The sequence below is a fragment of the Adhaeribacter aerolatus genome, from assembly GCF_007991635.1.
Classification (GTDB): Bacteria; Bacteroidota; Bacteroidia; order Cytophagales; family Hymenobacteraceae; genus Adhaeribacter; species Adhaeribacter aerolatus.
In genome coordinates this window covers 1-57,671 of the sequence record NZ_BJYS01000008.1, presented here as the reverse complement: position 1 = coordinate 57,671, position 57,671 = coordinate 1, and the positions used below count along the sequence as shown (strand labels likewise).

The 57,671-nt window shown below is 43.2% G+C and carries 43 protein-coding genes, 1 pseudogene and 1 riboswitch (1 of these 45 running past the window's edge); of the genes and pseudogenes, 17 read left to right on the top strand and 27 right to left on the bottom strand.

What is annotated here, in order from left to right; genetic code table 11:
* The 4 genes from AAE02nite_RS07400 to AAE02nite_RS07385 all read right to left on the bottom strand — a co-directional run.
* On the bottom strand, window positions 1-109 hold the beginning of the coding sequence (locus AAE02nite_RS07400) for a S66 peptidase family protein (protein ID WP_146896530.1). 794 nt of this gene lie to the left of the window's left edge; 109 of the gene's 903 nt are visible here — the first part of the coding sequence; its start codon is at window positions 107-109; its stop codon lies off the left edge, out of view.
* A gap of 215 nt (window positions 110-324) precedes the next feature.
* Entirely contained in the window at window positions 325-1,587 is a 1,263-nt protein-coding gene (locus AAE02nite_RS07395; RefSeq protein WP_146896527.1) for a homoserine dehydrogenase, read from the bottom strand.
* A 5-nt stretch (window positions 1,588-1,592) separates the two neighbouring features.
* Window positions 1,593-2,621 (bottom strand): homoserine O-acetyltransferase MetX, encoded by a 1,029-nt coding sequence (metX, locus tag AAE02nite_RS07390; RefSeq protein ID WP_146896525.1) that lies wholly within the window; start codon window positions 2,619-2,621, stop codon window positions 1,593-1,595.
* A gap of 100 nt (window positions 2,622-2,721) precedes the next feature.
* A complete protein-coding gene (locus tag AAE02nite_RS07385; RefSeq protein ID WP_146896522.1) occupies window positions 2,722-4,065 on the bottom strand; it encodes an O-acetylhomoserine aminocarboxypropyltransferase/cysteine synthase family protein in 1,344 nt (447 codons plus the stop codon).
* Between the two features lie 229 nt (window positions 4,066-4,294).
* Window positions 4,295-4,396: riboswitch (SAM riboswitch) on the bottom strand.
* 263 nt (window positions 4,397-4,659) lie between these two features.
* Between AAE02nite_RS07385 and AAE02nite_RS07380 the strand changes: the two genes are divergently transcribed.
* The gene (locus AAE02nite_RS07380; RefSeq protein ID WP_146896520.1) at window positions 4,660-5,958 is read left to right on the top strand and encodes a NupC/NupG family nucleoside CNT transporter; all 1,299 of its coding nucleotides are present in this window, start codon (window positions 4,660-4,662) and stop codon (window positions 5,956-5,958) included.
* 73 nt (window positions 5,959-6,031) lie between these two features.
* Here the strand turns inward: AAE02nite_RS07380 and AAE02nite_RS07375 are convergent, their stop codons facing one another.
* The 3 genes from AAE02nite_RS07375 to AAE02nite_RS07365 all read right to left on the bottom strand — a co-directional run bounded on the left by AAE02nite_RS07375 (window position 6,032) and on the right by AAE02nite_RS07365 (window position 7,767).
* Window positions 6,032-6,640, bottom strand: a complete 609-nt coding sequence (locus AAE02nite_RS07375; protein ID WP_146896518.1) for a superoxide dismutase — start codon at window positions 6,638-6,640, stop codon at window positions 6,032-6,034.
* Window positions 6,641-6,694: 54 nt separating this feature from the next.
* Window positions 6,695-7,144: a nucleoside deaminase gene (locus tag AAE02nite_RS07370; protein WP_146896515.1), complete on the bottom strand. Its 450-nt coding sequence runs from the start codon at window positions 7,142-7,144 to the stop codon at window positions 6,695-6,697.
* Between the two features lie 68 nt (window positions 7,145-7,212).
* Window positions 7,213-7,767: a hypothetical protein gene (locus AAE02nite_RS07365; protein WP_146896513.1), complete on the bottom strand. Its 555-nt coding sequence runs from the start codon at window positions 7,765-7,767 to the stop codon at window positions 7,213-7,215.
* Between the two features lie 398 nt (window positions 7,768-8,165).
* Between AAE02nite_RS07365 and AAE02nite_RS07360 the strand changes: the two genes are divergently transcribed.
* Both AAE02nite_RS07360 and aspS read left to right on the top strand, forming a co-directional pair.
* Window positions 8,166-8,372 carry a hypothetical protein gene (locus AAE02nite_RS07360; protein ID WP_146896511.1) on the top strand — a complete coding sequence of 69 codons (207 nt, stop codon included), beginning with the start codon at window positions 8,166-8,168 and terminating at the stop codon, window positions 8,370-8,372.
* Between the two features lie 372 nt (window positions 8,373-8,744).
* On the top strand, window positions 8,745-10,499 hold the full coding sequence (gene aspS, locus AAE02nite_RS07355; RefSeq protein WP_146896509.1) for an aspartate--tRNA ligase: 1,755 nt from the start codon (window positions 8,745-8,747) through the stop codon (window positions 10,497-10,499).
* A 76-nt stretch (window positions 10,500-10,575) separates the two neighbouring features.
* Here the strand turns inward: aspS and AAE02nite_RS07350 are convergent, their stop codons facing one another.
* The 5 genes and pseudogenes from AAE02nite_RS07350 to AAE02nite_RS07330 all read right to left on the bottom strand — a co-directional run bounded on the left by AAE02nite_RS07350 (window position 10,576) and on the right by AAE02nite_RS07330 (window position 15,088).
* Window positions 10,576-11,040 (bottom strand): Lrp/AsnC ligand binding domain-containing protein, encoded by a 465-nt coding sequence (locus AAE02nite_RS07350; RefSeq protein WP_146896507.1) that lies wholly within the window; start codon window positions 11,038-11,040, stop codon window positions 10,576-10,578.
* Window positions 11,041-11,596: 556 nt separating this feature from the next.
* On the bottom strand, window positions 11,597-12,001 hold the full coding sequence (locus AAE02nite_RS07345; protein ID WP_146896505.1) for a hypothetical protein: 405 nt from the start codon (window positions 11,999-12,001) through the stop codon (window positions 11,597-11,599).
* A gap of 290 nt (window positions 12,002-12,291) precedes the next feature.
* On the bottom strand, window positions 12,292-12,753 hold the full coding sequence (locus AAE02nite_RS07340; RefSeq protein ID WP_146896502.1) for a hypothetical protein: 462 nt from the start codon (window positions 12,751-12,753) through the stop codon (window positions 12,292-12,294).
* A 574-nt stretch (window positions 12,754-13,327) separates the two neighbouring features.
* A complete protein-coding gene (locus AAE02nite_RS07335) occupies window positions 13,328-13,849 on the bottom strand; it encodes a nuclear transport factor 2 family protein (RefSeq protein WP_146896500.1) in 522 nt (173 codons plus the stop codon).
* Window positions 13,850-13,874: 25 nt separating this feature from the next.
* A pseudogene (locus AAE02nite_RS07330) lies at window positions 13,875-15,088 on the bottom strand (aldo/keto reductase).
* A 111-nt stretch (window positions 15,089-15,199) separates the two neighbouring features.
* On the opposite strand from AAE02nite_RS07330, the gene AAE02nite_RS07320 reads away from it, so the two are divergent.
* Window positions 15,200-16,045: an AraC family transcriptional regulator gene (locus AAE02nite_RS07320; protein WP_146896498.1), complete on the top strand. Its 846-nt coding sequence runs from the start codon at window positions 15,200-15,202 to the stop codon at window positions 16,043-16,045.
* Between the two features lie 523 nt (window positions 16,046-16,568).
* On the opposite strand, the gene AAE02nite_RS07315 is transcribed toward AAE02nite_RS07320, so the two are convergent.
* The 7 genes from AAE02nite_RS07315 to AAE02nite_RS07285 all read right to left on the bottom strand — a co-directional run bounded on the left by AAE02nite_RS07315 (window position 16,569) and on the right by AAE02nite_RS07285 (window position 30,601).
* Window positions 16,569-18,221, bottom strand: a complete 1,653-nt coding sequence (locus AAE02nite_RS07315; protein WP_146896496.1) for a right-handed parallel beta-helix repeat-containing protein — start codon at window positions 18,219-18,221, stop codon at window positions 16,569-16,571.
* 598 nt (window positions 18,222-18,819) lie between these two features.
* A complete protein-coding gene (locus tag AAE02nite_RS07310) occupies window positions 18,820-19,968 on the bottom strand; it encodes a glucuronyl esterase domain-containing protein (protein WP_246150867.1) in 1,149 nt (382 codons plus the stop codon).
* Between the two features lie 85 nt (window positions 19,969-20,053).
* Entirely contained in the window at window positions 20,054-22,408 is a 2,355-nt protein-coding gene (locus tag AAE02nite_RS07305) for a glucuronyl esterase domain-containing protein (RefSeq protein ID WP_146896492.1), read from the bottom strand.
* A gap of 66 nt (window positions 22,409-22,474) precedes the next feature.
* Window positions 22,475-24,241: a RagB/SusD family nutrient uptake outer membrane protein gene (locus tag AAE02nite_RS07300; protein WP_146896489.1), complete on the bottom strand. Its 1,767-nt coding sequence runs from the start codon at window positions 24,239-24,241 to the stop codon at window positions 22,475-22,477.
* Between the two features lie 28 nt (window positions 24,242-24,269).
* Complete coding sequence (locus tag AAE02nite_RS07295; RefSeq protein WP_146896487.1) at window positions 24,270-27,347, bottom strand: SusC/RagA family TonB-linked outer membrane protein; 3,078 nt, start codon at window positions 27,345-27,347, stop codon at window positions 24,270-24,272.
* 900 nt (window positions 27,348-28,247) lie between these two features.
* The gene (locus tag AAE02nite_RS07290; protein ID WP_146896485.1) at window positions 28,248-29,198 is read right to left on the bottom strand and encodes a tetratricopeptide repeat protein; all 951 of its coding nucleotides are present in this window, start codon (window positions 29,196-29,198) and stop codon (window positions 28,248-28,250) included.
* Window positions 29,199-29,380: 182 nt separating this feature from the next.
* Window positions 29,381-30,601 carry a serine hydrolase gene (locus tag AAE02nite_RS07285; protein WP_146896483.1) on the bottom strand — a complete coding sequence of 407 codons (1,221 nt, stop codon included), beginning with the start codon at window positions 30,599-30,601 and terminating at the stop codon, window positions 29,381-29,383.
* A gap of 493 nt (window positions 30,602-31,094) precedes the next feature.
* Here AAE02nite_RS07285 and AAE02nite_RS07280 point away from each other — a divergent pair, with 493 nt between their 5' ends.
* Both AAE02nite_RS07280 and AAE02nite_RS07275 read left to right on the top strand, forming a co-directional pair.
* Entirely contained in the window at window positions 31,095-32,468 is a 1,374-nt protein-coding gene (locus tag AAE02nite_RS07280; protein WP_146896481.1) for a glycoside hydrolase family 140 protein, read from the top strand.
* A 116-nt stretch (window positions 32,469-32,584) separates the two neighbouring features.
* Window positions 32,585-33,643, top strand: a complete 1,059-nt coding sequence (locus tag AAE02nite_RS07275) for a nucleoside hydrolase (protein WP_146896479.1) — start codon at window positions 32,585-32,587, stop codon at window positions 33,641-33,643.
* Between the two features lie 296 nt (window positions 33,644-33,939).
* Here the strand turns inward: AAE02nite_RS07275 and AAE02nite_RS07270 are convergent, their stop codons facing one another.
* Window positions 33,940-34,905: a PorP/SprF family type IX secretion system membrane protein gene (locus AAE02nite_RS07270; RefSeq protein ID WP_146896477.1), complete on the bottom strand. Its 966-nt coding sequence runs from the start codon at window positions 34,903-34,905 to the stop codon at window positions 33,940-33,942.
* A 6-nt stretch (window positions 34,906-34,911) separates the two neighbouring features.
* Window positions 34,912-39,897 carry a LamG-like jellyroll fold domain-containing protein gene (locus AAE02nite_RS07265; RefSeq protein ID WP_170252542.1) on the bottom strand — a complete coding sequence of 1,662 codons (4,986 nt, stop codon included), beginning with the start codon at window positions 39,895-39,897 and terminating at the stop codon, window positions 34,912-34,914.
* A 1,181-nt stretch (window positions 39,898-41,078) separates the two neighbouring features.
* Between AAE02nite_RS07265 and AAE02nite_RS07260 the strand changes: the two genes are divergently transcribed.
* Both AAE02nite_RS07260 and AAE02nite_RS07255 read left to right on the top strand, forming a co-directional pair.
* The gene (locus tag AAE02nite_RS07260) at window positions 41,079-41,435 is read left to right on the top strand and encodes a hypothetical protein (RefSeq protein ID WP_146896473.1); all 357 of its coding nucleotides are present in this window, start codon (window positions 41,079-41,081) and stop codon (window positions 41,433-41,435) included.
* 141 nt (window positions 41,436-41,576) lie between these two features.
* Window positions 41,577-42,101, top strand: a complete 525-nt coding sequence (locus tag AAE02nite_RS07255) for a ferritin (RefSeq protein WP_146896471.1) — start codon at window positions 41,577-41,579, stop codon at window positions 42,099-42,101.
* A 36-nt stretch (window positions 42,102-42,137) separates the two neighbouring features.
* On the opposite strand, the gene AAE02nite_RS07250 is transcribed toward AAE02nite_RS07255, so the two are convergent.
* Both AAE02nite_RS07250 and AAE02nite_RS07245 read right to left on the bottom strand, forming a co-directional pair.
* Window positions 42,138-42,437 (bottom strand): (2Fe-2S) ferredoxin domain-containing protein, encoded by a 300-nt coding sequence (locus AAE02nite_RS07250; protein WP_146896469.1) that lies wholly within the window; start codon window positions 42,435-42,437, stop codon window positions 42,138-42,140.
* A gap of 132 nt (window positions 42,438-42,569) precedes the next feature.
* Window positions 42,570-43,094, bottom strand: a complete 525-nt coding sequence (locus tag AAE02nite_RS07245; RefSeq protein ID WP_146896467.1) for a HEAT-like fold family protein — start codon at window positions 43,092-43,094, stop codon at window positions 42,570-42,572.
* Between the two features lie 341 nt (window positions 43,095-43,435).
* On the opposite strand from AAE02nite_RS07245, the gene AAE02nite_RS07240 reads away from it, so the two are divergent.
* Entirely contained in the window at window positions 43,436-43,792 is a 357-nt protein-coding gene (locus AAE02nite_RS07240; protein WP_146896465.1) for a hypothetical protein, read from the top strand.
* Between the two features lie 88 nt (window positions 43,793-43,880).
* Here the strand turns inward: AAE02nite_RS07240 and AAE02nite_RS07235 are convergent, their stop codons facing one another.
* The gene (locus AAE02nite_RS07235; RefSeq protein ID WP_146896463.1) at window positions 43,881-45,287 is read right to left on the bottom strand and encodes a DUF418 domain-containing protein; all 1,407 of its coding nucleotides are present in this window, start codon (window positions 45,285-45,287) and stop codon (window positions 43,881-43,883) included.
* Between the two features lie 169 nt (window positions 45,288-45,456).
* Between AAE02nite_RS07235 and AAE02nite_RS07230 the strand changes: the two genes are divergently transcribed.
* Window positions 45,457-47,691 (top strand): S9 family peptidase, encoded by a 2,235-nt coding sequence (locus tag AAE02nite_RS07230; RefSeq protein WP_146896461.1) that lies wholly within the window; start codon window positions 45,457-45,459, stop codon window positions 47,689-47,691.
* 159 nt (window positions 47,692-47,850) lie between these two features.
* Window positions 47,851-48,606 (top strand): ThuA domain-containing protein, encoded by a 756-nt coding sequence (locus tag AAE02nite_RS07225; RefSeq protein ID WP_146896459.1) that lies wholly within the window; start codon window positions 47,851-47,853, stop codon window positions 48,604-48,606.
* A 45-nt stretch (window positions 48,607-48,651) separates the two neighbouring features.
* Here AAE02nite_RS07225 and ctlX read toward each other — a convergent pair whose 3' ends face one another.
* Together ctlX and AAE02nite_RS07215 are read right to left on the bottom strand one after the other, a co-directional pair.
* Window positions 48,652-49,581 carry a citrulline utilization hydrolase CtlX gene (gene ctlX / locus AAE02nite_RS07220; protein ID WP_146896457.1) on the bottom strand — a complete coding sequence of 310 codons (930 nt, stop codon included), beginning with the start codon at window positions 49,579-49,581 and terminating at the stop codon, window positions 48,652-48,654.
* Window positions 49,582-49,691: 110 nt separating this feature from the next.
* Window positions 49,692-51,383, bottom strand: coding sequence for an arginine deiminase family protein (locus AAE02nite_RS07215; protein WP_146896455.1), 1,692 nt, complete (start codon window positions 51,381-51,383; stop codon window positions 49,692-49,694).
* 212 nt (window positions 51,384-51,595) lie between these two features.
* Here AAE02nite_RS07215 and AAE02nite_RS07210 point away from each other — a divergent pair, with 212 nt between their 5' ends.
* Entirely contained in the window at window positions 51,596-51,871 is a 276-nt protein-coding gene (locus AAE02nite_RS07210; protein ID WP_146896453.1) for a hypothetical protein, read from the top strand.
* Between the two features lie 61 nt (window positions 51,872-51,932).
* Here AAE02nite_RS07210 and AAE02nite_RS07205 read toward each other — a convergent pair whose 3' ends face one another.
* Window positions 51,933-53,657 carry a M61 family metallopeptidase gene (locus tag AAE02nite_RS07205; RefSeq protein WP_146896451.1) on the bottom strand — a complete coding sequence of 575 codons (1,725 nt, stop codon included), beginning with the start codon at window positions 53,655-53,657 and terminating at the stop codon, window positions 51,933-51,935.
* 153 nt (window positions 53,658-53,810) lie between these two features.
* Between AAE02nite_RS07205 and rpmH the strand changes: the two genes are divergently transcribed.
* From rpmH to AAE02nite_RS07180, 5 genes are all read left to right on the top strand, one after another.
* Window positions 53,811-53,969, top strand: coding sequence for a 50S ribosomal protein L34 (gene rpmH / locus AAE02nite_RS07200; protein WP_007659000.1), 159 nt, complete (start codon window positions 53,811-53,813; stop codon window positions 53,967-53,969).
* A gap of 15 nt (window positions 53,970-53,984) precedes the next feature.
* Window positions 53,985-54,416 carry a ribonuclease P protein component gene (rnpA, locus tag AAE02nite_RS07195; protein ID WP_246150865.1) on the top strand — a complete coding sequence of 144 codons (432 nt, stop codon included), beginning with the start codon at window positions 53,985-53,987 and terminating at the stop codon, window positions 54,414-54,416.
* Between the two features lie 25 nt (window positions 54,417-54,441).
* Window positions 54,442-56,112 carry a S41 family peptidase gene (locus AAE02nite_RS07190; RefSeq protein ID WP_146896448.1) on the top strand — a complete coding sequence of 557 codons (1,671 nt, stop codon included), beginning with the start codon at window positions 54,442-54,444 and terminating at the stop codon, window positions 56,110-56,112.
* 126 nt (window positions 56,113-56,238) lie between these two features.
* Window positions 56,239-56,925: a tRNA (adenosine(37)-N6)-threonylcarbamoyltransferase complex dimerization subunit type 1 TsaB gene (gene tsaB, locus AAE02nite_RS07185; protein ID WP_146896446.1), complete on the top strand. Its 687-nt coding sequence runs from the start codon at window positions 56,239-56,241 to the stop codon at window positions 56,923-56,925.
* Window positions 56,926-56,940: 15 nt separating this feature from the next.
* Window positions 56,941-57,450: a DUF2480 family protein gene (locus tag AAE02nite_RS07180; protein ID WP_146896445.1), complete on the top strand. Its 510-nt coding sequence runs from the start codon at window positions 56,941-56,943 to the stop codon at window positions 57,448-57,450.
* The last annotated feature ends 221 nt before the right edge of the window (window positions 57,451-57,671 follow it).

The window sequence follows — 57,671 nt, the reverse complement described above, 5'->3', positions numbered from 1 at the left end:
GTCCCCAGCTTTCTAATATTTGAATGGCGGGTTCCAGGTCGGCAAAATCAACTTTACGGGCTAAAGCCACAATCGCTACTTTGTCACCTACCAGCAAGGAATTAATCATATTCAATAATTCTTAATAGGGCTCAAAGCTACTAAAAAATATAGCAGAATAATTCTGTTAGGGCTTTGGTTGAATTCAGGTATTTGTTGGGGTTTAGCCCCAGCGTGGTTAGAGAAAACCGCACCGGCTCATATTATCGTTCTGCAGAACGATAATATGAGCCGGTGCGGTTTTTTATTTAAAAATGGCCGAAAGATACAGGTGCCCACCTATATTTACTCAGCAAGCGCTTCTTTCGAAAACTTTATTTCTTCTTTGGCGGCGTGCTCGTCGGGAGCAGTTACCGATTTAAAATTGCCGGTACTTACCAGGAAAGCATCCGAAGCCCGGAGTAAATCCTGGTTCTGCAGCAACGTTTCCAGGTTTACATAGCCAATTAAATACCGGAAATCTTTGCCGCTGAATTTCTCTGAAATGCTCACAAACGGAACCTGCTGCAGCAACTTCTTATCGGAGTAGCGCAAATAAACTTTTACTTCTATGTTGTTCGAAGAGCTTACTTCGATGTGCTGCAAGTGTTTTTTGTATTCGTATTTATAGCCGTAAGTCAAAGCCGAAATATCCGAAAGAACAGCCGAACCGGTAGGGTAGCCGCCGGCGCCTTTACCCGAGAAGAATTGTTTCTCGGAAAAAGCAGCTTCCACAATCACCCCATTATTTTCGTTCTCGACGTTGTACAAAGGGTGATGGCGATCCACGAACTGTGGCATTACCAGTAAAGAAATAGTGGCGGCATCTATTTTGGTTACGTGCGGTACCAGCTTTATTTTATATCCCTTTTCTTTCGCGTACTGAATATCGTGCTGCGATAAATTCTGAATACCGATGTTGAATATATCATCGGGGTTCAGGAATAAGCCATAAGCGTGCGCCGCTATGATGGTTACTTTGTATTTCGGGTCAAAACCGCCTACGTCCAGGGTAGGGTCGGTTTCGGCGAAACCTAAATCCTGCGCTTGTTTCAGGGCTACTTCGTAGGCCAGTCCTTCGTTAAAAACCTTAGATAATATGTAGTTAGAAGAACCATTGAATATACCGCTTACTGAGTAAAGCAACTCGTTGTCGTAATATTCTTCGAGGTTACGGATGATGGGAATACTGCCGCAGCAGGACGCTTCGTAGAGGAGCGAAACATGATTTTCTTCCTGCAATTGTACGAGTTCGGCCAGGTGCTGGGCTACCATTTTCTTGTTGGCTGTCACCACGCTCTTTCCTTTTTTCATGGCCTCCGATACAATCTTAAAAGCCTCTTCGGCATCGTCTATTAATTCCACAATAATATCGATGTCCGGGTTATTCAGCAGATCGTATTTATCGAAGGTAAATGCTTCGGCGGGTAGTTTACGTTTTTTGGTGCGGTCTTTCACGCAGATGCGCGCAATGCTGGCTTTAATGCCGCGGCTGTTCAGCAAAACATCGTACAAGCCCTGTCCTACCACGCCAAAGCCAAACAAACCAATATTTAAATCTTTATGCATATCTGTTATTTTTCTACGGGTACGCCGTAAAAAGCTTCTATTATTTGAGTAAGCTGGCCGGTTTCAATCAGGAAACCATCGTGGCCATAAAACGAATCTATTTCGCGGTAAGCGGCATTATTGATGTGCTGGGCAATATACCGTTGTTCCGAAACCGGAAACAAAACATCGGAGCTAATACCAACTACCAAAGTCTTCGCTCTTATTAAACCCAAACCTTCTTCCACGCTGCCCCGGTGCCGGCCTACGTTATGCGAATCCATGGTTTTGCTTAATGATACGTAAGCGTACGCATTAAAGCGGTTTACCAGTTTTTCGCCCTGGTAATTCTGGTAAGAACTGGCCCGGAAGTTATCGGTTTTAGCTAAGTCGTTTTCGAACTGGGTTTTAGAATAAGTATCGTAATTGCGGTAGCTGAGTAAGGCCATGGCCCGGGCCGCTTTCAGGCCTTTGCTGCCGCCATCGGGTTTATGCTGGAAATAAGTTTCGTCGGCAAATATTGCTAGGCGTTGGGCTTCGTTAAAGCCAATACCCCAAGGCGAGTGGTAAGCATTGGTAGCAACCACAATCAGATTTTGGATGTGCTGCGGCTTTTGGATGGCCCACTCCAGGGCTTGCTGGCCGCCCAGCGAACCGCCGATTACCGTATGAATTTTTTCTATTTCTAAGTGTTGCCGCAGTAAATCGTGGGCCTTTACCATGTCCCGGATGGTAATGGGCGGAAAATCCTGGTAATACGGCTGACCCGTACCTGGGTTAACGGACAATGGCCCGGTGGTGCCGTAACAGGAACCTAAAATATTGGCACAGATAATAAAATGCTCTTCCGGGTTAAATAAATTCTGCTCGCCAAATAATCCTTTCCACCAATCCAGTACATCGGAATTAGCCGTTAAAGCATGGCATACCCAAATAACATTATTTTTCTCAGGATTTAATTTCCCGTAAGTATGGTACGTAATCTGGATTTCGGGTAAAGTTTGCCCGCTTTCCACCCCAAAAGGGAACGGGTACTTAAATATTTCCTGCGGCATGCTATTCCTCAATTCTGTAATAAAAACATTATTCCGGTAAATGGTTTACCGGAATAATGTTGGGTAAAATTGTTTTAGGTTTATATGTTGTAGCGCGGGCTTATTTTAAATCGTCGGCAAATAAAAATTCTTTTTCCGATAATTTCACTTTCTGGAAAGCCTGTTCCATATCGGCTTTTATGTCATCGATGTGTTCGATGCCAACAGCTACCCGCAACATAGTGGGAGTAACCCCGGCATTCTTCTGTTCCTGGTCGTTTAACTGCTGGTGCGTAGTGGCAGCAGGCTGAATAATCAGGGTTTTCGCATCGCCCATATTAGCCAGGTGACTAATCATTTTCAGGCTGTCGATAAATTTGGTAGCCAGTTCTTTGCTGCCCTTCAGGTTAAATGATAATACGGCGCCATAACCGCGTTTCAGGTATTTATTAGCTAAGTTGTGGTAAGGGCTGCTTTCCAGACCCGGGTAATTAACACTTTCTACCTGCGGATGCTGCTCCAGCCATTTGGCCAGTTCCAAAGAATTTTCTACGTGACGTTGTACGCGCAGCGACAACGTTTCGAGGCCTTGTAACAATAAGAAGGAGTTAAACGGGCTAATAGCCGGACCAAAATCACGCAGACCTTCTACCCGGGCCCGGATAATGAACTGAATATTGCCAAAAGGACCTTGGGGGCCAAAAACATCGCCGAAAACCAGGCCGTGGTAACCTTCGGAAGGTTGCGAGAACTGCGGATATTTTGGTTTGTTAAAATCGTACGTGCCGCCATCTACAATAACGCCACCAATGCTGGTACCATGGCCACCAATCCATTTGGTTGCCGATTCTACCACAATGTGCGCGCCATGTTCCAGGGGCCGGAACAAATAACCGCCCGCACCAAAAGTATTATCTACAATCAAAGGCAAATCATGTTGCTGGGCCAGGGTGGCGAAAGCTTCAAAATCCGGAATATTAAAGCCGGGGTTGCCTATGGTTTCGAGGTAAATGGCTTTGGTATTCTCGTCGATTAGTCGGGCATAATTTTCTATTGCATCACCTTCGGCAAAACGGGCCTCAATACCAATGCGCTTAAACGATACTTTAAACTGGTTGTAAGTACCGCCGTAGAGGAAAGAGCTGGTTACAAAATTATCGCCGGGCTGCATAATATTATTCAGGGCAATAAATTGGGCCGCCTGCCCCGAAGCTACCGCTAACGCCGCTACCCCACCTTCCAGCGCCGCAATCCGTTTTTCAAAAACATCGGTGGTGGGGTTCATGATGCGGGTATAAATATTGCCAAACTCTTTTAAGGCAAATAAATTGGCTCCGTGCTCGGCGCTGTTAAATACATAAGAAGTAGTTTGGTAAAGCGGTACGGCCCGGGAACCGGTAGTAGGGTCAACCTCCTGACCGGCGTGTAACTGAAGGGTTTCAAATTTTAGATTTTGAGTGGACATGCTTTTTATAATTTTTATATTGGGTTATTATAATAGCCTTAAATTTAATTTTATTTGGCTGTAATAAAACAGAGCAGCCGCAAATATAGGAAAATACCCTAGCCACTAAAGTTGCAACAGCAACAACAGCCAACTGAACTGGGAAAACGAGTAACAGAAATAAAAGCCTCACCTGAATTAGGTGCAGCAAAGAATAAGGCTGTATAGGGCGGTTTTTTCATTTTTAATTAATTTATATTTCCCATTACTGGGATAGGATTTGGCACCTTTCAATTGGATGAGGTTGCCAGAGGGTCGCGGAGCCTATTCTCTCGCCTCTTCTTTATAAATCAATCCTGCAAAAAGGAGGAAAGCGTATTACGGCTGCAAAGTAAATAATTTTACTACAATATATTAGTTTTTTTTCTATAAAAATCTTTTTAGCACCTGGCCTTCTTCCAAAACCGGTAGAATAATTTATGCCCTGATCCCTCCTTTAAATATTTGTAAGTAAGGCCTTAAGTATCATTATCTCTATCCGCGTCTACGGTGCCAGTTGTTTGTTTTGAATAGAATATGCAGTACTTTTGGAGCCTTTTACAGGAATATAATTTTATGGGCATAATCAGAGGTCTGCTGGGCCTGGTGGTATTAATTAGTATTGGTTATTTGTTCTCCACTAACCGAAAAGCCATCAACTGGCGGCTGGTAGTCGTGGGCGCTGGGTTGCAGATTTTGTTCGGTTTTCTGGTAACCAAAGTCCCGTTTATTACAAGTATTTTCGAGTTTCTGAGCAGGGCGTTTGTGCGGTTGCTGAGTTTTTCCAGTGCCGGGGCTGAGTTTCTGTTTGGTAACCTGGCCAATCCGGCCGCTAATGGCGGCTTGGGTTATATTTTCGCTTTTAATGTGCTGCCTACTATTATTTTCTTTTCTACGGTTTCGGCCGGCCTTTATTATTTAGGCGTGCTGCAAAAGGTGGTGTATAGCATAGCCTGGATTATGTCGAAAGGGATGCGCTTATCCGGGGCCGAGAGTTTATCGGCGGCAGGTAATATTTTTCTGGGCCAGACGGAGGCCCCTTTGCTGGTAAGGCCTTTTATTAACAACATGACCAAGTCCGAACTGATGTGTTTGATGACGGGTGGTATGGCTACGCTGGCGGGCGGGGTACTGGCGGCTTATGTTTCCTTTTTGGGAGGAAGTGACCCGGCGCAGCAGGCTATTTTTGCCGCGCACCTGCTTACAGCTTCTGTCATGAACGCGCCGGCCGGTATTGTTATGTCTAAAATGCTGGTGCCCGAAACCGAAATAGACAAAATCAACACCAATTTGCAGGTAAATAAAGAATCGTTGGGCGTAAACTTTATCGATGCTATGTCCATAGGGGCGGCCGACGGGTTGCGCCTGGCTTTGAACGTGGGCGGTATGCTGCTGGCGTTTATTGCCATTATTGCCCTGTTAAACTATATTTTAATAAAGTTTGGCGGCTTAACCGGCCTGAACGAACTGGTGGTAGCCAGTACCAACGGGCAGTTCAACGGCCTTTCTTTTCAATATTTATTGGGGCAAATATTTCGGGTATTTGCTTTTCTGATAGGTATTCCGTGGGCCGATACTTTACAGGTAGGTAGTTTGCTGGGGCAGAAAACGGCCATTAACGAGTTTGTAGCTTACCTGGACTTATCTAAAATGAAGGAGGCGGGAACCCTCAGTCAGAAATCTATTATTATGGCTACTTACGCCTTGTGTGGTTTCTCAAATTTTAGTTCTATTGCCATCCAGATTGGCGGCATTGGTGGTATGGCGCCCGAACAGCAAGGTAATTTATCCCGGTTAGGGTTGTATGCCTTGCTGGGCGCATCGGTAGCCTGTTTAATGACGGCCACCGTAGCGGGTATCTTGTATGAGTTTTAGCCTTGTGGAGGTAGCTTGCATAAAAAAAACTCAACTGGGTCAGATGAGCTTTTTTTATGCATAAAACGTAAAATTATTTACCCTGCGTAAAGCGGCGGTTTACTTCGGCCCAGTTAATTACGTTAAAAAAGGCCGAAATATAATCCGGACGGCGGTTCTGGTATTTTAAATAATAAGCGTGCTCCCAAACGTCTAAGCCCAGAATCGGGAAGCCATTGCAGTTATCAACGCCCATTAACGGGTTATCCTGATTGGCACTGGAGCAAATTTGTACCGAATTGTTATCCATTTTGCAAAGCCAGGCCCAGCCGGAACCAAAGCGGGTAGTAGCAGCTTTGGTAAATTCTTCTTTAAATTTATCGTAAGACCCGAAAGCCGCATTAATGGCTTCTGCTACCGGACCATTAGGTTCGCCGCCGCCATTGGGGGCCAATATTTGCCAGAACATGTTGTGGTTGTAATAGCCGCCACCATTGTTCCGCACGGCAGGAGAGCCCTGACCAGCTTGTTTTAATATTTCTTCTATCGATTTGCCTTCCAGTTCGGTGCCCTGAATTGCGTTGTTTAAGTTGGTGGTATACGCCTGATGGTGTTTCGTGTGGTGAATTTCCATGGTTTGGCGATCGATGTGTGGTTCTAACGCATCGTAATCGTAAGGTAATTGCGGAAGTTCAAATGCCATAGTTTTATTTTTTAAGGTTGAATATTTATTTACGTAACAGTTCAAAGATAGGCCCTATATCCTTTTATTCAAAAAGAAATCCGTCATAAGATTGGCGCACTCGTGGGCCAAAATACCGCTCTCGGTTTCGGTTTTCGGATGAATTAAGTTACTGCCAAACCTCCGGAAACCTCTTTTGGGATCGGTAGTAGCAAATACAATTCGTTTTAATTGCGCCCAGTAACTGGCGCCCGCACACATTACACAAGGCTCTACTGTAACGTACAACGTACAATCTTTTAAATATTTATTGCCTAAATGATTAGAAGCGGCGGTAATTGCCAATACCTCGGCGTGGGCGGTTACGTCGTTTAATTTTTCGGTTTGATTATAGGCTTTGGCTATAATTTTATTATTACAAACCACCACCGCCCCAATCGGAATTTCGCCTTCTTCTCTGGCGTACAAGGCTTGTTTATAAGCCTCTTTCATGTAATATTCGTCGCTGAAAACTGATAGCACCATTAAAAATTATAAAGTTTAAAAGCAGGCCGTACCCGAACTATATTCAGAAAAATTGGGAATGCTGGAATTTAACTTACTTTAACTGATTCCATTATTTTATTAGCTGGTTTTTCCCAGGAAGGTTTCAAATCGATGGGTACATTAATCGTAAAAATATACAGCTTCTCGTTAAAAATGGTATATTGTACAATGGTGTACCGCCGGATAGGAGCCAACCGGTTAGTCTTACGATCTTCGTCCCGCACAGTTGAGGTAAATTCAAAAATAACAAAATCCTGGTTTCTGATTTTCTTAATTTCCTCCCGCATGAACTTAATATCCGAATATTTATTCTGAATACTGGTTTTGTAAAACTGCTGCACCATTTTCAGGTCATCTTTATGAAACATACTGGGCCGCTCGGTTAATACAAAATCGACCAGCCGGTTAGGGCTGGTATAGGCCGCCAGCGGTTTGCGGGGCGAAGGATATTTAGACGCAATAACCTCATCGGGCATTACGGCAAAGTCCTGGGGCAGCGACACCGAAATATTTTTGGTGATATTTACGGTTTTAAACTTTGGCGCTACAAAGCCTGCTAATAGAACCAGGAGTGTCGAAAAAATTAAAAAGTACTTCATCATATTTAATCAAAACGAATTTGTAAGCTATAACCTTTAAAGAGGCAAATACATTGCCAAGGATATTTTTAGCGTTATACAAAAGTAGGTAGAAGTTTCATTTGTCGCGTATTTATTCGGCAATTAAGAGTAGCGTAGCAGGTAGTATTTGCAAAATTATATTTAGGGTATTTTGGCTAAATTGTACTTACCTGTTTTATGCTTTATTAATTTTTAAATATTAGGTTTAATTTTAGTTGAATATATATAGTATTTTCTATTTTTTTGAAAAAATAAGCAGAATTCATTTGGAGTTATTTGGGTGGTATGATACCTTTACCAGAAGTTTATGTTTAGTAAAGTAAGAGAAAGTACAACTTACTGTTCTTTTTATTTTTAAAGGACTAAATGATTAGGTGATTATGCGGCGGTTTAGTGCAAAACAGAAAAAAGAGCTTTACAGTTTAACTTCTTTATTATTTCACTTACTGGTATTTATTGTTCTCCTGATTTCATTAGGTACCGATGCCGATGATGAAGTTCGGGTTAGTACCCGCAAAGTTAATACCCCCAAAGAAGCACCATCTGCCATGGGACGTTTTTTTGCCAGTGCTCACCAAAAGATGTAATCGCTTTAGTGCTCATCTGCTAATCCATACTCCTTAAAATCCCGCCGACTTTATTTCTCTTTTTTTCATTCCCTTCTGTTCCTGCTGCTGCCGAATAATTTTTTATAAAAAAAAGAAAGCTATTTGAAAATAATAGCTGCGGCAGTATTATTTATTTTCTTTAAGTTTAACCGGTTTTTAAACAGCTTCTTTTATTTAAGCTAAAATATTGCGCACAGCTGAAGTAAATTGGTATAAAGATTAAGAAATTTTTAATTTTACCCGAAATAAAATCAACTTAAATTTGGTCAGTCGGGGCCGCCCGGCCAGTTATTAATTACCGGTAAACTAGCAAAGGGTCATTCATATCATCTATAATAATCTTTTTAATTTATGCTTAGAACACACACCTGCGGAGAATTAAGAATAACACACGTGGGCACCGAAGTGGTGCTGGCCGGTTGGGTACATAAAACCCGCGACAAAGGCGGCATGATGTGGATTGACCTCCGCGACCGGTACGGATTAACCCAGCTTAAACTGGAAGAAGGTGTTACAGCCCCTGAAATATTAACCGCCGCCCGCGAGTTAGGTCGGGAGTATGTTATACAGGCCCGTGGAGTAGTAATTGAGCGCATTTCTAAAAACGATAAACTGGCTACCGGCGATGTAGAAATACAGGTGCAGGCTTTAACGGTACTAAACCCGGCTAAATTGCCGCCCTTTTTAATAGAAGACGATACCGACGGCGGCGATGACCTCCGGATGAAATTTCGCTACCTGGATTTGCGCCGCAATGCCGTGCGCAAGAACCTGGAGCTGCGGCACCAGATGATGCAGCAAGCCCGCGCTTACCTCGATGGCAGCGGTTTTATTGAGGTAGAAACGCCCGTTTTAATTAAATCTACGCCCGAAGGCGCCCGCGACTTTGTGGTGCCCTCGCGTATGAACCCCGGTGAGTTTTACGCCTTGCCGCAGTCGCCGCAAACTTTTAAGCAGCTTTTAATGGTTTCGGGTTTCGATAAGTACTTTCAGATTGTAAAGTGTTTTCGCGACGAAGACTTACGGGCCGACCGCCAACCCGAATTTACCCAAATAGATTGTGAGCTTTCTTTTGTTTCGCAGGAAGATATTCTGAATACCTTCGAAGGTTTGGTAAAGCATCTTTTCTCCAAGGTAAAAGGTTTGGAAATAACTGATTTTCCACGGATGACTTACGCCGATGCCATGAAATATTACGGCAACGATAAGCCGGATACCCGCTTTGAAATGAAGTTTGTGGAACTGACAGATTTGGTAAAAGGAAAGAACTTTAAGGTTTTTGACGAAGCTGAATTAGTAGTGGCTATAAATGCCGCCGGATGCGCGGCTTATACGCGTAAGCAGATAGACGAACTAACCGATTTTGTAAAACGGCCGCAACTAGGCGCCACCGGCTTAATCTATGCCCGCGTAGAAGCGGATGGTGCCATAAAATCATCGGTAGATAAGTTTTTTAACCAGGACGATTTACAAAGCTGGGCTGTTGCCACGGCTGCCAAACCCGGCGATTTAATATTGGTATTAGCCGGTGCCCCGGATAAAACCCGCAAAGCCTTATCGGAGCTGCGCCTGGAAATAGGAGAGCGTTTGGGATTGCGCACTAAAAATAAATTTGCACCGCTGTGGGTATTGGATTTCCCGTTGCTGGAGTGGAACGAAGAAGCCCAGCGTTATTTTGCCATGCACCACCCGTTTACGTCGCCGAAGCACGAAGACATTCATTTACTGGACAGTAATGCGGGTGCGGTACGAGCCAATGCTTACGACATGGTAATTAATGGCGTGGAAGTAGGAGGAGGTTCTATCCGGATACACGAACGAACCCTGCAGGCGGCCATGTTTAAATTGCTTGGTTTCACCGACGAAGAAGCCCAGGCGCAGTTTGGTTTCCTGCTGAATGCGTTTGAATACGGCGCTCCTCCGCACGGCGGCATTGCTTTCGGTTTCGACCGGCTGTGTTCTTTGTTTGGTGGTGCCGATTCAATCCGCGATTTTATTGCCTTTCCTAAGAATAATTCCGGCCGTGATGTAATGATTGATGCGCCTGCGACGATTGCACAGGAACAACTAGATGAATTGCAAATTCAACTTCAGGCAAAAAAATAATTAAAATAGGTTTATTAATTCAGGACCGGGTTTGGCTATTTAAGTATTTAAGAGCCAGGCCCGGTCCTGATTAATTTTAAAGAAGCTGAACAGGCCGGTTGATGCTTTCTTCCAGCGAAATAAAGGTTTCGGTGCGTTGTATACCCGGCACCTTCTGAACTTTATCGGTTAAGACATTTTTCAGGTGAGCGGTGTCCTTGCAAATAAGTTTAGCAAACATACTCCATTCGCCGGTGGTGTAATTTACATTTACCACTTCCGGTATTTTCTTTAATTGTTCCAGCACTTCTACATACATCGAGCTTTTCTTTAAGTAAATACCTAAAAAGGCGCTTATATCGTAGCCGAGGTTAGAATAATTAAGCTTTAATTGGGTTCCGGTTACAATACCCATTTGCTCCATTTTCTTCATCCGGACGTGCACGGTGCCGCCCGAAACAAATACTTCTTTTCCTACATCAGCGTAGGCCATTTTCGCGTCATCCATCAAAAGAGACAGGATTCGAAGGTCTGTATTATCAATTTCTAAATTTTTGAGCATATTTTTGCCGTGTTTTTGATTTGATTTAACAAAAGTAATATAAAATTTAAAATAACATAAATATTTAGGAATTTATTTAATAAATTTTGAAAATAACCAGAGCCTATATATCTTTGAAAAAGAAAAACACACTGTAGGGTGTTGAAACTGGCAGACAAGCCCTCCTCTCTCGGGGGTGGAGATCTATAGAACAAAACAAGCTACTTGTCTAACTACTCCGTGAAGGTTCGACTCCTTCCCCTACAGCTAAAAAGCCTCTCTGTAATGCAGAGGGGCTTTTTTTGTTTACTTCCCATTATATGGTACCGCAATAGAGCAAGCCCCGTGCAGATTTAAATAAACTTTTTAAACTTTAATATTTTACTATCAACTTAAATTTGGTTTAACCATACAGAAAGTGCTGCGGAAGAATTTAAATTTTAAATTTTTTAAAATGCCATTGTTTCTGATAAAATTTTCAGAAGCCGTAAGTGGTTGTTAAGATATTCGAGGGGCAGCCCAGATGCTGGTTTGCAGACTGGCAGAAGTTCAGCGTAGTTATAGAACCAATATTTTCTTACTTACTTTTAAGCCAGTCCTGCGCCCGGTTAATATCTTCAAAAAGCTTTATTTCTACTTTGTTGATTAAACGGGTTTGCAAATCCTGAATAGATAATTGTCCGAAAATTCCGGGCGAAATAATGTGCGCCACGTACTTTATCCGGATAGGAGCCGAAGCCGGATTCAACTCCTCTTCCAACCAATCATTGGCTTTATCCCAGGGCCCAACCAATTCCCGGTTATCGTTTAAGACTTTTGAGAAGCGATATCGCCGGAACATATTCCAGGCTTCCGCCAGACCTTGCTTGATATTAAAGAGGTTCTGGTAGCCAATCCAATTGAGATAAAGCCAGTTGTTTTCCTGGTCGTAATCCAGCACAAGGAAAGTATGGCCGCCCTGATTCTTTACTTCCCGCCTCATGTTAGTAGAGTTTTTTAGTTTAGTAGAGTTTTTCAGTTTAACGTAAACTATGGCACAGAAAACGCTGAGATATAAAGAATATCATCAATAAATAGATAAAGTTAAAGTTATAGGCTACTAAATTGAACTACTGGCCATTCAGGCGAAGGCTGAAAATATATATATCTGAAAAAGGAAGTTAATTCATCCGGAATAAGGAGGGCTGGAAAATTGGAAACAAAAGCTTTTTATAAACAGAAGCCTCTTTGCGCTGGCGCAAAAGAGACTTCTGATAAGATTAATAAATTTAACTAGCGCCAGAGCGGGCGGGTTTCGGGGTTTATGATACCAAATGGTATGCTGAGTATAATAATAATAACGGCAATTAAGGTATAGATAAAAGCACGTTTGTGTTTAAGTACATCGGAAGTAGCTTTTTTGGAGGCGGTACGGCCTATCTGCGCCAGGACAGTACCAATAAACATACCCAGGGTGTGTTCTACGGCCCAGAATCGCAGCGATGAGTTTTTCATAGCCGCGCCAAAATCGTTGAATATTTGTTGAGTAACCGGACTGAAAACAAAATAAAGCAATATGCCGGTTAAAAACTGCAAATGAACCAGTCCTATAAAGATTGCGTGGACAATATTATTTCCTTTGGTATATGCCCTACGGTTTTGCCAGCCCGCAAAACTTTGAAATAATACGAGCAGAGCCATAACTAAAACTAACCAACGATTGATGGAGTGGAAATGCAGCAGAAAAGTATACATGATTTTTAGTCATTTTAATTGGTGAAAACCTGATTTCTGGTGCAAATATAGAATTTTACTTTTGCGTTTACCTTGGGTTTTGCATTTTGAGCGGCTTAAAAACACATAAAAGGCCAACTTACGGTTAAAATCTACAGCTTTTCTGGGTTTATCGCCTTTCTAATTACAAGTAGGGGTAGGGGTTTCGCATTATTTTTACTACCCTTATCTTAAATACATGATGGCTGTTAATTATACAGGTTAAATGCCTTTGCAGGGATTAAATTTAAGCTGATTCTGTTCCTGATGAAGTAGTAAAAATATAGATTGCAGCAGCTTTTTAAGCTTTACTTAGTCGAATAACGAAGGAAGGCAGAATGGCCATAGTTAACATAAAAAATTAAAAGCATTTTGAAACCTAATCAAGCTTCGACGGTTTAGCGGGCTATAAACGGGAGTTGCAGGAAAGTTTTGATTATTACCATGCCATTAAGAACGGTTGCGTAGTGGCCATTCAAGAGCAGGCGTTGTCTTATTTGTTGTAACTTGTTATTTCTTTTGTTGCGACCCAACCTTTGCTAACGTGAAGAGCCAGTTACTGCACTTCGGCAACTTCCCGATGCACAAAATTGGAGGTACGGTGCTTAATTAACCATTTACCATTTTTTTTGACAAAAGAATCCTTGTAAATAGTGTATAAGGTTGTTTTCATTTCCTTATCATTTTGCTTTCCCACCAATATCACGCGGCAATAGCTGGTTGCTTCTGCTTTGTCGCCTTGCAGCGTAATGGTTTGTTGGCCGTTTTGATGATACACCGTATGGAAGTTGGCCAGAAAGCCTGAAAAAGCTTGTTTTAACTGGTCTCGGCCTTTTAGCGGTGATCCGGGCTGGCCATTAGAGATGGATTCCACAACGCCATCTGTGGTAAAAAGCAAGACTTGCTTGTCAATTTCTTTGGTATCGGCAAGGTTTGAAAATTCGTCTACGACATATTTAATTGCCATTTTATCTTCAATGGCAGCTAATCGTTGTTCTATATTTTTGTTGTCCATTTTTTGTGCATAGATTAAAGTGGAAAATAATATGAGTACAAGGGTTGATATTATTGATTTCATTGTAATGACTTTAAAAGGGATAAAATTATTTAGTTTTCGATAAAGGCGTTTTTCCAACCGTTCCCTTGGACGAAGTACCCAGACTGGTTCCGATATCGTGGGAGGCTTTCAGATTTTCAGGAGCCCGGTCGCCGAATACACCGATGGCCGTAAATTCGGTTTCTAATTCATTCATTTCAGAAGCCGATAGTTTTACCTGGGCAGCACCCAGGTTTTCCAGTTGGTGGGGAATCAGACGGGTACCGGGAATGGGAACAATAAACGGTTTCTTAGCCAGTAACCAGGCCAGTGCTACTTGTCCGGGAGTTGCTTCATGACGGTTGCCTACTTTCTTCAATAACCTTACAACCCACTGGTTTTTCTCTAATGCTTCCTTGGTAAACCGAGGGAAATTCAAACTCTTCCGAATATCCCCTTCGGCAAATTGATAGCTAGGCCTTACCTTGCCGGTAAGATAACCCATACCTAGTGGGCTCCAATGCACAAAACCAATACCCAGCTCTTCACATACCGGCAGAACTTCTGCTTCCGGGTCCCGGGTCCAGAAAGAATATTCGTTTTGTATGGCCGTTACCGGATGCTCCGCATGTGCCCGACGTATCGTGGCTGCTCCGGCTTCCGACAAACCATAATGACGGATTTTCCTGCCTTTATCAAATCGGCCATTGCTCCAGCCACTTCTTCTATGGGTACTTCTGGGTCTACCCGGTGTTGAAACAATAAATCAATATAGTCGGTTTGTAAACGCTTTAGCATAAAATCTACCGCCTGTTTAATATGTTGGGGTTTGCTGTTCAGTACACCTTTCATTTGCGCAGTTTCAAAATCAATATTAAAACCGATTTTGCTGGCAATAACCACTTCCTTACGCACGGACCTCAAGGCTTCGCCGGTAGTTCGTTCGCTAATGTGAGGGCCATAAATCTCGGCGGTATCAAAAAAGCGAATGCCTTGTTCATAAGCATTACGTATCAGTTTTACGGCATCAGCTTTAGCCGGCGGATTGCCGTAGGCCCAGGCGATATTCATACAACCGAAACCAAGTTCGGTAACCTCCAATTTACCCAGTGTACGTTTGCCTATTTTGGTATCTTTCATATTTAAGAGTGATTCATTATTTCCATTCAATTGCGATGCAGCCAAAATACCAGGTGTGCTGAGCGTAACGCCCAAACCTATTCCAGCCAAAGTTGATTTAGAAAGGAAATCCCGGCGGGTAATATTGTTTTGCTGTTTCATGTGCTTGTTATTTTATTAATACAAAGTTACCAGTTGCACATGCCAATTATATGACATATTTTACAGTAATATTTTCACAAATCACGGTTCTTGAAAATTCAATAATTTATTATGCAGGAGAAATTAACTGAAGAGGAAAGCAGTAAAGAAATTATTGTTCTGGAGCTCACCGCCGAAAGAGAGGTATTGGCCCAGCACCGGCAACATTATTTTACCCATATTCTTTGCCATAGCGGAAAAGCCCGGTTCCGGATGGATAACCAGCTCTACCAAATTAAACCCAACGATATTGTGATAAGCCTGCCTGCCATCGAAATCAAGGACTTAGAATATTCCCGAAATTTTAAAGCCACCTGCCTGTTTGTTTCATTTGACCTGATGAGTAAAAACAACCCGGATATAGGTTGGGGAATAAGAGGGTATTTGTTTTCAAAGGAAAACCCGGTGGTACATCTTTCAGATGTAGACGCGCAAAAATGCCGATTTAATTTTCAATTATTGCAGGAAAAACAGGATGATAAGGCTCATCGGTTCCAGGAAGAATTGGTGAACCTGCAGCTGCAAATGTTTATTATGGAGATGTGGAATATTTTTGCAAAGGAAATAGATAAGCGAAGTATTACGGATCAAAAGGGGGCTTTATTCGAACGGTTTCTGCAATTGGTGCAGGAGCATTGTATGGAAGAACGGGAAGTAGATTTTTACGCCGATAAGCTTTGTATTACCCCCAAATACCTGACAGAAGTCTGCAAGAAAAGTAGCGCCAAAACGGCCTCCGAATGGATTCAGAATTATACCACTCAGCGGCTTATTATTCTTTTACAAAACAAACAACTCAGTTTTACGGATATTGCTGATACGCTTCATTTCAGTAGTTTGTCATTTTTTAGCCATTATGTGAAAAAGGTGCTGGGTGTTTCGCCAAGTGAATATCGCCTGCGAATGGCGAATTTATAAATTGAGAACTATGCTTTCCCTTTTCTTATAAAAGTACAAAATAATTGGATCAAGAGCTTCGCTTAATATCTTGGAAACACCTTTTCGCGTACCAATTACAGTATGTTAAAAGAAGTTGTAACTAGTTTAAAATGTAAGAAATTTCTGGTTATGTATATAATTTCCTAAAAGTCGGCCCTTTAAAAATAAAGATAACTAACCAATTTATACCAGTTAGTATGAATGACCTTCCATAGCTGAAAGTATAAATCATTTCCTCCACACCCGTCATTCCGGAGGAATCTTCTGCATAGAAAGCATAACAGGCAAATACCAGACTTGGTTTATTACCTGTTTACCCAATTTATGCAGAAGATTCTTAACAGAATGACAAGTAAGAAAAGCAGGTTGTTATGCTGTTATGGAACAGTATATTTACTATTTGGTATTAGTAGCCTGCTCCTGCTTCAGTACGATGAATTTGGCTCGTCTTCAGCTGGTGAGGCCCTTTTTCCCACAAAAGCAGCTCTCCTTGCAACCCCCACTAATCGGTTTTAACCTCCACGTCTTTGAACATGAACGGATTTTCGCTAAGCCGCAAGGGCTTGCCACTGGTGGTGGTCACGTTTCGAAGGATGACTTCTTTGGTTCTGACATAAGGAAACTTTTCCTGGTAGGAAGCGCTAGTCATAGCGGTGTTGAAATTCGCAAAGAGGGCTGGACCCTGGTAGTTAGCCGGATGTTTGGCGTCATCGATGCGGAGGGATTCGATGGTGATCCGCTCCGGCATATAACTGGTATAGCCGAAATCATGCTGCCCCGAATTAGAACCGCTGATCAGGCTGGCGCTTATTGGTCTGCCGCCTGCGGGCACAAAAACGCAGTTGCGGATGAAAACTTCTCCCTGCCAGGTACTGCCGTAGTCGGATCGCAGATTGATGAGGCTCCGGCCGTAAATGGTGGATTTCTCGACGGTAAAGGTCCCGCTGCCAATGGCGTTTATTCCCTGGTGGCCCAGCGTAGAATTGCGGATAGTGGCGTTGGCAACCCCCATGTGGGCATCAAACCGGGAAAAAGTGCAACCGTCTAAAACCAGATTCTTGCAATAATTAGACCCCATAATGCCCCAATACCTACTATCGTTAATGTCATTTGTCTGGCGGCAGTTGAGAAACGATACATTTAGGGCCCGGCCGAGGGAGATGTCGTAGGTGCCCATGGAGACCGAAACGCCAGCGGCGCCAATGGTCTGGTACACTTTGTGCCCGGTCAGGAGAGCGTTTTGCACCGTTACATAGGCGCAGTCGCTGATATTGAGGAAGCCGCCATAGGGGGCACCCTGTTCACCTTCGCCCGTAACGCGGTGTTCCAGCCCATTTACCAGCACATTGGACCGCTTAATGGCAATGCCCCGGTTGTAATAGGTGTACTTCGATTCGGCCCGATTGGCTAGGGTTGTAAAACGGCCACCAGAAATGGTCAGCGAAGTTTCGTCAATGGGCAGTGCTGTAATATCCGTGATTTGGTCGAAGTCCCAGATGATGGGCGCATCCATATCTACCTGTCCGTTTTTATCTACGATAAAGATATCTGTTTGCGCGGCGCCATTGTTTTGGTTCGGACCAAACCGGATGTAACGTTTTACATTTGAGTTGGTAACAGTAACCAGGCAGGTTGCAGGCAAGGGCACGTTAATTTTTTCCTGGTTCCGCTTAAGGGAAGATATACCCGCAAGTTTGAACGGTTGCAGACTGGAACTAACCAAAAAAACGGGCGCATTCCGGTCCTCAACGTTGGTATCGTCTATAATAAAGGATGCTGTACCAAAATCGGTGTTAGTTTGAACGACTGCCGTCCGGTTCTTGCCGCTGATGTAGTAAGTGGCCCCTTCGTCGGGTTTTACCAGAAGGCCGTGTTGATTGGCAAACGCATGGGTTGCTGCGATAGCGTCTATAGCATCGGTTTTGCCGTCGCCCCGGGCGCCAAAGTCACTGTAGCGGACCAACCCTTTGGTTTTAAATTTACGAACATCTTTTTTGGATACATTTACAAGCAATTCCCCATTTTCCTGGGAACGTACCTGGGTTTTATTCTCCTTGGATATTATGACAACCTTTGAGAGCGGGCTTTTGTTTTGCCCCTGAGCTATACTGCATATACTGGAAAGCAAGAAGAAAAATAAGAACAGGTATTTCATTACGAAAGTTTTTTTACAAATCATTTCCTGAAGTGCGTGGTAAAACAGTTAACTGAAATATTTGTGCCTTCATCTAAAGATAATTGAGCAATTTTCACGCTTGAACCCAAAATATTCAATTGAAAGGCATAATGCAAATGAAGTTATAATTTGGGAGGCCAAAACAGGTTCAATAGACTGGTCTAAATCAGGCCTTTTACCTTGACTTTGCTCATTGGAGGCTAATGCAAAAGAACTATATTTATTATTTTAGGACCGTTTCAACCGGCAGATTTTAGAGGCCTTTTTGTACTTTGACTTAAATCAAGTTCGCTCATTAACCATTAAATGCGTGGGAGAATATTATGCCCGGAGGCCTTGGTTACCGCTTGGTAATCTTACCTTAAAAGACGCATATAAAAAAATGTATATATGTTAAACTTGCCGTTGTGCAAAGCGCTAAAAAAGCAAGTTTAACATATTTCCTCTGTCTAGAAACGTTAATATATTAATTTAAAATAGGCTAATTTAAATTGACCTGTAAACGGAATACTTACATGTTTAAGTCAGGTTTTTCTACCTGCGCTGCAAGTGCTTTTTACCCGGCCACTATAGAAGTTTAACCTTTTTTGGGATAGTGATAATTCGCGAACCGGATAAAATTTTGCCAGTCAAAAGTGGTTAAATTGTGAATACCCTCGCGGTTGTGATAGCCCAGGATAGAGTTAATAATAGCTGTGTTAATAGCTGGTGGTTCCGGGGAGAGTCCGGATGGCTTTTTATACAAAGCGTATACCGGCTGCGCATTAATTAAAGAGAGGTAAGTGCCTTTGGGATCGGCCCACAAATCTTTAGTGGCATTGGTGGCATAGACCGGCCGGGGCGCAATTAAAGCAATCAGCATGTGCTGATCAACCGGCAGGGCTGCTTCGTTGTCGTTGTATTTTTTATAATTATTGGTGAACCAGTGCGGGAAACTCGTATTAATTCTGGTAATTGTTTCGCCGAATCTTCTTCTGGCTAAAGCAGCCCCGGTATTGCCAGAACAATTAGAAAACACCATAGCAAATCGTTGGTCTTGCACGCCTGCCCACAAGGCAGCTTTGCCGCCCCTGGAATGACCTACTACAAAAACCTTTTTCGCATCTATATTTTTATCTTTCTGAAAATAATCTAGTACGCGGGAGGCTGTCCAGGCCCAGGCACCAATCGCTTTCATGCCGTTATCAGTTTCCAGTTGCTCCGGATAAAGCCTTAAAATGCCATCCTGATAGGTATTCTTGTTATCCGGAGCCCCATCGCTTACATGAAAAGCCGCCACCGCATAACCACTTTCAATTACGGTTTCGGCCGGCCAGAACTCACTTTTAGTAGCCCGCGTGGGATCTGTATTTTCCTTGCCCCGGTTGTTTATTAATAAAAAAGCCGGCACTGGTTTTTTAACATGGTTGGGCGTAAAAAGAACTAAATGAATATCTGCAGATTTATTCCCTTTTGTTACGGTTATGGTTACTTCTTTTAAATGGGCCTTACCATTCATGGCATCCTTTACCTCATTCGTAACCTTATAGGTCAGGTTATCGAAAGTCTTCGGCATTTGGCCGTAAATATTGTTTTCGAAAAGGGTTAAAACTTCCGGCCTTCTCTTCTTTTCCCAATCAGGTTTGTTTTTTACTAGCTGCCCGTCACTGGTTTTTAATACATCGGGCAAGGTATATGCCGGCACCTTGGCTTCATCATAATTTTGGGCTTGTGCCCTGGCTATCAATATAAAAATCGCGAAAAAAATATTTAAACCTTTTATCATAAACCTGAAACAAAGCATTAATTCTATATTTATTTTTATATTAAAATTATTTATTTTTTTCCTGGGTCGACGCTTTATCCAGCCAGTTTACCATTTCCTTTTGCTGGGCCGCGCTGAATCCGTTGAATTCGTCTGGTGTTTTAAATTCCAAATTTTTGGCAGCGTTTAAATAGGCGTAAACCGAAGCAACCTCTTTTATACTTTGATTAACTTTTCCAGCGTTTGCGTGCCGGTCCAGCTTAGGCGCAATAACCAGTAAAGGCCGGGGTGCAAGGACCGAAATAATTTCAGGATAATCGACGGGTAATCTGTTTTCGTTACCGGCAAAAAAGCCGAGCCGTGGCGATAACCCATATAAATGCGAATAGGCCATAACACCGGAATTATCTTTATTTGCGCTGGCATCCCGCCAGGGCGTAAAGGCACAGGAAACAGCCGTGCCGGCAATCCGGTTATCCAAGGCCGCCGTAAACAAACTTACCGTTCCGCCCAAGGCATAACCCGCCAAATATATTTTATCTTTATCTATAAAGTCAAGGCTTTCCAAGGCATCAATGGCCGCCCGGGTATCCGTAACCATTTTGCCCAGCTTCGACCAATTGGGGTAACGCTCGTAAAAGTAGGTGCCTTCTTCTATGCGCGCCCCGTACCCAATCATATCCATAGCCAGTACCGCCATGCCTTTGGCTAATAAATCGTTGAAAAGGGAATTTAAATAAGAGTCGTAGCCGGTGTTAGAGAACTTATGGGTAAAAATTACTACCGGTATTTTCCCGTTGGCTTTCTTTATCTTTTCGCCGTTTGCATTGATCGGGTAGTATAAAGACCCGTATAAATAATCTCCCAGTGCATTATAGGGTGCAATATTTTCTTTCTTGCCGTTTTTAACCTGCGGCCGGCTAATATAGCTGCTAACGTAATCTTCGCGGCTGCTTAATTCTTTTATGGGGCTGGCAGAAATTCCGGCCGGCTCCTTGCCTAAAACCCAACGGATTTGTTCCTGGATAGCAGCCTTTTTCCCGTACCAATCGTTTACGTTTTTTAGTTTTCCCCCTTTATCATTTTTCAGGATTGTATTGGTTGCCGCTTTAACCGGATAATCGCTCAGCGCTACGGTTTCGTTGCTTAAGGTCTTCCATTTATCGAAGGCGTAATTATAAACAAGCTTATTTTCCCAGGGAATATTTTTTCTTTTAAATTGAATATCGAGCCAATCCACGTAGGCTTCTATGTCCCGTTCCGAAACCCCGTGTTCACCGTCGCGCAGCCGGATTCCCAGCTTCTGCGGTGCGTCTAAAAATTTATAAACCGGCGCAAGAGAGTTGAACATTTGTTCAATAGCCCAGGGATCGCCGCCTCCGCCTTCTCTAATAGAAGAACTCAGGAGTAAAGCATTGGGAGCAATTAAGGCCATTAAGGAATTTTGATCGATGGGCAATTTATGCTCCTGGCCGGCATAAAACCGTAACCGGGGGTGGAGCCAATGCGTTCTGCGGGAGGCCAGATAATCAATGGATTCATTGTTATGCGGCTCATCGGTGTAGCGGTAAGGAAATTCGCCGCCGGTACCGCCGCTACTGGTAATTACGGCGGTTATTCTGTTATCAAAAGCAGCCGCCAGCAAAGATTGCTTTCCGTTCCGGGAATGCCCGGTAATAGCTATTTTGGATTTATCTACCCTATTTAGGGTATACAAATAATCAACAGCCCGGTGCGCTCCCCAGGCGCGGGTCATCAGGGTTGTCCAGTCGTAATCCGGGTATAAAGCCAGATATTCCCGGGTATCGTCCTTGGCATCGGCACCGGCATAAACCAATCCCATATAACCTCTTCTTACGGCAATCTGAGCCCAGCCCCGGTGGTTCCACTGGGTAATGAATACCGGAAAAGGTCCGTTACCGGGAGGCGTAAAAAGCTCCAGGGTAAGTTTGGCTCCATTATTTGCGCCAAAACTTAGTTCAATCATTTGGACTTTTACCCCATTTTCCACCTTTTCGGCCAGTACCTTAGCTTTCAGATTTTCGGGTGACGCTGGAAAGGTGCCGGAAAATAGATGCTTTACCTGCTTTTTGAAATATTCCCTTTGTTCTTGCCATTGCGCTGGCGTTTTTACCGGGATGTTCTTCCTGCCTTCATCGAGTACAAGCGGATTAGGTAAGAAGGGTATAGAAGGTAATGCCTCGAAATTGGGCGGCAATTCGCCGGTACGTTTTACCCAGTCGAGCCAGGTTTTATCGTGATGACTGACAAACGGATCGGAGGAGCTTGGCTGCTCCTGCAACCGGATTATTTCTTTCAGGTAAGCTTGCCGTTTGGCGGTTTCGGTTTGGGCAAGAATACGGGAGGTATTTAAATAAAATATAGGAAGCGTATAAAGAATATATTTTAAAATCCGGGGCATAACAATCAACTTTAATATTTTAAAAATTGGGCTGCCTGCCAGTACAAGCAGCTCAATCCAAATTATTTATTCAATCGTTTCCAGGGGAGGGACATTTCCTTCGGCCCCGACATACCCTGCATTTTGATTCACCGTTCCTAAAGTATTGGCCGTGATCACACTTTGGGGAATAGGCCAGAGCACATGATAAGGATCCATGGCCGCCGTATTGCCAAACCACTGGAACAGCGGCGGCCGATAATGGGAATTAAGTCGCTTCACCCGGTCGTAGTACCAGTTTTTTTGACTGAAACCCGCTAAACTATAGCCGCTGGTATTTAATTTAGCCAGGATATAGGAAACCCGGACCATTTCGGAGTGGCGGGGTTCTTCGGTATACAGTTCCCGGGCCCGTTCGTCGAATATATAATCGATGGTTACATCTGCTGCCGAAATCAGGGGGGCTTTAGCCCGCTGCCTCACCTTATTTATATCCGCAGCGGCCGGACCGGTTTGCCCTTTCCAATAATAAGCCTCGGCTCTTAGAAGATAGGTTTCGGCCAGGCGGAATATATACCAATCGCCTTGTCCGCCCAAGGGCTGGGTCAGGTTATCGGAAGGAACATACGTTTTGTAGTGGGGCCACGGAAACCAGGTATCTGTCGTATCCACCAAACTCCCGTAAAATTTTTTGGTAAGCGGTTGGCGAAATTGCGGAGAAGCCGCTCTGCAGTTTAATATTTCGGCAATTTCATCGCCCATTTCTATCCAGTTATTGCCCGCCCGGCGTAAATCAGGCGTTTGTTGCCATTTATGAGTGGCATCCTCCCAAATCCGGTAATGAAAAAAATCGTTCGTGCGAACATCGCCGTTGCCAATTCCTAAAGTATCACCGGTAGGCGTATTCCAGTTACAGGCCCGGTTACCGGTTCCATCCAATATTTTCCAGTAAGAGGGGGTGTACCAACGCATAGAAAATGTGCCCGCCGACCAGGAACTAGGCGGCGCATCCGGCCGATCAATGGTGGTGTAAATGGTTTCGGTATTCTGGGGATTATTCTTGTTCTGATAACGATGCAAATCCCACATGACATTCCGGCTGCCATCGCTGGCATCAACACCAAACCGGGTTGTCATTAAAGCATACGGCCCATCTATAACGCTAGTGGCAGCAGCAATGGCTTTATCAAATTCGGTATTAGCCAGGTATACTTTAGTTAACAGATGATTAGCGGCGCCTTTGGTAACATTACCCAAGGAAGCTGGCTTTACCGGCAGCCATTGGGCGGCAAATTCCAAATCCGTTTGAATCTTCTTCAGGATAGCCCAGCGGCTGTGGGTTTGAAAATCGAGTTTTGCCCCCGATAATTCCTCCCCAATCCAGGGCACATCGCCGTAAGAATGCACCAACCGGTAGTACCAGTACGCCCGGTGCCAATAAGCTTCTGCCAATAGGCGGTTTTTTACTTTTTCATCTTTCCATTCTATATCATCTATTCTGGAAATTAAAACGTTGGCGTTTTTAATAAATACATATACGTTCGTAAAGTAGCGCAAAAAAGGAAAAAACGCGCTGCTGCTGGGCGTGGTTCTTCTAAAATCGGCCTGCACCAGCGGTATGGCCAAATCGGAGGTGGCAAATTCCATCGATAAAGGATGCCGGTCACCGGTCGATTCATATTGCAGGTTTTTCCGGAGCGTAACCAATATAGCTTCAAAACCGGCCTCATTCACATACACATTTTCCGGCGTTAAGAACGAAAGTGGGTCGGGCTCTAACCATTCCTTTGAGCAGGATATCAGAAACAAGAGCGGTATGGTTAATATAAGTGAGTTTCTTTTTAGACGTTTCATGTTTTCTAGCTTACACGTTTTTGTTTAGTTACAAGGATAAACTCAGACCCATGGTATAAGTCTTGGGCATGGGCGAATCGCCGGATTCCGGATCCCAGTGGGGCCATTTGGTAAAAGTGGCCAGGTTCCGGACCGAAGCAAAAACACGAAGGTTATTAAGCTGTATCCGTTCAGCCAAAGTTGCCGGCAGGTTATAGGATAAAGATACGTCCTGTATCCGCCCAAAAGACCGCGGTTTAAAGATGCGTAAGCCGCCGCCATAGCCACTGGTACCCACATCCAGGCGGGCATAATCGTTAATCGGATTTTCGGGGGTCCAGTAAGGTACCGGGCCCACATCGCGGCTGCGCCGGTCGTTCGATTCCCAGCCGCGGTTAAGGGCCGGTGTGTATTCATCAATATGGCCAAGATCCGCGCGAATAAACACGGAAGCGGTAAAATTGGTTAAAAAGGTGAAATCGTTTCTTAGGCCCAGGCGGTAGCGGGGCTGAGTGAAACCAATAAATTGCTTGTCAATTAAGTCGGTATATTTACCATCGCCGTTTACATCAACCGATTTAAAATCTCCCACCCGCATGCCATACTTCTTGGCGGCTTCGGCTTCGTCTACCTGCCAAACCCCGGCAGGTTTATAATCCCATACCACATCAACCGGTTGTCCGGGAAACCATTGGTTCGAATAATCCGGAATATCGCCGGTGCGCGTTTCGCCCAACAAAGTGTATTGTCCGGTATCGCCGAATAATTTTTTAATTTTATTTCGGTTGAGCGAGAAAACCAGGTTTGATCGCCAGGTAAAGTTTTTGTGCCGGAGGTTTACGGTATTTAAAGTGGCCTCAAATCCTTTGTTCCCTAACTCGCCCAGGTTGGAGGTGATATTCGAAAACCCGGTCATGATAGGCAGTAAGCGGTTCATTAACACATCCGTAGTAGTCCGGTCGTAATAATCGAGGGTAAGGTCCAGCTTGTTCTGAAACAAGCCCAGATCCACGCCAATATTGATGGATTCGGTTCTTTCCCAACGCAGGTCGGCATTAGACAAGGTAGAGTTAAATACCCCTACCCGGGTGTTGGTGCCGTTGAACCATAAGTTGGTTTGTAACCTGGCCAGTGAGGCATACATCCCGATGTCGCGGTTACCATTAGCGCCCCACGACAATCTCAATTTCATCCGGTTTATCAGATCTACATTAAAAAAGTCTTCTTCTGATATTTGCCAGGCTACCGCTACCGCCGGAAAAGTGGCCCGGGGATTTTTCTGACCAAAGGCCGAGTACCCATCTCTTCTGACCGAGGCGGTAAATAAATATTTTCCTAGAAGGGTATAATTTAACCGGGCCATCATGGCATCGCCCGTAAACCGGTAATCGTCGTTCGTGATGCCCGGGCCATTACCCAATTGCAAGGCATGGTACCCCAGCGTCTCCGTTGGGGTAAAGTTTATATTGCTGGTTCTCGACGACCATCTTTTGGTTTCCTCCACGTTATGCAGCAGGGTTACATCAAAGGAGTGGCTACCAATCTGTTTATTCCATTTTAAGAGATTATCTACCATCCACTCGTAATGCGAATATTCATCCCGGTTACCCCGGCTCAAATCCTCGTTTGGTTCACCGCCCACTCTTCGGTCGGTGGTGGTAAACCTTAGGTCTTTCATGGTTTCGAAGCGCGGCTGGAAAGAAACCGTGTAAGTAATGCCAAACGGCAGTTTAATATCGGCATGGAGGTTGGTAAACAGGCTGTTTGTTTTTCTTAATCTATCCTGACGGTAATATTCGAGTAACGGGTGGTTGGTATGGCCGTGGGGCAAGCGCTCCAGGTTACCCTGTTCGTCAAACTCCCTGCCGTAAGGGCTATTGCCATAAAAACCCAAGCTACCCGGTACCGAACTTTCATCCCGGTTAGAAAACTGGGTATTAACGCCTACATTCAACCATTTATTTACTTTAAAATCGAAGTTTAATTTGGAACGAACTGCTGAGAAGTCATCTCCCAGAATAATACCTTCATTATCGGTGTAACCAACCGACCAGTAGTAGGAAACATTTTCTGATCCGCCCCCAATGCTTAAATCATGCGATTGCCGCAGCGCACGCCGCATTACCACATCGTACCAGTCTACGGTTTTGCCGGCCAGATAATTTTCCTGTTCTATCGGAAAAAATCGTAGTCGTGCCATATATTCCCGGGTATTGTCCGGAAGCGGATTATTACTTAGTTTGCGCCATTCTTCAATGGTCATTCCAGCAGGGAGCTCTTCCGGATTGGTATAAAAATGATAAGGCGTATTCGGGAAAATAGTGCGGAAATAGTCTTTTCTAAACTGAACGTATTCTTCCGGGCCAATTCCCCGGCGCTCGTTCGTAGATTCGGCTACGCCAATTCTGGTGGAAAAATTTATGGTGGGCTTACCCGACTTGCCGCGCTTGGTGGTAATGAGAATAACGCCGGAAGCAGCCTTAGAACCATAAACGGCAGCAGAACTGGCATCTTTTAAAATATCAATGGTTTCAATATCATTGGGGTTTATATCAGCCAGGCTGCCCTTATAAATTACCCCGTCCAGAACTAACAAGGGGTCGGTACCAGCGGTTAAAGAGGAGGGACCTCTGATTTCCATGGAACTACCGCCGGCCGCCGAGGCATTTTGATTGCCGTAAAATCCTGCTACGGTTCCCGTAAGCATATCGGTAACCTGGGTGACGGCCTGATTTTGAAAGGTCTCGGCATTTACCCGCTCTACCGAACCGGTTAAGTCGCTTTTCTTCTGGGTACCATAACCAATTACCACCACTTCTTCTAACTGGGCCAGATCTTGCTGCAGTTGCACATTAATAACAGTCTTATTATTAACCGGCACTTCTTGCGAGAGGTAACCAATAAAAGAGAACACCAATACAGCAGATGGGTTTACATTAATGTTAAAAGTACCATTTGCATTGGTAACGGTGCCGGTAGAAGTCCCTTTTACCTGCACGGTTAAACCCGGCAACGGATCATTGGTAGCGGCATCTTTTACGGTACCGCTAACATTAAACTCCTGCGCCAGCGCTGACTGCCACCAACAACAGCTGAGTAGGATGAGGAAGCGTAAATAATTTTTCATGCAGATTAGGGTTTTAAACTGTTTCAAAATGGAAGCTTAATCAGGTAAATGATAAGGGCTTCAGAATTATATAAAACAAAAAATTGAAGTCCTTAGACAGGTAATATAATACCAGAGTATCACATCGTTATGCCAGAGGTGATATCCGGTGAAAAGGGATTTTAGAAAATATAGAGCAGTTACTTAAACTTTATATTTAACTAAATTTGTTCGAATAGTATAAAATAACCGGGCAGGGATTACCTTCCGGCCCTAATTTTATCATTTGCGTTTAGCAAAATCTGTAAGCATTAATAATTACCCTTTCGCAGGCATACTTTTTAATACCCTTAAGCTTAGTAAAAAGAGCGCTTTTGCCTAAATTAATAATTGTCGTCCATTAGGCTTTTCTCAAAATAGATCAGAGTATTATTTATAAAGCAGCGTTTACGTACCCGAATGTATCTATATTAATTAAATATCCAAATTTTATTAATTAATAAATTTAAAATAGGATAAGATAATAAATATTGAGGCCCAGGCTAAACGCACGTGGGGTATTATGGAGGTTAGTTCTGTTTCGGCGGAGCAATAAAAATTGCGTGATAGGAGCCGATGCGGCAGTAATATTTTGTAAGGTTAAAATTGTCTATACCCTAAATTTTCTGCCGGTTTCTGTAAGTGTACTTAACCTGTTAAAAGGCAATGAGCAAAGTTTGTAAATAATGTTTTACTCGTTGTACTTCTCGCGTTTTCATAAGGAATACGGAACCCCCGTCTGAATAATTTATCCTCGGTTCCTGGCAAGCTAGCCAGACTATTCAATTAATGGATCTTAAGAAAGCACATGTGCAGTTTTAAAAAGAGTGGCTAATAAAATTTCGCGAAATAGGCTTTTAGTAAGTTCAGTCAGTAGCAGGATTAGCGCAAGGACGCTACTTGTTTTTGCAATTCTGCTAATTTTTCGGAAGCCGCACTAAAGCCCAGCATCTGGGCTACTCTTAAATCGCTGTAAGCTAGCCGGAGCTTTTGTTGTTTTATACGTTCGCTACCCCTTAAATAATAAGCCTCGCCGTTGTTCTGGTTTTTCCGGATGGCCTGGTTAAAAATGGAAACAGCTTTGGAACTTTGACCTGCTACCTGGTAGGCCCGACCCAAGTTCATATTTCCATAAAAAGCTTTTGGCTGCAGCCGGCGGGCAAACTCAAAGGCCGCAATAGCTGACCGGTGGCGGCCTAATTCCATTAATATTTCGCCGCGGTTATAATGAGCGCTGTAATCGTACGGATACAGATCAATGGCCTTTTCTAAATCGTGCAGGGCGTCTTCTAAGTGGCCGGTTTTCCTTTTCGGGAAACTGCGGTTCAGGTAATACCGGTTTATTTTAGGCTGGCGGGCTATCAGGGTATCGTAAGCCGTTATGGCTTCGCGGTAATGGTGGGTGGTGGTTAAAAGAATAGCCTTGTTGTTTAAAGCATCGTTAAAATCAGGTTTTAAAGCTAAAGCCCGGTCCAGGTTTTCCATCGCCAGGTTATAATGGCCATACTGCAGGTACAAGGTGCCCAGGTTAAAATAAGCCAGCGCAAAACGGGGGTTCACTTTCAGGGCCTGCTGGTAATCGGCCACGGCACCATAATAATCATTTAAAGATATTTTTACCGATGCCCGCAGGTTAAAAGCCGAATCATAGGCCGGATTGAGCAACAATAATTTATTTAAGCTCTTAAGCGCTTGTTTATGGGCGCCGGATGATACATTTATTTTGGAGTAGGTATATAGCCGTCGCACTTTCCGGTCCTGGGGTTTTGCCGAAAGTAAACCAAAAGAAATAAAGAGTAATAAGACCAGTTTAGCGTAGTTTTTCACTGCCATACAAAAATTCACCTTCCCACTCTCTAAATTAAATAATTTACAGTACTTAAACCAGAAAATTAAAGCTTAGTTTTTATAAAATTAATTTATTAAAGTATGGCTAATCAACCGATAGACGAGATTAACATATTTTTCGTAAGGAACCCAAAAATTATCCGAGCGGAATTTTATTTTAGGCTTAATTAATCATATGTCAGCCGGAATTTATCCAGATTTGGTTTGTATTTCTTTTTCCGGACAAGTTCATGCTTGTAAATCAGGTTGCTTAGTTTGTTCATAAAGGGCAGACCGACCGTTTCAGTTTCGTATTTATCATCGTTAAAAATCAGGTCTTCGTTGGTCAGGATTACGGCCGTTAAAAAGAATTCTACTTTATGCTCAAAATCTACAATATAAGCATTATCAATCAGGTAGCCGTAAGCCCAGCCCGCTTTATTAAATATCCGGATGTTTGGGGGTAAAGGTTCTTTCGTGCCACCTACCAGTAAAAATTTACCGTAACTATCTGGGAACTCCTGCGGGTCGTACCGGGGCGAACTGCTTTCCCGCGGCAGCATCGACATGTATTTATACAAAAAAGTATAATCATCAGGAGTTAAATTAAAGCGTTTTTTAACCGGCACCGCTTCCGGAAAAATAACCGATTGCAGAATTTCCTGCAGGGTTTGTACCGAAATATTATTCCGCTCCGAAAAATCCATCGGCTGGTTTATTAGCTTATCGTTCAGGTAAAACCCTTTGCCAACTAATGTGGTTTTTAGCTGGTTGGGGTAAGTGTTGGGGTTATAAACCAAGGGCTGCTGGTAAATAATTTTATTTTCGTGGTAAAAAGTGATGGGATTGGTGTAGCGGCCGTGCGCCGCGTCATCGCCCACCGAGAGCCGGTGCAGCAAGCGTACTTTTTTGTAGCTTTTCTGGTGAATCGTTTGGTTTAAGGTTTCCTGTCCCACAAATTCATAAAGCCGGTTATAAGCATCGTTATCGCTCACCAAAAATATTTTTTTCAGGTAATGCGCTACCGAAGGTTTATGGTTGGCGGCTGATGAGTCGGAAAGTACACGGGTTTGTTTTTCGTAAGCGCTGTCTATCTTAAGAGGCGTTTCTTTTGTGAGGCCCGGAATATTTAAGTTGTTTATTTTTTCGAGAGCCGCTAAAGCACCTGGTAGTTTTACCGTACTGGCCGGGTAAAAATAGTTTTCGGGGTTCAGGTGGTACGCGTAGGAGGTAAGTTTCGGGTGATTGTTTTTATCGCGGTTAATTTGGGTGTACAATATCTGCACTTGATATTTTGCCGGGTGCTGCACAATTTGCTGCAGCAAAGAGTCGGAATTTTGGCGGAGAATCTGCTCCACTAAGTTTCTTTTCTGAGCCAGCGCCTGATTGCTGCTGAGAGTTAAAACCATATTCAAAATTAGCAGGTAAAAAAGCCAGAATGCAGTTCGGGAATAGGTTGCGCTTAAATTAAAAATTAAAACACAGACCGAAGGCGGTTTGCTGCCGGCAAAATTAATGGACTTTATCTTTTTGGTATTACCCCAGTTTGGCATTACCGGCTAGCTTTAGGTAAGTTTCGGATTTATATCAGTTAATTAAACCTATCAGGAATTTAAATAATAATATTATACGCTTAATAAGCAAAAGCAACGAATATATTATTAGGGTTCAATTTCGCGGGAGTTGCTTAATTTATTTGGAGCAGAAGATGAACTTTTATTTCCGGAGCATCCGGTCGGGTTCACAAATCCATCAGGCTTAGAAAAAGTTAATGCGCCACGCTTGGAAAAAGAAAATAAAAAAGGGTAGTTTAGAGGATAACCAAGCAGACACTCCTGATAATTTATGTACTTTCATTTGGCTCTTAAAAAGAAACAGCGCTTCTTCCGCTTGACGCTGGCAATGAGTGGTTTATTTTTCATGCAACCCGTTACCGAGGCGTCAGCCCAGCACTTGTTAAAAGTAAGCGACAATCAGCGGTACCTGGTGCGGGAAAACAACCAACCTTTCTTTTATTTAGGCGATACCGCCTGGGAATTGTTTCACCGGTTAAACCGCGAAGAGGCTGATCGTTATCTTAAAGACAGAGCCGATAAAGGATTTACCGTTATCCAGGCGGTGGTACTGGCCGAACTTGATGGTTTACGCGACCCAAACCCCTACGGACAATTGCCATTGATTAACGAAGACCCCACCAAACCAAACGAAGAATATTTTAAGCACGTTGATTATATTGTAAACAAAGCCGAGCAGTTGGGCTTGTATATTGGCATGTTGCCTACCTGGGGCGATAAAATATTTAAAAATACCTGGGGGACCGGACCAGAAATATTTAACCCGCAAAATGCCCGCGCATTTGGCGAGTACGTAGGCAAGCGTTATAAAAACAAACCAATTATTTGGGTGATGGGCGGCGACCGGAACCCGCGGCACGAACAGGATATAGCCATTTGGCGGGCCATGGCCGATGGCATTACTGCCGGTGCCGGCGACGGAAACCCGGATAAAGTTATAATGACCTATCACCCACAACCGAAAGAAAAAGGCGGTTCCTCTACTTGGTTTCACAATGACAAATGGCTCGATTTTAACATGTTCCAGACGGGGCACTGCCGTAACTTACCCGTTTACGACAATATTTCGCACGATTATAACCTGCCCAACACCAAACCTACTATGGATGGGGAACCTATTTATGAAGACCATCCGGTTTGTTTTAACGCCAAAGAAAATGGTTACTCGGCGGCGTACGATGTGCGGCGGTCGGCATATTTGGCTTTGTTTGCCGGTGCGCACGGCCATACGTACGGTTGCCACAGCATCTGGCAAATGAATAATCCCAAAGGTAAAAACGTAAATATGCCGCTGGGATCCTGGTACGAAGCTGTTAACTTGCCGGGTAGTGGTCAAATGTCGCATGTTAGAGCTTTAATAGAATCGCGGCCGTTTTTGGAGCGGGTGCCCGACCAAAGTTTACTTTCCGAGGCGTTTAGCGGCGGGGAGCGTATTCAGAGCACCCGGGGTAAAGATTACGCTTTTATTTACAGCACTGCCGGCAAACCTTTTACAGTAAACATGGGAAAAATATCGGGCAAACGGGTTAACGCTACCTGGTACGATCCCAGGACTGGCGTAAGCACTGTGGCCGGTAAATTCCGTAATACGGGCACTCAATTATTCACGCCTCCCAGCCATGGCCGCGACAACGATTGGGTTTTAATATTGGATGATGCTAGTAAAAATTATCCGGCTCCTAAAAAGTGGAATAAATCTTAACGGATTCTGCTATTTACATTTTAGCTGTGCTGATATTTAATAGGGATGTTTTTGGCTTAATCCTAGCGCATTTATTTCTTAACTGAAGTAGGGGAGACCTAACCCAAATTATTCACATGAACCCGGAAAAAATTATTAAACCTGTATGTCTGCTGTTGGCGCTTGCCCTATTAGGGTACGCCGGCAGGAGTTTAGCTTCAAAGGGCACAGCCCGTTATAAGCCTGATTATAAACCGATGTTGGCTGCGCCCAGACAAAAGCCCGTTCGCATTATACTGGATACCGATATCGCGCCCGACTTCGACGATGCCGGAGCCATGGCCGTTTTGCACGCTTTGGCCGATAAAGGCGAAGCTAAAATATTAGCAACCGTCAGTTGTAACCGGTATCCGGGTTGTGCGCCTTTGCTGGAGGTTATTAATAATTATTACAAAAAGCCAGCTATTCCAATAGGAGCGGTTAAAAACGAAGGGGCTAATTTTGGCGATAAAAACAAGTGGAACGAGGTAGTAGTGGCCAATTTTCCGCACAAGCTCCAAACTACCGATGAGGCACCGGATGCCATTGGTGTTTACCGTTCGGTGCTGGCCAAGCAGCCTAATAATAGTGCAGTAATTGTTACGATTGGCTTTTTAACTAACCTTAAAAACCTGCTGCAATCAGGCCCGGATAAATACAGTAAACTAGATGGCGCAGCATTGGTGGCTAAAAAAGTAAAAAGGCTGGTGGTAATGGGCGGGGCTTTCCCGCAAGGAAAAGAGTTTAACATTCATATCGATGCATCTTCCTCTAAATATACCTTTGCGCATTGGCCCACGCCGGTTTTGTTCAGTGGGGTCGAAATCGGAAATAAAATATTAACAGGCAATCGCTTAATTCAGCAAGCCTCGGCACATAATCCCATCCGGCAGAGTTATGAATATTGTTTAAAAACGTACCAGGGCAAAACGCACCCTACTGGCCGCATGAGCTGGGACCAAACGGCGGTGTTAGCAGCCGTACGCGGCCCTGAACCTTACTGGAAGGCAATAACCGGGCAGATTAAAATTAACGAGGATGGTACCAACGAATGGATTGCCGGGGGTAGTAAACAGCATAGTTACCTGGTCGAAAAAATGCCGCCCGAAGAAGTAGCCGTAATAATTGAAGATTTAATGCTGCATGAACCAAGATAATATTTAAGAGCGACAAGCTAACGTAATCAACCAAAGATTAATTTATTTGTGTTAAACAAAATTAATTGTACACTTTCCGTTAGTCTTTGGAGTCCATTTCTGTCCTTCAGGAGGAACCTATTTAGCTGCCTACTACATAGTTTCCTCCTGAACGACAGAGATTGATTCATTCTTTAAACCTGTATAAAAACTTTGCCTAACATCAGTTAATAAATAAAGCCTTACTTTGCCGGAATTTAAAATAAAAAGGCTCGTGCAATATTTGCACGAGCCTTTTTATTTTACTTAAAATGGGCTTACCAAATACTGACTGGTCTATCGGCGTTTCTGGTGCGGGCGGAGAACAGGTTATAAGTAGCGATGAGTTCGTTAGAGCTTCGAGTCGAAATTTTAGCCTGACGGGTAGCGGTTTCGTAAGCATAACCAACCTTTAACTGGCCTAACTGTAAGCCGGCGGTTAAAGTGTAAGCTAAATCGTGGCGATAACCGGCACCGGCCCAGAAAGTATTATTAAAAATCCCTTTTACCTGTCCTTCTACCGTTTCTTTCAGGGTGGAATCGTAGCGGTAAATACCGTTTACCACTACGCCAAATTGTTCCGATAAGCTTTTCCGGAAACCGGCCTGCACCAGGTGCTGGGTGTTGGTACCGTTGTGTAGGTAATAGCCCGAAGAAACTATTTTGCCTTTAGCCGCATCTTGCAACCCGTAGCCCAGGTAAAAATTTTCAGCGGTAAGCATCAAGCCAACATTTACATCTACTTTATCTGATTTATTATCGCTGATTAGTATTGCCTGATATTCCGGATCATTAGACTGATCCAGGGTAAGCATGTTGTAATCTAATTTTACAAAAGCATAAGTAAGCGCTGCCCCGGCCCGCAGGCTCAGTTTTTCCGATAGCCGAACCTGCGAAGCATAATTCATTTGAAGCTGACCTTCTTTAAAAGGGCCAAAGGTTTCGTGCAGCAAAGAAACGCCCATTGCATTGCGGGCACCGGCGGGTAAGCTGTTGTTGTTACTTTCAACGGCTTTTAAATCAGCCAGGTCAAACTCACCCGAAATAAACGCGGTGCGGGGGGCATTATCAAATCCGGTCCACTGGTTGCGGTAAAAACTTTTCATTACGGAGCCCTCGTGCCCCGTAAAAGCCGGGTTAAAATATTGCTGAAACAGGCTGTAGTTGGTGATGTGTTTTCTGCTTTGGGCCTGAGCGCCCAAAGCAGAGATAAATAATGCTATAACTAAGGAAATCTTTTTCATTTTAATTTATTTTTTCAGAACGGTTACCACACCTTTTTTAACTAATTGGATGTCTTCCACCTGGATTACATAGAGGAAGGCGCCCTGCAATACCTGGCCGTGCTTGTTTCGGCCATCCCAGCCTTTTTCGGGGTTGGTAGTCTGGAACAAGCGCACGCCGGATTGGTCGAATACTTCGATGGAAACTTTGTTGTAATATTTAAGCTCCGGCACGGCCCATTCGTCGTTTACACCATCGCCGTTAGGTGTAAAGGCATTCACTATTTTAAGCTCGGTGGCTGCTTTGGCGTAAGCCGATTTGGTCAGCTTAAATTCCCGCTCGAACTTATTGTGGTAAGGGTCGGTGGTAATTACCCGGATAGTAAATTGGGTTTGGCCGGATAAGCCGTTGGTTGATTTCAGGTAGATTTTATTTCCTATAATCTGGAACAGGTGGTTATGGGTATCACCTGGTCCGTTTGCCAGGGCGTATACATGCTCCGTATCATCGGCATCGGTGGTGCTAAAGTTACCTATCGCTTCGGTAGCAATAATATTCGGGCTGAAAGACGTAGCGCTTAAGGCCAAACCGGTAGGTACTTTGTTCGGCTGTACTTCTACGGTAATCTCTGCCTGAATATTTTCTAAATTGGTGGTACCAGGCGCCAGTACCAGGTTACCGGTTAATGTATAGACGCCGGCAACCAAGCCATTGTAGTTGCCTGCTAACCAGATAACTCCTATTTCTTCTTTGGTACCGGAAGAGTAGGTTACTTCTACTTTAGCGGGTAAAGCCAACTGCTCGAAAGCTGTGCGAATAGGAGCTTTATAAACAACCGGACGCGTAACGGCTATCACATCTTTTGTGTATTTCATTACCTGGGCCGTTGTGGCTTCGCCTTTGTTACCGGCAGCATCCTGCAGATAAAAGGTTACAGTTAGTTGCCCATCGTTCAGTAGCGTCAGGTCTAGAGCCGGTATGGTAAACCGGGCTTGGGCTACAGTACCGGTACCGGTAATTTGTTCTCCGCCCTTCTCGCTGGTGATGGTATAATAATATTGCGCATCAATTTCTGCATCGTTAACCTGCAGGCTGATTTCCCTTACATTAGCCACCGTTACCCGGTTGGTTAGGATAGCAATGCCATAACCAGTTGGTTGGGTGCCGTCGTAAATTTTAGTAAACACATTGGAGGTCACGTTACCATTGGTAGCCGCATCGGCGGCTACTATTGCGGCCAAAGCTACTTTTACTTCGCCGTCCTGGGTCGGGGTAATCAGCGCAGTGTATACGCTTTCGCTTACCTGTACAAAAGCTGAGGCGGTTGCATTGGTTAACGAGATATCGGTCAGATCGAAATCAGTAACAGCTTCGCTGAAAGTTAAGGTAACCGGAAAGGCAGCATTGACTAAAGCCTGACTGGCAGCCGTAATGTTTATGGTTGGTGCCGTAGTATCAACCGTCCAGGTGTAAGTAGCAGGCGTGACGTCGGTATTGCCGGCCAGGTCGCTTGCTCTAGCGGCTAAGGTGTAAGCGCCATCTGCCAGACCAGTTAAGGTCATGGGAGAAATGGCCGGAGCAAAGGCCGCACCATTCAAACTCATCTGGAAAGTAGCGGGTTCTTCGTTGCTGGAGAAGTTAAAAGTTGCGGTATTTGTGTTAGCAATGGCTACCGGGCCAGATACAATCGTAGTTTCGGGATTCTGCGTATCTACTACTACGGTAAAGGCTGCGCTGGCAGGCCCACTTAAGCCGGAGGTATTGGTGGCCGTGGCGGTAAAAGTGTAAGTGCCATCATTTAAAACCGGCGGATAAGTAAAAATCCAGCGGTCATTTTCGAGAGAGGCTATTCCCAGTTCACCTAAACCGGCTTCAAAAACTTTTACTTCTACATTTTCTTCGGCTGTACCAACTAACGTAATTTTATTAGCGGCTGTAACGCCATCTTTAATGCTAACACCCGAATCGATGGTTATACCCGTAATAACCGGAGGTAGCGCTAACGGACTTACCGTGATGGTAAAGGTTTGGCTAGTGCTGATTTTGCCATCGTTTACCTGTAGCGTTACGGCGTGAATACCTACATCGGTTTTGGTAGGAGCGCCGCTTAAAACACCGGTCTGGGCATTAAAGCTTAACCAGTTTGGTTTTACCGGAGCCGAGAAAGTTAAGGTTTCGTTTGCATCGGCATCGGTAGCCGTAAGGGTATAGGAGTAGGCGGCTGTTTCAAAAACCGAAGTGGCCGGAGAAGTAGACGTAATAACCGGGTTGTCGTTAACGGCATCTACGTTAATAACGAGGTTAAGCGTGCTGGTTAAATTGCCGCCGGCACCGGTTAAACCATTATCGTTTAAGGTAATAATAGCATTATCCTGGCCATTGAAGTTTAAGGCAGGCGCGTATACCAGGCCGTTTTGGCTTAAGGTAGCATTAATTTCTGCTAACGAAGCGTTAACCGTTACGCTTTTAGAATTATTTTGGGTGATTTGGCTGGCCGCTAAACCACTTGCTACATCATCTTTAATTTTAATAATACCATTGCTAACTGTTAAAGTAAAAGTTACCACTCCGTTGCCGGCATCTATATCGGCAGCCTGCAAACCGCTGATAACAGCTTCGGTATCTTCGGCAGTCGTAATGGATGTTAAAGGCGTTGATTCAGTTCCCCAGGTAGCACCATCCTGAATGGTTCCGTTTTTGCCGTTGCTGCTGGCGTCGGTTAAAACCGTGCCGGTGCCTTCGTTAAATTTGTAATAAATTTTTAAACCAGGTTCGTTACCGCCTAATGGTTTGTGCATGTATTCTCTTATCTGGGCTTGTGTGCGGGCAACATCCCAGATTCTAACTTCCCGCATTTTGCCTTTGAAGTAAGAATCCTGGCTAAAATTGCTTTTCCCCAGATAATTCAGGGTGCGGATAATTTCGGCAGGTATTTTTTGGGTGCCGGAGTTGATAGCCTGACCATCTATATACAAGGTGCCGGTACCGGAACCATTATTTACAGCGGCTACGTGTTTCCATACACCAGTCGGGAAAACCTGATTCGTAGCTAAACCGCCGCCTTGGCTGTTATTATAGGTTTCCATCCAGAGATCGTTGTTTCCTCCCCGGAATGCGGCCATTACATTGTTATTTCCCGGACCATTTCCAAATTCGGCGATCCGCGACCAGGTTTGGTGCTGGGTAACAAATACCCAAGCCTCAATGGTATGATCGCCGCCAAACTGCAGGGCCGGCATCGAAACATAGCCACGAGCTCCATCAAAAGAGAGATAGTTGGTGCCGACGGTGCCACTAATAACCGGGGCATCGTTAACGGTACTAATAGTTACCGAAGCGGTACCAGTAGCTGCACTATAAGTCGTAGCGCCTCCATTAACGGTAGTATTCGCTACGTCGTAAGCAGTACCTGTTGTCTGATCCCAAGCCCGGAAGGTAAATGCTGCGGCGCCATAGTAATTGGTAGCCGGTACAAAACGAATTCGGGTGGTGGCGGGTAAAAGTAAAGCCTTAGCAGCAGAGATATTTTCGTGCCGGTCAAAGTTATACCATAGTCCGGATTGAAAGAATTGCCAGGTGCCGTTATCGCCTTCGCGGCTGGTAACGGCTATACCTAAACTATTGGCTTCGGAAGATGAAGCAGCGCCGGAAATTAAATCTGATACTAAAATACCCGGATTGGCGTCGATTGCCAGATCTTCTTCCAGGGTTGATAAGGTTAGGGAGGTGTTTGTTAAAGCAGGCGCTAATTTAAGCGTTAAAGTAGCGGCATCCGAAGTAGCAGCGGGGCTGCAGTAACCGGTAACAACACAGCGGTATTTAGTGCCGTGCATCTCGGAAGACAGACTATTTACATTAAGGGTGGCTGCGTCGGCACCGGCATAAGAGCCACCGTTATTAATGTTCGTAAAGCCGGCTCCCTGATCTAGTTGCCACTGGTAAGTTAAACCCGCCCCATTGGCTGCTACGGTAAAAGAAGTAGTATTGCCCGTGGTAATTTTTATGCTTTGTGGTTGTGCCGTAATAACCGGCGGACCAATAGCTAAATTTGCATCATGAGGTGCGCCATTAATTACCGGGCTGGAGCTTACCACTCTTATTTTGTAGCCGGCACCAGTTGGTAAATTATTAGGTAAAGTAGCGTTAATAGCGCCGGAAAGCATGGTACCGCTTAAAGTGCCAATCGCGACAGGGTTGCCAAAACTACCAGCAGCATCTGATAATTGGGCGGTATAAATATTATCCGAATTAAAGTTTTTACTAACGGCCGCTACAAACGGTATACTCAAGGTTTGATTAGCACAGTAAGCCGTATTGGCCGGGTTAGCCGTCTTAATATAATTTGAAACCCAAACCAGCGCATTGGCCATTAATTTAGCTCCATCAGTAGAAGCATCCCAAAAGTCTGCGCGAACAGCAGAAGAAGGGGGGAAAAAGTTTAAATCTACTCTTCTGGCTCCGGCGGCGCCCACATTTTCTTTAACAACTACTAATGGGCTGCCATTAGACCAGTTAGCTACAACTAATGAACCGGTGGTAAATGTAGTTGAAGTTCCGCGATAGCTGGAACTGCCACCTTTAAAAGTATTTACACCCTGCATTACCGGGTGGTTAGGTACCGGTATGGTACCTAATTGTAATGTTGGACTACTGGTGAAGCTGGTCGGTTGAATAACCCAATAAGGAGCTGTGTTAAATCTGCCCTCCAAACCATGTCCGCCAGTAGCAAAAGTCGACATAACTACGCCGCCGCCAGCATCAGAAAAATCGGCTATTACGTTGCCTAAGGCGTTCGGGTCACTGGGGGTAGCATCCGTCCAGAAAATGGCTGCACTGTAATTATTGAGGAAGCTAAGCGTTGGTGTACCCTGTCTAATGTCAAAATTATCCACCTGGTCGAATAATCCGGTAGCAGCAATTTTGGTCTTTACATCGTTAACCCAGGTAGGGTCATCAGCACCAAGAACAACAATTTTTGGCTTCTGAGCCTGAACCACGGGGGCTGCAAGCATAAAACAAAATAATGCCAAACAGCAACGCAGAAGCTTTTTCAGTTTCTGCCTACTGCCAGCATAACTATTTCCTGATGGTTGTAGCCCAGGAATTGTAGTAAAAATAGGCATAGAGTTTTATTTAAATTGAAGATTTATTGTTTTAAGGTATTTATAAATAAAATAATATTGTTAAAATATTTTTTGTCAAGAGTTCAGTAGTCCCAGTTATATTTTTAGAGATTGGCTGTTTAGGATATTTCGTGGATGGGAAATGGGGTAGATTAATTATTCAGAATCTGTTTTGCTACCCGTCTTAACCTTGTAAGTATGTAAAAATTTATATTAAGTAAATGTGTTTCAATTTAGATAAAATTGATATGTTTATTATATTTAATTGTCAGGGTTATAAATGGCCAAGGATAAATTCATATAAAATATTTGTATGATAAATTATATAAAACAGTGCTTATTAAACTCATTGCAATAATTTAATTTATTGATTTAGTTTTAATTATAATGTTTGTTAGGTATGGATTTATATAATAAAATATTGGTAATACTTTGAAATACAATGGATTGCTTATTATTATTTTATATTTAATTTTTTGTTGTAGCAAATGTATACTAAAAAAATAATACTTGTATAATATTTTAGTAAAAAAAATATTTAGTACATAAATACAATTTAAATTAATATGTATTTCTTGAATTGATTTTAGTATACACTTTGTATATTTATAAAATTAATGGTTTTTAATTTCTTTAAGATGTTATTTGTTGCTGAAAATTCCTGACTATCTATTCAAAAAGTAATATTTATAATTAAGTTATGGCTTGTGGGAGTAGCCATGTTATTAATATATGCATTAATTGTTAAATATTAATATTCTGCTATATTATTATGGATGCGGTAATTAATATCCCCAGCGGTGAGATTTGCATGAGTTAATTTTAAAAAAAACAAGATTATTTAATAATTGTATTTTTGCCCTATGTTGGCATTGTATTTAATATTTTAAATTACAACAGTATAATTGCAGAGTTGTAGGGAGACTAAATAGGTGCAAATGGCTATTCAAACCAGTAGGCGCAAAGAAGTGCAGGAAAACGGAGAATAAAATGGATTTTTATTTGGACTAATTCTAAATAGCTCTTATCTTCGCACCAGATAATTAATACGCATATTTAAATCGCGGTTTGTGGCTAAGACATCCTTTCACCAATTAGAAGAAATATTCCGGACTCCGGCTGGTGTTGTTTATCAGTGCAATCGTAATAATTGTTTTTGGTTAGAGTTTGCCGGCGGTATATCTGCTTTTAAAATTCATGATCTGCTCGAACTAAAGAAAAGAGTGGAGCAGATTAATTTGGAGGAAATGGCTCACAATACTGCGCGGGTAGCCGATGTGGTGATTCTTAATCTTTTCCGAACCGAGCGGTGCTTTGTGCTCACATTAACCGATGTGCTGAACCTGCGCGAATTATTACAGGGCGCCAAAGTAATGCTGGAACTGAACAGCATTCTCCACGATTGCCTGCACGCCATGGCGGTTTAAACTTATTACTACCAGATTAATTTAGACTTAATATGTATTAGGCTGAAATCTAGACCTGCCTAAACCATTTCCGGTTTTTTCAGTTATATTTAGTTAGCGGATAATATAAATATCTGCATTTTGTATTAACTGAAAATTGCCATGAAAGACTTACTTCGCTTAAGAACCTCCTTAACGGAAGAAATAGAAACCCTTTTAAACGAACAAATAAAAGTAGAAGCGCATTCTTCTTCGGTTTACTTAGCTATGTCGGCTTGGTGCAACCAGAACGGGTATGACAATAGTGCCAAATATTTCCAAAAGCAATCCGGTGAGGAAAGAGAGCACATGCTTAAATTATTTGAGTTTGTAAACGATATGGGTGGCCGGGCTATTTCGCCGGAGGTAACTAATATTCCCCACGAGTTTGAATCGTTCCGGGGCGTTTTTGAATCGGCGCTGCAGCAGGAAATTTATGTAACGCAGCAGTTTAACCGCATAGCCGACCGTTGCTTCAAAGCCAAAGATTTTATGACTTTTCAATTTATTCAATGGTTTTTGAAAGAACAGATTGAAGAAGAGTATGTAGCTCGCCGCGCCCTCGAATTATTTGAGGTAATTGGCGAAGAAGGTACCGGTCGTTGGGAAATCGACAAAAATATTCCTAAAATTGAATACGAAGGTTAAAAATTAACTTTTAAAACATTGCAAAATCCTTCAGGTTTACATATCTGAAGGATTTTCTTTTTTAAATGGTTTACCAATGTACTGGTTAAATATCTGCGTGGCCTGGGCTTCGGTAACATCGTGCAGCCAGATATTTTGGGGCTGAATGCTCATAACCGGCGCAAATTTGCAGCGGTCGGTACAATCTGTTTTAATTATTTCTACGGTATCTTTTAACCCCGCTGCTTTGGCCATGCTCCGGAAAAGCTTGCCTATATCTTTACCTCCTCTTTTTTTGCACTTATCGCCGGTGCACACATAAATAACCTGTTGCGGAATATTAAATACTTTACTCATAATCTGGCGGTCCTTTTCAGGGTTCTACGTACCCAACTGGAATTTGCCGCTAATTGACCGGCAAATTCCGGATTTTAATACCTAAATGGCTTGGTAGTTTTAATTAAAGTAACGCCCCGATGCCGACAATATTTAAAGTACGCTGGGAGTTTTCTTTAAAACCAGCAGTAATTTACTTGCCCGTGAAACAAAAGCCGGCGAGGCGTAGGGTAGCTGGTCTTCCAAGAGTAGGCGCAACTCATTTTTGAGATCAGGTTGCGCTTGCGCCAGGTTAGCCAATACGGTCATTGCAAAAACTTTTATGGCTACCGGTTCATTGGTAATCAAATATTCAAAGCAAATATTGGCCAATATTCCCTGCAGTTCTTCGGGAATAGGAATATTTTGCAGCACGCGTACGGTATTTCGCTTTACCGCAGCCAGCTTTGTTTTTTGCAGATTATAAATTAGTTCTGGTAAATACGGCAATAGCAAAGCAGGATGCTGGTCGGCACAATGGGAAAGCACCCAGGCCGCCCGTTGGGTAAGGCGGTAATCTTCTCCCAAAAACAGTTCCATCAGATTCCGGAATCGTCCGGGGTTGTTATTTATATAAGCCGCAATTTTTAAAACCTGGGCTTTAGAATATTCTTTCAGCAATGCTTCTTTTATGTCCATACACGAAGGTATAAGCTCCGAATTAGAATATTAAAATCAACCGGCAAAACTTTCTGTTTCCGCAGTAACCAAATTTATACGCCTTTATATCTTTTTATTTGTGGTGTTATCGTTGTATTTAAAACTGACAGGTAGAACATATAAATAGCAAGTTTATGAAAACTGCAGGATTTCTATTGGTTCTAGTATTTGTATTTCCTTCGTTTTCTTTTGGCCAACCATTGCCTGGAAATCCGGGAATGAGAAATAATCCAATATTACTTCCGGCGAGGGAAGCTTTTATTGTAAATATAGAGCAACCTTTAATCTATATTGGAGCATTAGAAACAAATTACCACTCCTTGATACTGGACCTAAACAACCTGAAAATTTTAGAGACTTACACCGATTCGACTCAACTAGAACAGTTCGGAGAAAAAGGCAGAGCAGGGGTAATAATAGCCGAATTAAAAACCAAAACCCCTTTGTTGCGATTAGAAGAAGTTTTAGGTTATTTTCAAGTACCCGCTTCCAGGCACCATTTAAAGGTTTTAATCGATAAAAAATTTATTAATCGGGAGCTATTTTTAGCCGATGTAAAACAAATAGAGAAAATAGAATACCTGGAGGTTACCCAACAAGATATTCTTTTAAGCCCTTTTTATAAAAATGAATGGGTGCTGGGCGAAAAATATTTAAATATTGTAACCAAAGACTAAATCTTAAAGCTCGAATTTTAACTGTATAATCCTGTCCGGGCAGATTACCTGAGTCTTCTATTTATAATGAAGTTTAATCTCTAAAATTTTAAGCGCCTACAGCAATTAATTTTTCTTCTGGTTGCGGGGGCTCTTTTAACATGGGTTGCCGTTGCCAATAAGATAGGGACCGCCACAACCATTCCAAGGGACCAAAACGAAAATATCGGAGCCATAATGGGCTTACTATTAATTGAAAACCCCATACTGCCGCTACTACATAATATAATTCGTAAAGCGGCAATTTACCAAAAAGGTTAAAGCCAAACCCATAGAAAACCAGGCTACAGATTACGGTTTGTATTACATAATTGGTAAAAGCCATGCGGCCAACGGCTGATAAAGCATTCATTAACCAGGGTAGTAAACGCATTTTATAAATTAGCATTATCAACCCAATATGACCTGTTGCAATTAATAGACGCCGCATTTGGTAAGGATTGATAGGTGATACAGCCAATAGCTTTTCTACGAACAGGAGGGGATTATATTCGTTTTGCTGAATAATATTAACCGGATATATACCTAATACCAGCCCGAGGCTGTAACCGCCCACCAGCATAAGCAAATAATATTTATTCTTTAATCTACCGGATAATATACCAAGGCGAAAGAAGGCCATTCCTACAAACATCATTGCAATAATATCGAGAAAACCAAAATGATAGAAAAAGGTAGTTTGCGATTTCTCACTAAATCCCGCAGCCCGATTAAAGTTGGATGTGTACCCTCCGGCTACTTTAGCCATGTCCTTTTCGGCCTCTTTTTTCAGATTAGCTGGTTCAAATTTCTTTTGCGTTTCTCTGTATTCTTTAATAGCTGCTTCTTGTTCCTCAGTAAGCTTTTTGTGTTGCGCTTGTTGATTTAAAGCCGCAGTAGCAACTTCTTTCTTTTTCAGGAAGGTAGTATCCCGCACGTACACTTTGTAACCAAGTACGGCAAAGCACAAGAACCCCGCCAGCAGTAAATAACCAGGTTTTAAATTCCGGAACGGAAACAAAAACAATCCACAAATGGCATAAGCATATAGTATATCACCAAACCAGAGTAATAAATAAGCATCGGCCATTCCAAAAGCAAATAACCATAACAAGCGGCGGTAATAAATATCGGCAACTGATAAGCGGGAATTTTGCGTTTCTCGGCTAGCCGTAAGTAAAATAACGCTGGCACCAAAAAGCATGGAGAATAGCCCCCGCATAGACCCACTAAAAAAAGCTAATACTACAAACCAAAAAGTTTCATTTAATTTAATATTCCCACTTAATAAAGCAGGATTATTATCTAAAACTTCGGGCAAACCAAATGCAAAAATATTCATGATTAAAATCCCTAGCACAGCTACTCCCCGAATAATATCCATGGAAGAAATCCGATCGTGCAAAGCCGTAGGGTGGGGTGTATCAGGAGTAATAGAAAACTCCTCCTGTAAGGTTGGATGTAGACTTGTTGCCATAGCTGAAAAGAGGAGTTTAGTAGAATGTAACTACTTGAAATTAAGCAGAACATATTAAATTAGCAAGTTTTTATTAGATTTATTTAATAAACAAATTCAATGTGGGAATCTTTGATGGCTGGTTTTTGTAAATAATAGGTACTTTTAAGTATAAAATATCAACCAAAGCATGTACAATAAATCTAAATCGGGCTTGCTGGCCCTGTTGTTTTGTTTTTATACGGTGGCGACCGTTGCCCAGCAGAAAAAAGACATTACCCTCGAAGATATTTACCGCAATTCTACCTTTGCCGCTAAAACGGTAAGCGGCGTTAACTGGATGAGAAACGGCCAGTTTTATACCGCCGAAATTGCCGACGAGAAAAATAAGGTAACTGATGTTGTTAAGTTTGAAGTTACTACCGGCAAACCGGTTGCTACTATTATTGAAGGCGAAGACCTTAAATTAACCGGTTCGGATAAACCTATCGCTTTTGACGCGTATACTTTCAGCTCCGACGAAAAGAAAGTTTTATTCTCCACGGAACGCGAGCAGATCTATCGACGGTCTTCCAAAGCCGAGTTTTTTGTGTATGAGGTAGGCACCAAAAAATTAACCCAACTAAGCAAAGGCGGCAAACAGATGTATGCCAGCTTTTCGCCGGATGGCCGCAAAGTTGCTTTTGCCCGCGATAATAACTTGTTTTATGTGGATCTGGCTACCATGCAGGAAACCCAGGTTACCCAAAATGGGCGTTATAACCAAATTATCAATGGTTTTGCCGATTGGGTTTACGAAGAAGAGTTCAGCTTTGCCCAAGCTTTTTTCTGGTCGCCGGACGGTAATAAAATTGCTTTTTACACTTTTGATGAAAGCCGCGTACCGGAATACAACATGCAAATGTGGGGGGAGCTTTACCCGCAGGATTATCGGTTTAAATATCCGAAAGCCGGCGAAGCCAATTCGGTGGTTTCCATTTCGGTGTATGATTTGCCCGGCAAGAAAACAACCCGCATGGATACCGGCGCCGAAAAAGATATTTACATACCGCGGGTAAAGTGGACCAGCAATGCCAATTTATTATCAATTCAGCGGCTGAACCGCCTGCAGAACACCCTGGAAATATTGCACGCCAATGCTACTACCGGCCAGGCCCAGGTAGTGCTGAAAGAAGTAGATAAGGCTTACGTAGATATTACCGACGACCTGACTTACCTGGATAAGGACAAAGGCTTTATTTTTTCCTCGGAAAAGGACGGCTTTAACCATTTGTATTATTATAACATGCAAGGCAAACTGGTGCGGCAAATTACCAAAGGCAACTGGGAAATCAGTCGGTTTGTTGGTCTCGACGAAAAAAGCAAAACGTTGTACTACATCTCAACGGAAATATCGCCGCTGGACCGCCATTTATACCGCATTAGCCTTACCGGTAAAGGTAAAAAACGACTTACTACTGCGCCTGGCAACCACACCATAAACATGAGCCAGGATTATAAATATTACCTTGATTATGCCGCCGCTGCCAATACGCCCTCAACTGTTAGCCTATTCGGGGCTCCGGCGGGTAAACTTATAAAAGTACTCGAAGATAATGCCGCTCTAAAAAATAAACTTGCCGGCTACCATATATCGGAGCAGGAATTTTTCACTTTTAAAATTGCGGATAATACCACCCTGAATGGCTTCTTAATAAAACCCACTAATTTCGACCCGAATAAAAAATACCCGGTGCTGATGTATGTTTACGGTGGGCCCGGGTCGCAGGAAGTTTTAAATATGATGCCCCGAAATAATTGGTGGTTTCAGTATTTAGCTGGTAAAGGGCTAATCATTGCTTGCATTGATAACCGCGGCACCGGAGGGCGGGGCGCTGCTTTTAAGAAAGTTACCTACGCCAATTTGGGCAAGTACGAAATAGCCGACCAGATAGAAGGAGCTCAATATTTAGGCAAACTGCCGTACGTCGATAAAAGCCGGATTGGCATGTTCGGACATAGTTTTGGTGGCTATATGACGTTGCTAGCCCTTACCAAAGGAAATGGTGTTTTTAAAGCGGGTATTTCGGTAGCCCCGGTTACCAACTGGCGCTTTTACGATACCGTTTATACCGAACGCTACCTCAAAACGCCGCAGGATAACGCCGCCGGCTACGACCAAAACTCTCCTTTGTTTTTTGCCGATAAAATGCAAGGTGAACTGTTGCTCATCCATGGCACCGGCGACGATAATGTGCATTTTCAGAATGCCGTCGCCATGCAGGATGCTTTGATTAGCGCTAATAAGCAATTCGAAAGCTTTTACTATCCTAACCGGTCGCATGGCATCAGCGGCGGCAATACCTTGCTGCACCGCTTTAACATGATGACTGATTTCCTGGAACGGAATCTTATAAACCCTAAAGGCACCAACGGTCAGCAATAAATAAAATATTTATACTGAAAAAGCTCATCCAACCAGATGGGCTTTTTTTAGGCCTTTGTAGAAACGAACGGCTAACTTACGGGCGTGTTACATTTTTAACCAGATTATCGTAAATTACTAGTGCGCAGATACAAAAGGCTTAAACTAAAAATTAAGGTTATGAAAAACAGGGTTCTTGATTTAAGAGAAATATTAATAATTGCCATGCTGTTGATTGGCTGCTCTATGCAACAGGAGGAAGCCAAGGCACAAGTTGATTCAACAAAGCCTGCTATTTTGGTTTTTTACAAAACTGCTGGCTTTTACCATGAATCAATTCCGGAAGGTATCGCGGCTATTCAGAAGCTAGGGAAGGAAAATAATATTGCCGTTGAGGCCACTAAGGATGCTTCGGTGTTTAACGACGATAATCTAAAAAAATACAAGGCCGTAGTATTTCTGAGTACCACCGGGGATGTTCTGAATTTGCAGGAGCAAACGGCTTTTGAACGATATATTAAAAAGGGAGGCGGGTTTGTGGGCATTCATGCGGCCACCGACACCGAATACGATTGGCCCTGGTATAACCAACTGGTGGGCGCTTATTTCGATAGCCATCCGGCCGTACAGAAAGCTACCATTCTGGTGAAAGATAAAAAGCATCCGTCTACGGCCTTTCTGCCAGATAAATGGGAACGGATAGATGAATGGTATAACTTCAAAAGTATTAATCTGAAGGTTAAAGTTTTAGCCACGCTCGACGAAACCAGCTATAAGGGCGGCAAGAACGGGGCTAACCACCCAATAATCTGGTACCACGAATTTGACGGCGGCCGGGCTTTTTATACCGCCGGCGGCCATACCCCGGAAAGTTACCGCGAACCACTTTTTCTGCAGCATCTGTTAGCCGGCATTAAATACGCCATGGGTAAATAAATCCTTCCGGAAAAAAAGGTTTATCTACCGTAGCTATCTAAAGGTTTAAGCTTGTGCTTTCTCGGGCAGGAATATTTCGGCCATCATGCAGCGGGCACTGCCGCCACCCACGTGCTCAATGGTATAAAGTGGTACGGGTATTATTTCGGCGTATTTCTGAATGGCCTGGATTTGGTCGGGGCGGAGTGATTGATAAGCTTGTTCCGAAATAACTAAAAAATGCTGACCTGCCTGGTTACTTACCTCTAGCGCATTGCCGGCGTATTGGCGCAGCTGTTCCGGTGTAATTTCTATGACCTCATGGCCGGTGCGGGTGAGCGTTGTTATCACAAACTGACGATCGGCTTCGTCGTGGATAGCCGCTGCACAAATAATAGCAAACCGGTGGCCAATTGAAAGCATAACATTGGTATGGTACACCAGGCTGCCTTTGTGATCGTAGGCATGAAAAACAATAGGCTGATACCCAAAATGCTGGCAAAATTCTTCGAGTAAATCGGCATCGGTGCGCGGCGAAAGACAGGCATAAACAATCCGGTTGTCGTGGTCCAGAATCATGCTGCCGGTGCCTTCCAGAAATTTATCTTTTTCTTCGTGCTGACTAAAATCAACTACTTTTTTAACCTGGTACTTTTCACGCATGGTATCCAAAATATCCGGGCGACGTTCCAGCCGCCGGCTAGGAGCATGCATGGGGTAAAGTGCAATGGTACCGTTTCGGTGCAGGGTAATCCAGTTGTTCGGGAATATGGCGTCGGGTTTGGCCGGCGCTTCCGTATCGTCTATTACCGTTACATTTATGCCTTTTTCCTGTAAAAGCGCTACAAACTTATCAAATTCGGCAATGGCCTGCTGTCTTATTTCGGCAGCGGTATGGTGCTGCAATTCGTTCTGGAAAGCGTTGGTAGTCGCCGTTTCGGGATTAAAACCAAAAGAAACGGGCCTTACCATTAATATAGAGCTGGTGGTTTGCATGCTGATTTTAGTTACCGGCCGTAATTACCGATTATTAATTCACAATTGGCAATAAGTACGGGATAAATTTAATTTGTTTATCTCAGGAGATGGGATTAAGCCCATAAGGATTAAAAAGTAGGCACATCAAAATTAAAAGGAGCGCGGAGTAAAGGCTGACTCATGCAACGCGAACCGCCCCGGGCCCGGGACAACTCATCGGACGTAAGCTCAATTAACGTGTCTTTTACCGAAGCCGGCGTAGCTTCACCGGACTTAAAGCGCCGCAGCAGTTCGCCGGCAGAAATAACTTCGAAACCTGCTGCCATACCGGTCGACAATTCTTCGCCCCGGCGGCGGAAATGGTTGTAGTAGGCCTGACGGAATTCCTGATTAGTAATGGTGTTGCGGTCGTAGCCAATAACTACGCCTTCGCGCAAAGCCAGTAAATTACAGCCATCGGTCCATTGTTCCCGATCGTCGTCGGGAAAGTTGCCGCTACCGCAGTAAATAATAATTACGTCTTCGGGCGCTACTTTAAATTCTATGATGCTCAACTGCCGCAAGAGGTGTTCTAAGCCTTTGGGTTTCTGGGCAATGGCCGGTAAATTTTGGTTCGCTAAACCTCTGTTCAGAATGGTATAATCTTCGTCGGTTTGCAGTAAATAATTGTGTTCGGGGTGGTAAGGCTTTTGGTATTTATTTTTATAGAACTGGTAAATCTCGGTTTCCTCCAGAAAAGAATCTTCTTTGTGGTGGTATAATTTATCAAGGTAGTCTACCTGTTTCGATTCTTTTAACTCCTGCAGGGCTTCCGAAAATTTCCCGTACATCACCCACATATTTCGTTTAACCTGCGTAAAAACCGTATCGATGTGCATTTGCTCGCGCCGCTGAGGTATTTTTACCACCGTTATCTGCTCAACTTCTGAATCGGATAAGGCAAATATTTTATGAATAAACCCGTTGACGGCGCTGGCCGAAGTACGCTCGCTGCAACCAATGAGGACGTGGCGCGGGCTGATCATCATGACATCGCCACCCTCCAGACTCACTTTGTTTTTTCGCTGGTCATTTTCACTTAATAAAAAATAGCCGCTGTCTTCTATAATTTCTATTACTTGGTTTTGGTCTTTGGCAAAAAAACTATAGTAAGATATAAATTTAATTAGCAGCGATTCGCGTTTACGGGCCTTTTTGCAGGCTTTGCTGAGTAAATATTTATCTCCGATTACGGCACCTATGTCGCGGGTAAAAACCAGGTTAGGTACGGGCGGGAACAAAAATTTATTTAAATCCGGCTGACTTAAATCCTGGGGCAACAAACCAGTAATAAAAGTTTTAGCTAATTGGTTCTGGTCGAGTTGGTGCAGCATTTGTTCGGTTTCGAAGCTGCATTCCTCAATAGCACAAATGGCCGATATAATGCGGTCGCGAATTTGGTTGGGCTGACCGTTGGAATTCTCTTTATTTAATAAAGTGCTTAAAACTTTTTGCACATCCAGCACTTTATCGGAATCGAAGTAATCAGGGTTGCTGGGGTTCAGGCAATCGCTTCCTTCGGGCAGGTGTTTGCAAGCCTCTTCCAGTGCATCAATTCTATTAATTTTTTCAGGATCCAGAAAGTACAGGAGTATTTTTATGTATTCGTCGTATTCTTTTTTCATCGAATTCAGGTGCACAATATCATCGTACATCCAATCCTGAAACTTGGTAGGTATAATTTTGCCAATGCCAATATCGGGCCGGTGAATAAGAATGCGCTTTAAATCACCAATTTCGGTAGTTACATCAATCTGGTTTTGCGCGGCCTGTGCTTCCATACTTGCTGTTGCTGGGGTAAGGTGCAGGAATATTTTTACAAACTACATGCCCGGCTCCAAAAGGTTTTGGGTTAAATCAAAAATAATTGAAATTGGCCTGAAAGAAAAGTCACGCCAGTAAGGCCGCCAGATAAAATATGCATTTTACTAATCCTTCGGGCCGGGGTGCCCGTATAGAAGCAAGTAAATAAACTTTAATAGGAGGATATTTTATGAGCAGTAATAAAAGAGGCGTTGAAGATCATCATATTCCATCATCTGGCAATAAGAATATAGAAAAGGGTGAAGATGGAAAAATAAAAATTCACACTGATGGGCCGACTACGCAAGCCGACGATACCAAAGTTCAGGATGTAAACCGGGCTTTACCGCAAGGTGGTAACCCGGTAGGCCGGGATTCTTCCCAGCATAATTCTGTTTCGGGTGGTAAATCATTGCAAGGAAATAACGCCCGCAGCAATCCACCCAGCGATAAAAACCATAACTAGCATTATTTATTAATATTCAGATAAAACAGAAGAGCCGGTACTAAATACCGGCTCTTCTGTTTTAAAAGCGTTGTTTCAGCCACAAATAAAAATTAGCCTTATCTACTAATTTGGCATCGGGTAATTTTTGAATATAATATTTTTGGAAGTACCGGTTACCATTGGTTTGCAGTTTTACCTCCCGTAGTTGCTTGTTGCGAAAAAAACTTAAGGTTACTTCCTGCTGGTTTTCCAGCAAACCCGAAATATTGCCTTCTATTTTGCGGCCATTCAGGGCAATTAATTCATCGTCCAGGCTAAGACCATTATAGGACGGCGATTCGGGAGCAATGGCGCTTACCGCCAGGTAAGAATTATTGCCAGCAGCGGTTTTGAATCCCCAGAGCGTTTCGGTCAATACCGGGCTTTCTTCTTTAATCAGGGTGCAGCCTACGTAGTGGAGAGCTTTATCTAAATATTGCTGAATAGGAGCGGTGCCGTAAATAATTTCGTTAAAATATTTTTCGGTGCCGGAGCCGGCAACTTCCCGAACTAGGCGCTGGTAATCTGCTTCGGTGTAACCTATGCCTGGCTTGCCGAACTCTTCCCACAGCCGCTGCATTACCGTATCCAGGCTGTAAACATTATTGGTGCTTCGCCGGATTTCCAAATCCAAAATGATGGCCGCTAAAGCGCCTTTGTGGTAAATAGAGACTTTGCGGTCGGGCACGCCGGGTTTATACCCATCGAGCCATAAATCAAAAGAAGAATCGGCTACAGAGTAATTCTGGTGGCCATAATCGCCAAAGTGCTTGCTCAACACCTTGTTCAACTCCTCAAAATAATCATCTACGGTATAAACGCCGGCACGGGCTAATATATAATCGCCGTAATAAGTAGTAATGCCCTCCGCTACAAAACCTGTCCGGAAATAATTTTCCCCGCTGTAATCGTAGGGCAGCATTTCGGCGGGGCGGATTTTTTTAATATTCCAGGTATGGAAAAGCTCGTGTGAACTTACGCCTACAAAATCTTTATAGAGGCTTTTACCCATCAGGAGTTCGCCGGGGCCTAGCGTAATAACGGTAGAGTTGCCGTGTTCTACGCCGTGGTAAAATTTATAAGGTAATATTTGGTTCAGGAAATAATAATCTTTAACCGGGAAATCGCCGAATAACATGATTTGTTCCTGTGTAAAAGCCGAAAAATCCTGAATAATGCGTCCCCAATCCGGTTTACACTCTCCCTGAATCCAGATGTAAAAAGGAATGCCATTCACTTCGTAGCTGGCCAGCTTCAGGTTAGCGCTGGCAATGAGCGGCGAATCTACCAGCTGGTCGTAGTTATCGGCGGTTAAGGTATGGGCATTAAGTTGCTTTAAACCGCAGGCTACCTGCCAGCTTTCCGGAATATTTAATTTTAATTCGGCCGGCTGCTGCTCTTGCCCAACTACTGCCGGCAGGCAATTTACAGGGTTTACGTAAAGCTGGCTTTCGTCTATCCAGGAGCCGCCGGCATCTAGCTGGCGGGCATAGAAATTAAAATATACTGTAATTTCGGTGCTGCCAGCCGGTTGTACTTCCCAGCGGTCTTTAGTAATTTTATTAAAAGTTACCGGGCTGTTATCCTGGTTCAGAATGCGGAACCCCTGAATTTTCTGGGCGAAGTTTTGCAGTTCGTAGCGGCCCGGGCGCCAGGCCGATAATTGCAGGTACAAGGGTGCGTCTGGTTGCGTTACGGTAAAAGTTGTTTTTATTTGCAGGTAAGCACTTAACGGATTGGCGCTGGAAATTTCGTAATAAATCATAGTGGTTAGGGTCTGCTAAAGTTCAAAACTACGTTATAAAGCATTTTCCGGCTACCGTAATTCTAACAAATTAAGAATTATTATTTAATGCCTTTTTGATTTTAAGTAAAACATCCTTAATTTTGCAGGCCATAATAAAAACTTAGGTGTACGATGAAAAGAACATTCCAACCGTCTCAGAGAAAAAGAAGAAATAAGCATGGTTTCCGTTCCAGAATGGAGACAGCCAACGGCAGAAGAGTATTAGCCAGCAGAAGAGCCAAAGGCCGCAAAAAATTAACTGTTTCTGACGAAAGAAGACATAAGGCGTAATCTTTTAAGGTGCTTTTGCTAGCAGCAGAGCATACTAATGGAATGAGCGCTGCACCTAATCGACCGCAAAAAGTTACGATTTCCTATAGTTTTCCGAAAGAAGAACGCTTGTGTAGTAAAAAGCTTATTACAGAGCTTTTCAGCAAGGGTTCTTCTTTTAATTTGTATCCCCTCCGTTTTGTTTTTATAAAAAATGCCCAACCAGTTGCCGCCCCGCCTCAGGTGCTGGTTTCTGTTTCCAAGAAATATTTTAAAAAGGCGGTTGATCGCAACCGGCTGAAGCGCCAGATGCGCGAAGCTTATCGCCTGAGCCGCCACCTACTTCAGGTTAATAATCAATACCCTCTTCAATTATTGGCAATTATTTACATCGGTAAAGAAAAAAGTCCTTTCAATTTAATCCAGAAAAAACTAAATTTAGGTTTAGAACGTTCTGTAATCGAATAGATTCTCCTTCTTATTTTTGCCATATATGATGAAGAAATACCTTGCTGGCTCCGTGGCAACGCTTGCCATTCTGCTTCTCTTTTCTTTTAAAAACGATAGTGGCCGTTTTTTCGAGATTGCCAAAAATCTCGATATTTTTGCTACCCTCTACAAAGAAGTGAATACCTACTACGTAGATGATGTGGCGCCCTCCAAACTCATGAAAACGGGTATTGATGCCATGCTCAAATCGCTGGATCCGTATACCAATTATATTGCCGAAGACGATATTGAAGATTTCCGGACCATGACCACCGGACAATACGGGGGCATTGGCGCCAATATTGGCAAGCGCGACGGTAAAACCATTGTGCAATTGCCTTACGAAGGTTACCCGGCGCAGAAGGCCGGTTTGCTGGCCGGCGACGAAATATTGAAAATTGATGGCGTCAGCATTGCCAAGAAGAGTGCTCTGGAAGTAAATAAATTGCTCCGCGGCCAAGCCAATACCCCTATTAAACTGGAAGTAAAGCGTTTTGGCGTAGAAAAGCCGTTGAACATTGATATTGTCCGGGATAAAATTCAGATTGATAATGTGCCATATTACGGTATGGTTACCAATGATATTGGCTATTTCCAGTTGTCGGGTTTTACCATTGATGCCGGCCGGGAAGTGCGCAATGCCGTTTTAAAATTAAAGGAGTTAGGAGCGAAGAAAATTATTTTCGATTTGCGCGATAATCCCGGTGGCTTGTTGAATGAAGCTGTAAATATTTCTAATTTATTTGTGCCTAAAGGCAAAGATATTGTGAGTACCAAAGGCAAATTAGCCGAACGTAACCGCATGTACAAAGCCATCGACGACCCAATCGATACCGATATTCCCCTGGTGGTTTTAACCAGCAGTACCAGCGCCTCGGCTTCGGAAATTGTATCGGGCGTAATGCAGGATTATGACCGGGCCGTATTGGTAGGAGAGCGGACTTACGGCAAAGGTTTGGTGCAGGAAACCCGTCCGTTATCGTATAATTCGCAGCTTAAAGTAACTACGGCCAAATATTATATCCCAAGCGGCCGCTGCATTCAGTCAATTGATTATGCCCACCGCAACGCCGACGGCAGCGCCGGTAAAATTTCGGATTCGTTGCGGGTGGCTTTTAAAACGGCAACTGGGCGCGTGGTGTTCGATGGTGGCGGTATTAGCCCTGATGTAGAAGTAAAAGAAAAACAATACTCCGATATAACTAAAACCTTATCCAACAAAGGTTACTTTTTTGATTTCGCAACCAAATTCCGCGCTGAAAACCCGACGATTGCCAAAGCCAAAGATTTTAAGCTTTCTGATGCTGAATATCAAAAATTCGTTTCTTTTCTGTCTAATAAAGATATTTCTTACTCAACCAGCGTAGAGCAGGCGGTAGAAGATCTGATTAAGAAATCGAAGGAAGATAAGCACTTTGATGATATTAAGAGCGATATTGAGACGATGAAAAAGCGAATTTATACCAACAAGGCCAATGACCTGGTGCGGTTTAAAGATGAAATCCGGGAAGTGTTGGAACAGGAAATTGCTTCCCGCTACTACTTCCAGAAGGGCATGATCGAATCTACTTTTGATGATGATGAGGATATTCTAGCAGCTATAAATATTCTGAACACGCCCGATAAATATTATGCGTATTTAAAACCCGCCGGTATTAAAAAAGCTAGCAGATAAAAAAAGAGGCCGAATATACCGGCCTCTTTTTTTTATCTACTGATTAGTGTAAAGTAGCAGATTTTATTTACCTAGTAATCGTGCCTATATTTGTTTTGAAAATAATTAAACACTAACAAATATATAATGGCATTTTTGCTGGCGCTCGAAACATCCTCTACGGTTTGTTCCGTCGCTTTATTTAAGAAAGAGCAATTAATAGGCGTTTCGGAACTGCAAATTGAAAAATCGCATTCTTCGCATATTACCGTTTTAATTCAGCAATTACTCCAAAATTGCCAGGTAAGCTTAAGTAATTTATCTGCGGTTGCTATTTCGGGTGGTCCGGGGTCTTATACCGGCCTACGTATTGGGAGCGCCACTGCTAAAGGACTTTGTTTTTCGCTGGATATTCCTTTAATAGAGGTTTCTACGCTGGAGGCAATGGCGGCTATGGCCATAAAGCATACCCCAGACCCGGAAGCATATATTTATTGTCCGATGATTGATGCCCGCCGCATGGAAGTTTATACATATTTAACTCACCATAATCTTCAAGCCATTACCCCCGTCGCGCCGGTAGTTGTGGAAAAAGATTCGTTTAAATCGTATCTACTGGAAAACAAAATAATATTTTGTGGCAGCGGTGCCTCAAAATTTAGAGATTTAATAAAGGGTGAAGTAAATGCTTTGTTCCTGGATAATATTAAACCTACCGCCAGTATAATAGGAGAACTGGCTTTGCCTAAGCTGGCAGAAAATATATTTCAAAATGTAGCGTATTATGAACCGTTTTATTTAAAAGAGGTTTATATAACTAGTAGTGCTAAATAATCAGCAGATTAAATCATGGAAGAATTAATAAACAAAGTAGCCCAAAGCGCTTTGGTGACTTTAAACCTGGAAGAGCTAATTCATCCGGGTGAACGGGTTGTTTATGATATAAAAGATAACCTGTTTATGGGCCTGATACTGAAAGAAAAAGATTTCCGGGCATTTATTAAGGATAATGACTGGTCGGTTTATACCGGTAAAAATGTAGCTATTATTAACTCGGCGGATGCCATTGTGCCAACCTGGGCTTATATGCTTTTGGCAACTAAATTACAGACTTACGCTAACCGCTATGTGTTTGGCAATTTGGAAGCCTTGGAACAAGCCTTGTTCCAGGAATCCTTAGCAAAAATAAATACGGATGATTACCGGGATGCAAAAGTAGTAGTAAAAGGGTGCGGTAATATTCCGATTCCTACTTTTGCCTACGTGGAAGTCATGAAAGTTTTGTTACCGGTCGTAAGCAGCATTATGTACGGGGAGCCTTGTAGTACAGTACCGTTGTACAAAAAGCCAAAAGTTTAGGGCAGAAAAGCTAAAGTTTTTTAACTTATTAAAGCAAATAAGAAGAGCGGTAATATCTTCTGCACTTCTTATTGCTTTAAAAGTTAGAAAACTTTAGCTCATTTAAAAAAACTTCCTCCACGTAAATGCCTCCTAATTGCTTAAGTCAGAATAAGAAACAAGAGGGAAAATATTTTTATGATAGGCAAGACTAGTGTACCACCAAATAATCGGCAAGAAAA

Coding starts and splice junctions, on each gene's coding strand:
- AAE02nite_RS07395 (WP_146896527.1), bottom strand. CDS start 1,587: ATGCATAAAGATTTAAATATTGGTTTGTTTGGCTTTGGCGTGGTAGGA.
- metX (WP_146896525.1), bottom strand. CDS start 2,621: ATGCCGCAGGAAATATTTAAGTACCCGTTCCCTTTTGGGGTGGAAAGC.
- AAE02nite_RS07385 (WP_146896522.1), bottom strand. CDS start 4,065: ATGTCCACTCAAAATCTAAAATTTGAAACCCTTCAGTTACACGCCGGT.
- AAE02nite_RS07380 (WP_146896520.1), top strand. CDS start 4,660: ATGGGCATAATCAGAGGTCTGCTGGGCCTGGTGGTATTAATTAGTATT.
- AAE02nite_RS07375 (WP_146896518.1), bottom strand. CDS start 6,640: ATGGCATTTGAACTTCCGCAATTACCTTACGATTACGATGCGTTAGAA.
- AAE02nite_RS07370 (WP_146896515.1), bottom strand. CDS start 7,144: ATGGTGCTATCAGTTTTCAGCGACGAATATTACATGAAAGAGGCTTAT.
- AAE02nite_RS07365 (WP_146896513.1), bottom strand. CDS start 7,767: ATGATGAAGTACTTTTTAATTTTTTCGACACTCCTGGTTCTATTAGCA.
- AAE02nite_RS07360 (WP_146896511.1), top strand. CDS start 8,166: ATGCGGCGGTTTAGTGCAAAACAGAAAAAAGAGCTTTACAGTTTAACT.
- aspS (WP_146896509.1), top strand. CDS start 8,745: ATGCTTAGAACACACACCTGCGGAGAATTAAGAATAACACACGTGGGC.
- AAE02nite_RS07350 (WP_146896507.1), bottom strand. CDS start 11,040: ATGCTCAAAAATTTAGAAATTGATAATACAGACCTTCGAATCCTGTCT.
- AAE02nite_RS07345 (WP_146896505.1), bottom strand. CDS start 12,001: ATGAGGCGGGAAGTAAAGAATCAGGGCGGCCATACTTTCCTTGTGCTG.
- AAE02nite_RS07340 (WP_146896502.1), bottom strand. CDS start 12,753: ATGTATACTTTTCTGCTGCATTTCCACTCCATCAATCGTTGGTTAGTT.
- AAE02nite_RS07335 (WP_146896500.1), bottom strand. CDS start 13,849: ATGAAATCAATAATATCAACCCTTGTACTCATATTATTTTCCACTTTA.
- AAE02nite_RS07320 (WP_146896498.1), top strand. CDS start 15,200: ATGCAGGAGAAATTAACTGAAGAGGAAAGCAGTAAAGAAATTATTGTT.
- AAE02nite_RS07315 (WP_146896496.1), bottom strand. CDS start 18,221: ATGAAATACCTGTTCTTATTTTTCTTCTTGCTTTCCAGTATATGCAGT.
- AAE02nite_RS07305 (WP_146896492.1), bottom strand. CDS start 22,408: ATGCCCCGGATTTTAAAATATATTCTTTATACGCTTCCTATATTTTAT.
- AAE02nite_RS07300 (WP_146896489.1), bottom strand. CDS start 24,241: ATGAAACGTCTAAAAAGAAACTCACTTATATTAACCATACCGCTCTTG.
- AAE02nite_RS07295 (WP_146896487.1), bottom strand. CDS start 27,347: ATGAAAAATTATTTACGCTTCCTCATCCTACTCAGCTGTTGTTGGTGG.
- AAE02nite_RS07290 (WP_146896485.1), bottom strand. CDS start 29,198: ATGGCAGTGAAAAACTACGCTAAACTGGTCTTATTACTCTTTATTTCT.
- AAE02nite_RS07285 (WP_146896483.1), bottom strand. CDS start 30,601: ATGGTTTTAACTCTCAGCAGCAATCAGGCGCTGGCTCAGAAAAGAAAC.
- AAE02nite_RS07280 (WP_146896481.1), top strand. CDS start 31,095: ATGAGTGGTTTATTTTTCATGCAACCCGTTACCGAGGCGTCAGCCCAG.
- AAE02nite_RS07275 (WP_146896479.1), top strand. CDS start 32,585: ATGAACCCGGAAAAAATTATTAAACCTGTATGTCTGCTGTTGGCGCTT.
- AAE02nite_RS07270 (WP_146896477.1), bottom strand. CDS start 34,905: ATGAAAAAGATTTCCTTAGTTATAGCATTATTTATCTCTGCTTTGGGC.
- AAE02nite_RS07265 (WP_170252542.1), bottom strand. CDS start 39,897: ATGCTTGCAGCCCCCGTGGTTCAGGCTCAGAAGCCAAAAATTGTTGTT.
- AAE02nite_RS07255 (WP_146896471.1), top strand. CDS start 41,577: ATGAAAGACTTACTTCGCTTAAGAACCTCCTTAACGGAAGAAATAGAA.
- AAE02nite_RS07250 (WP_146896469.1), bottom strand. CDS start 42,437: ATGAGTAAAGTATTTAATATTCCGCAACAGGTTATTTATGTGTGCACC.
- AAE02nite_RS07245 (WP_146896467.1), bottom strand. CDS start 43,094: ATGGACATAAAAGAAGCATTGCTGAAAGAATATTCTAAAGCCCAGGTT.
- AAE02nite_RS07235 (WP_146896463.1), bottom strand. CDS start 45,287: ATGGCAACAAGTCTACATCCAACCTTACAGGAGGAGTTTTCTATTACT.
- AAE02nite_RS07230 (WP_146896461.1), top strand. CDS start 45,457: ATGTACAATAAATCTAAATCGGGCTTGCTGGCCCTGTTGTTTTGTTTT.
- AAE02nite_RS07225 (WP_146896459.1), top strand. CDS start 47,851: ATGAAAAACAGGGTTCTTGATTTAAGAGAAATATTAATAATTGCCATG.
- ctlX (WP_146896457.1), bottom strand. CDS start 49,581: ATGCAAACCACCAGCTCTATATTAATGGTAAGGCCCGTTTCTTTTGGT.
- AAE02nite_RS07215 (WP_146896455.1), bottom strand. CDS start 51,383: ATGGAAGCACAGGCCGCGCAAAACCAGATTGATGTAACTACCGAAATT.
- AAE02nite_RS07210 (WP_146896453.1), top strand. CDS start 51,596: ATGAGCAGTAATAAAAGAGGCGTTGAAGATCATCATATTCCATCATCT.
- AAE02nite_RS07205 (WP_146896451.1), bottom strand. CDS start 53,657: ATGATTTATTACGAAATTTCCAGCGCCAATCCGTTAAGTGCTTACCTG.
- rpmH (WP_007659000.1), top strand. CDS start 53,811: ATGAAAAGAACATTCCAACCGTCTCAGAGAAAAAGAAGAAATAAGCAT.
- AAE02nite_RS07190 (WP_146896448.1), top strand. CDS start 54,442: ATGATGAAGAAATACCTTGCTGGCTCCGTGGCAACGCTTGCCATTCTG.
- tsaB (WP_146896446.1), top strand. CDS start 56,239: ATGGCATTTTTGCTGGCGCTCGAAACATCCTCTACGGTTTGTTCCGTC.
- AAE02nite_RS07180 (WP_146896445.1), top strand. CDS start 56,941: ATGGAAGAATTAATAAACAAAGTAGCCCAAAGCGCTTTGGTGACTTTA.